Source organism: Pseudomonas sp. B611, assembly GCF_055407965.1.
Genome location: NZ_JBUZST010000027.1, coordinates 1 through 56,362, shown reverse-complemented (window position 1 = coordinate 56,362; position 56,362 = coordinate 1). Strand labels below are relative to the sequence as shown.

Here is a 56,362-nt window from a genome sequence, read left to right as displayed (position 1 = left end):
CGTCCTACGCGTGACATCGCCCTGATCATTGTGCTCGTACTTCCAGACCGCCTCACCACGGCGCACAACCCGTACGAAACCGTTGTCATGCTCGTAGGAGGTCGGCTCATCATCCCCCGGAAACAGCGCCACCAAGCGTCCGGCGTCGTCGTATTGATACGCCGTCACCGCGCCCAGCGGGTCTTGCTCGACCGTCAGCCGACCCTTGTCGTCATAGGATTTGAAGTGCGCCGAGCCATCCGGATCAACCCGCTGCACCAGCTGTGCCCGTTGGTCGTGGACATAAACCTCTTGGCTGCCATCGGCGTTGAATACCGTGACCCGCCCGTCGTCCCCCCAGGCATAGCGCGTGTCCATCTGCGAAAAACTTGCCCAATGCCGGACACACCGCGCAGCCTTGCCAGACCGTTCCCACTCCCAAAAGAAACTCGCCCCACCGGCCAAGCCACGCTCAAGGATCACGTGCTGATCGTCGTAGCGATAAACCTCGCTTTCGCCTACGGCATTGGTCGCCGAAACCAACCGGCCAAGGTCGTCATAGGCGTAGGAAACGACGCTGTACTCGCTCACCCAGACGTAGGGATCAGAACCCTCGGCCCGCTGAATCTGGTAATCCACCGCCACGATGCGGCCCAACTCATAACGCAAAAACAGCGAACGCCCGACACCGTTGTCCAGCCGCTCAATGCGCCCCAACACATCCCGGGAAATGCGCAGTCGGTTGTCATACGCATCGCTGATGGCTGTCAGCAAACCATCCCGGAAATGGTAGAAACGCGACGCCTGCGCCAGCACCAACTCGTCAGGCAACGTCCCGAGATAAATGGCCGCTTCAGCCAGGCTGTTGGTAATCGCCGGCCGAGCAACCGTAGGCAAGGGCAGGGCGGTAGACCGATTCTCATGGTCCGTCCACACCACCGAATCACCCGAAACACAAAGCCTGTGGGCCAGCGCATGACTCCAGCCAAACCCCAGCCCACAATCCACGTCCACCGCACTGGTGCGATAAAGCCGCGTCCACTCGAACGGCAAAACTCCGTCGAGCACGCCGTCAGTCAGGGTGAGCAATTCCTCCCCGGTGACCATCGACACCGGACAACCATTGGTAGCGGTCTTGTCCGCAGAAGCCGCCGCATCACCGTTGGCATTCCTGCCGGAAGCAGGAACATCATCAACATGTTCCTGCCGTACCAACACGGTCTGCTGTTTAACCTTGCCCCGCACCACCGGCACCGGATTCGAAACCAACTGATCCCCAGCCTTCAACGGCGCATCCGGGATCGTCTTGATCGCCGTCGCCGGCCCACCCAGCAACAACGGCTTCGACGCCTCGACATGCGCATCCAGCTTCGGCCCCGCCAGCTGCTTGGCCAGCAACGCCACCCACTCGCGCGCCCGCTCGGACCTGATACGGCGCAACACCTGCACCCCCAGTTGCACCGCAACCCCCATCGCGGCGCCCACCTTGATCAGCAGCAGGGCAATCAACACCTCGCTGGTAATTTCCCCCATCAGCTCGCTGACTTCTTGCGGTGGCAGCATGCGCATCCAGCTGACCATCGCCGACACATAGATGAACAACAGCGGCTCATCACTGAGCACCAGCAAACCGTTGGCCAGGGTGTCCTTGCCCAGCGCAAGCAGCTCGTCGAGTTCGGTTTGGGAGAGGTACTGCAACAGCTTTTCGCTGTTGGGCTTGATATCAGCTAGCAGCTCATACAGCTGTGGGATGTTGTCCCATAGGTTGTAGAGCGTCTTACCCATGCCAACCAGAAACGCCGTTTCCTCCAGCCGGCGGCGCTCCAGCGGGCTGGCGTCGGTGTAGGTTTTCCACTGGTCCTGGAAGGTATTCGTCCACGCTTCGCGTAGGCGAACTTCCAGCTCGGCGATCACCGATTGGTAGGACGCGTACAGCGCCTTGACGTGATCTTGGGAAACGTTGGGGTAGAAATTGATCCGGTACAGCTGGTTGCGATCACACTCGGTGATTTCGAGGATGCCGCTCGGGCCGATGGTCTTGTGAATAGGCTCGCCCAGTGGGCCGCCATTGGGATCAACGCGTTGCAGCACCACCGGCGTGTTGCCGATGGGCACAAAGCGCGTGCTCTGAAACATATGCACCAGCGTCAACGTGCCATTGGCCGGGCAGGTGAACACGGTGCTGCTGGGTATGATCGAGCGATTGACCGGCGCGACCAGCGCCACGTCATCGCCGACTTTGAACACCTGCTCGACATCCAGCGCCGCAAAAAGCCAGAAGTTTTGCGCCCACTTATCAAAGCTGTTCAGGCATTCGAGAAAATCGCGGAAGACGCCTTCGGCATCTACCGTTTTCGCATCCATTGGGGTCAGGGCCAGCCTGCCAATGGCCGGGTTCACGAAAGTGTCCCTACAACATGAAGATCCATCTGCAATCCCTCGCACTGTGAAATCAGGCGAGGGACTTTGCAGAGGTTTTCAGGGGCGGGGAGTAGAGCTTATCCGGCGCTTACGTGGGACGTTTCGACAACTCGCGTCTTCTCTCGCCCCAGCACCAGGCTGCACAGCGCCGGCAGAAACAGCAGCGTCAACAACGTGCCCACCAGCACTCCGCCAATCAGCACGTAGGCCAGGGACGACCAGAACACCGACAGCGTCAGCGGGATAAAGGCCAGCGCCGCCGCCAGCGCGGTGAGGATGACTGGCCGCGCACGCCGCACGGTGGCTTCCACAATGGCCTCGCGGATGGCCATGCCGTGCTCCTGGTTCTGGCGGATCTGGTCGGTGAAGATCAGCGTGTTGCGCATCAGGATCCCACCAATGCCGATCAGCCCCAGGATCGCGTTGAAGCCGAACGGCTGGTTGAACAGCAGCAAGGTTGGCACCGCGCCAATCAAGCCCAGCGGTGCGGTGGCGAAGACCATGAACATCACGCCGAACGAACGCACCTGGAACATGATCACCGTGAGGGTCAGCAGGATCATGATTGGGAACAGTGCCGCCAGTGCGACGTTGGCCTTGGCGCTTTCTTCAACCGGGCCGCCGATGTCGATGCGGTAGCCGGCGGGCAGCGTTGCGAGCAGGGGTTGCAGGTCTTTGTACACGGCCATTTCCACGTCGGGCGGCTGCACGCCGTCAATGATGTCGGCGCGCACTTCCACGGTGGCCGCGCGGTTGCGGCGCTTGAGGATTGGTTCTTCCATCACCGCCTGGAAGTGGCCGACCTGGGCCAGTGGCACCGCCGTGCCGGTGCTGTTGGTCAGGGTCATGTTGTTGAGGTTGCCGAGGTTTTCGCGCTGGCTGCCCTGGGCGCGGGCGACCACCGACACGGTGCGGTTGCCTTCGCGTACTTCGGTGATGGGGTTGCCGCTGAGCAGGGCATTGAGCTGGGATTTGACCTCGTTGGGGGTGAAGCCCAGCAGGCGCAGGCGGTCTTGATCCAGCACCAGGCGGTAACCGCTGGTACGCTCGCCCCAATCGAGGAAGGCGTCCTTGGTGAGCTTGTTTGCGGCGACGACCTTGCGCACGTCTTCGGCCACGCCGCGCAGTACATCGACGTCGGGACCGGAAACGCGGAACACCACCGGGAACGGCACGGGCGGGCCGAACAGCAATTGGGTCACCCGCACACGGGCGGCAGGGAATTCGCCCGCTGCAATGCGTTCGCGCATGCGTAGCTTTAATGCGTCACGGGCGTGGGAATCCGGCGTTTGCACGATCAGCTTGGCGAATGCCGGGTCAGGCAGTTCCGGATTCAGCGACAGAAAAAACCGCGGCGCACCGCCGCCCACGTAGGTATCCACCAGGGTGGTCTGTGGTTCTTGCAGCAGGGCTTTTTCCAGCTGCGCCGCCACCGCCTCGGTGCTTTTGAACGCACTGCCGGGGGGCATATACACCTCAAGGATCAGCTCGGAGCGGTCGGAATTGGGGAAGAACTGCTTCTTCACCAGACCCATGCCCAACCCGCACAACACAAACGCCGTCACCACCAAAGCGGTCACCAGCCAGCGATGTCGTACACAGCTTTCGACCAAATCGCGCAGCCTCTGGTAATACCGCCCTGCGTAAATTGCGTCGTGCCCGCCGGGTACCGGTTTGATCTGCGGCAGCAGTTTCACGCCCAGATACGGTGTGAAAACCACCGCCACCAGCCAGGATGAAATCAGCGCAAAACCGACGATCCAGAAGATATTGCCGGCATATTCCCCAGCCCCCGAGCGCGCAAAACCCACCGGCAGAAAACCGATGATGGTGACCAAGGTGCCGGTCAACATCGGCGCCGCCGTGGAGCTCCAGGCGAAGGTGGCAGCGTGAATCCGGTCAAAGCCTTCTTCCAGTTTCACCACCATCATCTCAATGGCGATGATCGCGTCGTCCACCAGCAAGCCCAGGGAAATGATCAGCGCACCCAAGGTAATGCGGTCGAACTCGCGACCGGTGAGCAGCATGATCACAAACACGATGGACAGGGTCAGCGGCACGGCCGCCGCTACCACCAGCCCTACGCGAAAGCCCAGGGCCAACAGGCTGATCAACATGACCACCGCGAGGGCGACGAAGAATTTCAGCATGAACTCGTTGACTGCCAGGCGAATGTTTTTCGCCTGGTCGGCGACCTTGGCGAAGTTCACGCCCAAGGGCAGGTCGGCGTGGATTCTGGCTTCCTCGGCCTTGAGGCTTTTGTCCAGTTCCAGGCCGTTCCAGTGTTTTTCCATGATCACGCCGAGCATCAGCGCCGGGTCGCCCTGGTGGCGGATGCGATAGCTGGGCGGGTCTTCGTAACCACGGCTGACGGTGGCCACATCGGCGATGCGCAGGACGCGGCCGTTGACTTCCAGCGGCACGTTTTCGATCAGCGCCAGGCTGTCGAAAGCGCCGTCGATACGGATATAGGCGCGGGCACCGGCCGTCTCGACAAAACCTGACGGCGCCACGGCGTTTTGCGCCGCCAGTGCGGCAAAAATCTGATCCGGCTTGATACCCAGCGTCGCCAGGCGCTCGTAGGAAAACTCGACAAACACCCGCTGCGCTTGCTCGCCGAGGATATTCACCTTCTTGACGCCTGGCAGATTGAGCAAGCCCTGGCGCAGTTCTTCGGCTATCTGCACCTGCTGCCGGTGGGGCAAATGTTCGGCTTCCAGGGCGTACAAGGCGAAGTACACGTCGGAATATTCATCGTTGAAGAACGGGCCGATCACGCCTTTGGGCAGCTTCGCGGCTTCATCGCTGAGCTTTTTGCGGGTCTGGTAGAACAGGTCCTGGATCTCGCCAGGGCGTGTGGATTCCTTGAAGGTCATGCGCATCGACACGAAGCCCGGCTGGGCAATGGTCTCGACGCGGTCGTAGTAGTCCAGTTCCTGCAGGCGTTTTTCCAGGCGGTCGGCCACTTGCTCTTGCATTTCCTGGGCAGTGGCGCCGGGCCAGGCGGCGGTGATGGTCATGACCTTGACGGTAAACGACGGGTCTTCGGCGCGGCCCAGTTTGCCGAACGAGAAGACCCCGGCGGCGAGGATCGCCAGGATCAGGAACAGCGTGACCGCGCGGTGTTTGACTGCCAGTTCAGAGAGGTTGATGCCGCGCATGTTCAGTGGTCCTGCTTGCGGTTGAGGGCCAGTGCCTGGGCGGGCAGCAGGCGTACCGCGTCACCGCTGTGCAGCAGGTGGGCGCCGAGGGCGACGATGAGCTGGCCAGGCGCCACGCCGCCGTCGAGCAGGGCGTCTTCCTGGCCGAGGCTGACGACGTTTACCGGGGCGAAGCTGACGCGGTCGTCCGCGCCGATCAGCCATACGCCGGTGCCTTGCCCCGCATCCTGCAAGGCGCCGATGGGCACGCGGGTGTGTTGGGCCTGGCCGTTGCCTTGCAGGCGCACGGTGATGGTCGAACCGAGGGCGAAGCGCTCGACGATGCCGTGCAACACGTAGCGGGCGCGGTAGGTGCGGGTGGTGGGGTCGGCACTGGCGGACAGTTCGCGCAGGGTGGCGGTCACTGCTTGATCCGGTGCACCGAAGGGGAAGGCCAGGGCCCGTTGCGAGGCTTGGTCGCGCTGGTTTTCCGGGAGGTTGACGATGGCTTCGCGGGCACCGTCGTGGGCCAGGCGGGCGACGACTTGGCCTTCGGCGACCACTTGGCCGCGCTCCACCCGCACGTCGGTGATGATGCCGTCGCCGTCGGCCTTGAGGACCGAATAGGTGCGGCGGTTTTCGATCTGGCTGGCATCGGATTGCGCGGCGGCCAGTTCGGCTTCGGCGACGCGCAGGTTGGTGGCCGACTGGTCGAAGATCTGCCGCGACACGGCGCCGGTGCTGGCCAGGCGCTGGTAGCGGTTTTCGTCGTCACGGCGTTGGCGCAGTTGCGCCTGGGCGGCGTTGACACGGTTTTTCGCCGAGCGCAGGGCCAGTTCGAAGTCGCCGATGTCCAGCACCAGCAAGGTGTCGCCACGGGAGACGTGCTGGCCGGGGTCGACCTTGCGCTCGATGACTTTGCCGCTGACCCGGAAACCCAGGTCACTTTCCGTACGCGCCGCGACCACGCCGGTGTAGGCGTTTTGCTGGGTGCGGGCGGCTTCCACCTTGGCGGCGAGCACCGGGCGTGGTTGGGGGGCTTGGGCGGCGGTGTCGGCCTGGCTGTTGCAGCCGCTGAGGAGGATCAACAGGGCCAGGGGGGGGAGGTGGCGCAAGGGAGAAGGGTGCATGGCGGGCTCCGGGGGGGTATTGCAGAAAATTATGTTGGTAATATTTTGTTGAATATTATGACCGAAATAAAAATATAGCCAGCCTCTTCTGTCTTGAGGTGGCCCAGTCATCTGAAAACGCCCGGGATCAAAGGTGGGAGCTGGCTTGATGATCGTTCCCACGCTCTGCGTGGGAATGCATCCCTGGACGCTCTGCGTCCGTTCTTGAAGGCGTGACGCAGAGCGTCACCGGCGGCGTTCCCACGCAGAGCGTGGGAACGATCAAAGCAGCGCTGGGTTTCTTGTGGCGATGTCACACTTTGTCCAAGTTATCCGGGCCTGGATGATTACGATTCTCTTTTGAGTCCACTCCTAAGGTCCCCGCCCATGCTTCCTGCTTTTCGCTTCACACCCCTCGTGCTGCTGGTCGCCGGTAGCTTTAACGCCTATGCCGACGAGCCTGTTGCCCTGGAACTCAACGATGTGGTGGTCACGGCTGCCGGCTTTGCCCAAAGCGTGGAAGACGCGCCGGCTTCGGTCACGGTGATCGATGGTGAAGCGCTGCGCCGCAAGTCCTACCGCGACTTGGGCGATGCGGTGCGTGATGTGGAAGGCGTGACGGTGAACGGCGGCGCCAATGAAACGGACATCTCCATCCGTGGCATGCCGGCGGACTACACCTTGATCATGGTCGATGGCAAACGTCAGAGCGCACGTGAATCACGGGTCAATGGCAACAGTGGCTACGAGCAGAGTTTTGTACCGCCAGCCGCCGCCATCGAGCGGATTGAAGTGGTGCGCGGGCCGATGTCGTCGCTGTATGGCTCGGATGCCATCGGCGGGGTGATCAACGTGATCACGCGCAAGGTTTCGCCGACCTGGGGCGGCTCCATCGGCTATGACTATTCCGCGCGCCAACACAGCGACCAGGGCAATGCGCGCCAGACCCAGTTCTATCTCAGCGGCCCGCTCAAGGAAGACTTCCTCGGCTTGCAGGTGTGGGGCCGTTACCTCGACCGCCAGGCCGACGACGACATCGAGCAGACCAATGGCTTCAGCAGCGCCGACCACCGCGACCTCACCGCGCGCCTGGCCTTCACCCCAAGCATCGACCACGACATCCTCCTGGAGGCCGGCGCCACCCGCCTGAAAAACGGTGATGGCACCAGCGCCAACTGGGCCACCCGCGAGCAGGAGAACAACCGCGATCACTGGTCGCTGTCCCATCAGGGGCGTTGGGGTTGGGCCACGTCGGACATCGCGCTGTCCCAGGAAACCTCCAGCCGCGAAGGCAAGGCCACGCCGGCACAAACCGATATCTACGGACGCAAGCCCGAGATCAAGAACACCGTGTTCGACGCCAAGCTGGTGGTGCCCACTGCGCATAACGTCAGCACCGTCGGCCTGCAATGGAACAAAAGCGAGCTGACCGACTGGAACCAGGGCCTGGGTGACCGTGTCGACTACACCTTCTCTGTCGCGCAAAAAGCCCTGTTTGCCGAGAACGAATGGTCGGTCACCGACACCTTCGCCCTCACCACCGGCCTGCGCCTGGATGAGCACGAAGAGTACGGCGCCCACATCAGCCCGCGCGTCTACGGGGTATGGCGCGCCGGCGAGCAGTGGACCCTCAAAGGCGGTATCGCCCGTGGCTTCAAGGCGCCGGAATTGCGCGCGGTGGTCGCCGATTACGCCTACCTGCGCCGCAACCGCTTTGTGATGTTCGGCAACCCGGATCTCAAGCCCGAGACCAGCACCAACTACGAAATCTCGGCGCTGTGGAGCAACCGTGACAACCTCTCGGGCGGCGTGACGCTGTTCTACAACGACTTCCAGGACAAGCTCTCCACCGTCACCACCGACCGTATGTGGAACGGCTACACCGTGATGGAGCGGGTCAACGTCGACCAGGCGATCATCCAGGGCGTCGAACTCAACGGCCAATGGGACATCAACGACCGCGTGCTGCTCAAGGCCAACTACACCTACACCGATTCCGAGCAGAAAAGCGGCGCCAACAAAGGCGCACCGCTGGCCCTCACCCCCGAGCAAAAAGCCAATGTGCGCACGGAGTGGAGCATCAACGACCGCACCCAGGCCTGGGCCTCGCTGAGTTACTACGGCGAAGAAACCGGCAACACCATTACCACCGACAAACCGGCGCCGGGCTACACCACGGCGGATCTTGGCGGTTCGTTCGACGTGACGGACTCACTGACCCTCAACGCCTCCCTCAATAACCTCACCGACAAGCGCCTCGACGATGAAACCTACGGCACGGTGAACTACGGCCGCACGCTGTGGATGGGTGCCACGCTGAACTTCTAAAGCGCGGCGGGCAAGCGCACCACGGCGCACAGGCCGGCTGCTGGGCGATTCTCCAGCACCAATTCGCCGCCATGGGCCTGGATGCACGAACGTGCAATCGCCAGGCCCAACCCCACGCCGCCGTCACTGACGCCGCGTTGCACAAAGGGCTCGAAGACTTTGCTTAACCAGTCCTCGGGCAAACCGTGGCCGTGGTCGAGGATCTCGATCCGCAGCCAGCCGTCGGCCTCGCGGCGCAGGGCCAGGCAGGCGTCGCCGGCATGGTGCAAGGCGTTGTCGATCAGGTTGGTCAGGGCGCGTTTCAGCGCCAAGGGGCGACAGGTCAGCATCAGCGGCGGCGCGCCGTGCCAGGTGACGGGTTGTTGCAGGCGCTGATAACGCTTGGCCAGGTCATCCAGCAGGCCGCTCAGGGACAGGGTGGAAGTGGGTTCCTGCACCGCATCGTCGCGCACGAAATTCAGGGTTTCGCGCACCATCGCACTCAGTTCGGCGAGGCTTTCCAACATGTCGTCGCGGGTGTCGCCGGGTTCCAGCAACTCCACTTGCAGGCGCAGTTCGGTGATCGGCGTGTTCAGGTCATGGCTGACGGCTGCGAGCATCCGTGTGCGGCCTTCGACGTGCCGCGCGAGGTTGGCTTGCATGGTGTTGAAGGCGGCGGTGAGGTCGCGGGCTTCCTGCGCGCCGGTTTCCGCCAGCGGGGCGATCCATTCACCCCGGCTCACGCGTTCGGTAGCCTGGGCTAGGGTTTTCACCGGGCGCACCACGCGGGCGATAAAAAACATCACGATCAGCAACACCGGCAGCGTGGTGACGGGCAGGCTGTAGGCCAATACGCGGCCCCATTCATAGGCGCCGGCCGGATATTGCACAGCGTTCAGGTAGCTGCCGTCAGGTAATGGGATGCTGCTGCGCAGGCGCAACGGGGCCCAGCCAGCGGGGCTGAACACGTGGGTGCGGGCGTTGGCGCCGCTGATGCGTTCCAGCTGCATGCCGATGCTGGCGGCGTTATCCAATTGCAGTTGGCGGCGCAGTTCGTTGGCCAGGCGTTGTTCTTCCGGGCGCAGTTCAAACGGCGGGACTTCCGGCGTGGCAGCGATCCAGAAACGCGTGTCGCCCGTGCCCATGGCTTCCAACAAGTGCGCGGTTTCATCCGCAGGCAAGTCGATGGCCGTGTGGTGCGCGATGCCCAGGCGTTCCAGGCTGAAACTGCGGGACAGCGGGTGGATCAGGCTGCCGGTGCGTTGCAGAAACAGCATGGCAATGGCGTTGGACGCGAGCAGCGCCAGCAGCAACAACAGGCTCAGTTGCCGCGCCAGTGTGCGCGGCCACAGCCGGCTCAGGGCGTGCACTCGCTGACCTCGGCGGCCAGCAGGTAACCACCGCCCCAGATGGTGCGCAGCAGGTCCGGCGTGGCGTCGCCCTGGGCCAGCTTGCGCCGCAGGCGGCTGACCTGGCGGTCGATGGCGCGGTCGCTGACGTCGCTGTCGGCGGCCGCGGTCAGGTCGATCAGGCGTTCGCGGGGCAGCAGGCGGTTGGGGTGGTCGAGGAACACTTGCAGCAGGCGGCTTTCGGCGGTGCTGAGTTGAATCGACGGGGTGTCTGCGCGCGTCAACGTCGCATTGGCAACGCTGAAATGCCAGCCGGCGAACTGGTACGCGCGTGCGCCAGAGCTAGGGGCGACGGGCCCGGTGTTGCGGCCCTGGCGGCGTAATACGCTGTTGATCCGCGCCACCAGCTCACGCGGCTCGAACGGCTTGGTGACGTAATCGTCGGCCCCCAGGTCGAGGCCGCGAATGCGGTCGGCGGCGGTGTCGCGGGCGGTCAGCAGGATCACCGGGGTATTGCTGCGCCGGTGCAACTGGTTGCACAACTCAAAGCCATCGCCATCGGGCAGCAACACGTCGAGCACCACCACATCGAACGCCTGGCTCTTGAGCAATTGCCACATGCCGGCCGCGTCTTCGGCGGTGCGCACCTCAAAGGTGTGGCGGCGCAGATAGGTGGCCAGCGGTTCGCGGATTTTGCGGTGGTCATCCACCACCAGCACGCGCGGTGCGACAGTTGCTGCGGCAAACGGCATTGCAGCCCTCGGTGGGTTGAGCGGGAGAGGGTGGATATTACTACGAGTCATTATCATTAACGCGGATTTGTCGTGAGGTGCCGGCATATCGTTCCATCAGTAGAACGATCAAGGCTGTTTTTACCGACTAGCGCATTATTGGTATCGGATTTAAGGTGTATCCACTTTGGAGGAACACCATGAAAAAACTCATCGGCATCTACACCAGTCCACGCGGCCATTGGGTCGGCGACGGTTTCCCGGTGCGCACACTGTTTTCCTACGACAACCTGGGCAAACACATCAGCCCATTTTTGCTGCTGGACCACGCTGGCCCGGCGGACTTCACCCCCACCGAGGAGCGTCGCGGCGTAGGCCAACACCCTCATCGCGGGTTTGAAACCGTGACCATCGTCTACGACGGCGAAGTCGAACACCGCGACTCCACCGGCGCTGGCGGCATCATCGGCCCCGGTGACGTGCAATGGATGACCGCCGCCCGTGGCATCATCCACGAAGAATTCCACTCCGAAGCCTTCGCCCGCCAAGGTGGTGCGCTGGAGATGGTGCAACTTTGGGTCAACCTGCCGGCCAAGGACAAAATGGCCGATGCCGGTTACCAGACCATCGTCGACGGCGATATTCCCGTGCTGCCGCTGGCCAACGCTGCCGGGCAACTGCGCCTGATTGCCGGTGAATTCGCCGGCACCCAAGGCCCGGCGCGGACCTTTACGCCAATCGACGTGTGGGACCTGCGTCTCAACGCCGGCAAACCCGTAACCCTGGACCTGCACGCCGGGCGTAACAGCGCCCTGGTGATCCTGCGCGGCACGGTGTTGGTCAATGGCGAGGAAGTCGCACGGCAAGGGCAGTTGGTGCTGTTCGAACGCGATGGCAGCCAGATCAGCCTGGAGGCCAATGACGACGCCAAGGTGTTGTTGCTAAGCGGTGAGCCGATCGATGAGCCGATCGTGGGGCATGGGCCGTTTGTGATGAATACCGAGCAGGAAATTCATCAGGCGTTCGAGGACTTTCACTCGGGACGGTTTGGCCAGATGCACGATTAAAGGTCGAACACAAAAACCAATGTGGGAGCGGGCTTGCTCGCGAATGCGGTAGTTCAGTCAGAGCATCTTTGACTGGCCCACCGCATTCGCGAGCAAGTCCGCTCCCACACAAGCCAGCTCCCACATTTCGTTTTCCAGCGTTGCCATTTCATGCGATCTTCAGCGCATTCGCCCTGGAGTCGCCTGGATGCCGTCATTTATCTCCGATCACCCGATGTTCTGCGCCCTGGCGCTGATCTTCATCGACATCGCCGTCTGGCGTCTGATCTCCGTCAACCTCGCCAACTGGAAACTCGCCGCACGCCTGTTGATCTTCGCGGTGTTCAGCACCGTGCTGTTCAACGATGGCATGAACCCCATGCAAGTCGCGCCCTATGCCGACAACACCGCCTTGCACCTGGCCGCCACGGCCTTGCAGATTGGCTGGTGGCTGTTCGCGGCGCGTACGCTGACAGTGTTGCTCGGTGCGGTGATGATGCAGCGGGTCGGGCACACCGGGCGGCTGTTGCAGGATTTGCTCGGCGCGGTGATTTTCCTGATTGCGATCATCGCCGCCCTGGCCTACGTGCTCGACCTGCCGGTCAAGGGCGTGCTGGCCACCTCGGGCGCGGTGGCGATCATTGTCGGCCTGGCGTTGCAAAGCACCTTGAGCGATGTGTTCTCGGGGATCGTGCTCAATACCACCAAGCCTTACCAACTGGATGACTGGATCTCCATCGACGGCACCGAAGGCCGGGTCACCGATATCGATTGGCGTGCCACGCGCCTGCAAACCTCCCAGGGCAGCATGGCGGTGATTCCCAACTCGCTGGCGGCCAAGGCCAAGATCATCAACTTTTCGCGCCCGGCGGATATGTTCGGCCTGGCGGTCAGCCTGCAAGTCAGCCCCCATGCGCGCCCGCAGATCGTCATCGAGGCGCTGGAACGGGCGATGCAAGGTTGCCGGCCGCTGCTGGCCACACCGGCGCCCAGCGTCGCGTTCAAGACCTGTGCCAGTGGTGGCGTGGAGTACGAGATCAGCGGCTTTGTCCCGGCCATGGCCCTCAAGCGCGAAGTGCGCAACCAGCTTTACGATTTGGCCTTCCGCCACCTGCAAGCGGCAGGTGTGAGCCTGCTGTCGGCCACTGAAGGCAGCACGCCATCGGCCATGTCTGCCGCCCGCGCCTTGCTGGAACGCTCGCCGATTTTCTCCACCTTGCGCCAGGAAGAAAAAGACACCTTCAGCCAGAACATGACCCTTCACACTTACCGCACCGGCGAGATGATCTTGCCGGCGGGGGAGGTCAGCGATCATTTGTTTATCGTCGAGACCGGTGTGGTCTCGGTGATGCTGGTCAAGGACGGCCACACGTTCGAAGCCGGGCGCATGGGGCCGGGCGAGGTGATTGGCGAGGCGGGTATCCTGGCCGACAAGGCGGCGCTGGCGGACTTTTCGGCGAAGACTTTTTGCACCCTGTACCGCATTGAAAAGGAATACCTCAAGCCGTGCCTGGACGCGCGGCATGACATTGGCGAGGCGATGAAGGCGCTACTGGATTTCCGCCTGCATGCGGCGCAGGTGTTGACTCAGGAGGCACCGGTGGTGCCAGTGAAGAAGGGCTTTTTGCAGTGGTTGCGCAAGCGCGGTCTGTAGCGCGATTGGTCACCTGTTCTTAGGCCGAATTGGATATTCCTCCCGAACGGTGCGGTGACTAATCTAGCCGCCAATCCCCACCGTTCTGGAGTTCCACCATGCTAACCCGTACCGATTTCTACACCGCTTCCCCAGACGCCATGAAAGCCATGATGGCCCTGGAAACTGCCGTCGGCAAACTGTCCATCGAGCTGCCGCTGCTGGAGCTGGTGCGCCTGCGTGTGTCGCAGATCAACGGCTGCGCGTTCTGCCTCGACATGCATACCGCCGATGCCCGTAAGGGCGGCGAAACCGAGCGCCGCCTGTACACCGTGTCGGCCTGGCGTGAAACGCCGTTCTTCACCCCGCGTGAACGTGCGGCACTGGCCTGGGCCGAAAGCCTGACCCTGATCAGCCACACCCACGCCCCGGACGAAGACTTCAACGCCCTGGCCGAGCAATTCAGCGCCAAGGAACAGATCGACCTGAGCGTGGCCATCGCCACCATCAACAGCTGGAACCGCCTGGCAGTGGGTTTCCGCAAGATGCCGAAATAACACCGCTGTAGCTGAGGATTTGAATGTGGCGAGGGAGCTTGCTCCCGCTGGAGTGCGCAGCGCTCCCAAAATTTTGGGGCCGCTACGCAGCCCAGCGGGAGCAAGCTCCCTCGCCACAGGTTTTGCGTCAGAAGTTGACGGAGGCACTCAGGCGCGCCGTCAGCGGCGCGCCCTGGAACAGATAGTCATCGCCCATGTACTCGCCCGCGTCGCGCCAGTAGCGCTTGTCGAACAGGTTGTCGACGCTCAGGCGGAACACCGTTTCATAGCCGTCCACCTTGGTGGTGTAGCGGCTGCCCACATTCACCACTGCGTAATCCCCAACTTCAACGGTGCCGTCGCGATTGGCCGATTTCTTCGCGCTGTATTGCACGCCGCCCAGTACTGCCAACCCGTTGACCCACGGCAAGGCATAGTCCGCATACACACTGGCGCGCAGCTTGGGCACGTTGATCGCCTGGTGGCCTTCGTATTGCGGGGTGCCGCTGCCGCTGACCCGTGCACGAATCGCCGCGACGCTGGTTGCGATCTGCAAGCGCTCGGTGGCCCAGCCATTGGCCGATAATTCCAGGCCGGTGTTCTTTTGTTCGCCCTGTTGTACGTAATTGAACAGGCCCGTGCCGTCCGGCTTGGCGTACTGGTACGCCTGGCGGGTCTGGAACACGGCGGCGGCGAAGCTGATGCGGCGCCAGTCGTATTTCACCCCAGCTTCGATTTGGCGGGAGGTGGTGGGGGCGAGGGTTTCGCCGTCATTGGTGGTTGTCCAAGGTGCTTCACCGCCCAAGGACAAACCCTTGCTGTAGCTGGTGTACAGCGACACGTTTTCCACGGGTTTGTAGATTAACGATGCCTGGGGCAGGAATTGGTATTTCTGCGTGTGGCGTTCCTGATCGCCATTCTTATCGAAGGCCTTTTCATCCAGGCGTACTTCGCGCCCACCGATGATGGTCTGCCATTGCTCGTTGAAGCGGATGCGATCGGTGACGAACAGGCCGTATTGGCGGCTGTCGAGACGGCGGTGCTTGTCGTTCAGCGGCACGTCGGTGGGCGTGAAGGTCGGCGCGTTGGTGTTGATATTGGAGCTGCCGATGTATTCGTTGACCGACTTGCGCTTGTCGATCACGCGGCGGAAGGCGCTGGTGCCGAAGGTCAGTTCATGGCCAAGGCCACCGGTGTCGAACAGCCCGGTCATCGCTGCCTGCACTTCGTCGTCACGGCGAGTGTCGTCGGGGCTGCGGTAGTCGTAGATGTCGTAGTCGCCCGTTGAGCCGAAGGTGGCGAGGCCGCAATCGGTCACGTAGAAGCAGCCGTAGGCAAACGAACTGTAATCGTCAATCACCACCTTGCTGCGCGCCGCGCTGACGCTGCCTTTCCACTGATCACTGAAACGGTATTCGAACTTGCCGTTGAGGTTCAGTGAATCAATCCCCACCTGCCTGGACCCACTCTGGTGCCCCAGCAGCTTCTTCGGCGAAGCACCGTGGGGCACCTCGGTGCCGCCCAGTAGCTGATAACCCGGCACCGAGCGTTGTTGCTTGTCCTGGTATTCGGCGTCCAGTTGCAGCACGGCGTCGGGGCTGATGTTCCAGTCGAAGGCCAGGGACAGGAAATCGCGCTGGCCATTGGCGTGTTCGACGTAGGAATTCAAATCTTCATGGGCGACGTTGGCGCGCAGGCCGAACTGTTTTTCACTGCCAAACCAGCCGCCGACGTCGGTGGCGATATAGCCGCTGCCACGGTCATCGGTGGCCACGGTCACCGAACGCACGTCTTCCGGGCGCTTGGTCACGTAGTTGATCACGCCACTGGGCTCGGAAATCCCGCTCTGCAAGCCGGCGAGGCCCTTGAGCACCTCCACCTGTTGCTTGTTTTCCAGGGCGACGTTCTGCTCGCCGGTGATGGTGCGCCCATTGATCTTGTAGCTGCTCGCCGCATTCAGCGAGAACCCGCGCACCACGAAGTTTTCGTAGTAGCCGATGGGCGCGTAGCTGTCGCCCACCGACGCATCGTTGCGCAGCAGTTCGCTGAGCAGGCGCGCTTGCTGGTCCTTGATCAGTGCGGCATTGAGCACGGTGATCGAGGCGGGGGTGTCCAACAGCGGCGCTTCGTCGAAGCCCCCCACCGACGCGGTTTGGCTACGCAGGCCGGACTCATCCTGGCCTTGGACGTTCACCGCCGGCAGTTCCAGCTCAGCCGCAAAGCTGCTGCCAATACTGCCGCTCAGCAGCAGGCCGAGGGCGAAACGTGAAGTGACAACGGGACGAAAACGCAAAACCATGGGGGCAGGGCCTTAAAGCGCAGGGCGGGGGGCGCATAAGCTAGGCATAAGTGCGCGGTTTTACAAGGTTTCGAGAATGATTCGCGGCTTGAGACGCCCCGTCTCAGCCCTCACGCCAATCCCGTTGCGCCTCGACAGCGCTGGCATGGACCTGCGATAGACAAGGCTTCCCTCATCGATTGCAGGAGAGTGTCATGGCTATTGCTGGAAAAGTTGCGCTGGTCACCGGCGCCGGGCAGGGCATCGGCCGGGCCATTGCCCTGCGCCTGGCACAGGACGGTGCCGACATCGCCCTGGTGGACATCAATGGCGCCAAGCTCGAAGCCGTGGCCGCCGAAGTGGTGGGCCTGGGCCGCAAGGCGTCGGTGTTCGTCGCCGATGTGTCCAAGCGGGAGCAAGTGGTGGCTGCCGTCGAACATGCACACCAGACCCTTGGCGGCTTTGACATCATCGTCAACAACGCCGGGGTGGCGCAGATCGATTCACTGCTGGACGTGAGCCCGGAGCAAGTCGAACGCACCCTGGGCATCAACGTGCAGGGCGTGCTGTGGGGCATCCAGGCCGCCGGCAAGAAATTCAAGGCGCTCAAGCAAAAGGGCAAGATCATCAATGCCTGCTCCATCGCCGGCCATGAAGGGTTTGCGCTGCTTGGCGTGTACTCGGCCACCAAGTTTGCCGTACGCGCATTGACCCAGGCGGCGGCCAAGGAATTGGCGAGTGCGGGGATCACCGTGAATGCGTACTGCCCGGGGGTGGTGGGCACGGACATGTGGGTCGAGATTGATAAGCGCATGGCCGAGATTACCGGCGCTGAAGTTGGCGCGACGTACAAGAAGTACGTGGATGGCATAGCGTTGGGCCGCGCGGAGACGCCGGAGGATGTGGCAGGGTTGGTTTCATTCCTGGCTGGGCCGGATGCGGATTACATGACCGGGCAGGCGCCGTTGATTGACGGCGGCCTCGTCTACCGCTGAGATCCCATGTGGGAGCGGGCTTGCTCGCGAATGCGGTGGTTCAGTCAACATCTCCAGCGACTGACACTCTGCATTCGCGAGCAAGCCCGCTCCCACAGTTTTAACCGAGTTGTGTCAGTGTTTACCTGGCATGTCGATGCTCAGTTGATTGACCCGGCGGTAAAGGGTTGCCCTTGAGATCCCCAACGCCTGCGCGGTCGGCAAAGGCTTCCAGCGATGGCGAATCAACGCATCCAGGACTCTCTGCCTTTCGGGGCTCACGCTCTCTTCAATCAACGCTTCTATCTGCTCCCCACGCACCTCCACCGGCAAATCCGCCACTTGCACCGTGCCGCCCTCACACACCGCACAGGCATACGCCAGCACATGCCGCAGTTGCCGCACATTCCCCGGCCAGGCGTAGCCCAGCAGTAATTCCAGCGCAGCCTGGCCGATGCCCACTGAAACCCCGCTGTTGCGTGCTTCCTGCTCCAGCAAGCGGTTGATCAGCGCCAGCTTGTCCGTGCGCTCGCGCAACGGCGGCAGGCAGAAGCGTGCGCAGCCGAGGCGAAAGTACAGGTCTTCACGAAAGCGGCCTTCACCCACCAATACCGCCAAGTCGCGGTGACTGGCGCAGATCACCTGGATATCCACTGCGCGAGTCTTCGCCGCGCCCAGCGGGGCCACTTCGCCCTCGGCCATCACCCGCAGCAGGCGCGTCTGCAACGCCAACGGCATGTCGCCGATTTCATCAAGGAACAAGGTGCCGCCATCGGCCTGCACCAGCAGCCCAGGCATGCCTTTGCTGGATGCACCGGTAAAGGCCCCGGCGACATAGCCGAACAGCTCGCTTTCAATCAGGTTCTCGGGGATCGCCGCGCAGTTCACCGCCACAAACGGCCCGTTGCGACGGGCGCTGCGCTCATGCAGTTGGCGGGCGAACACTTCCTTGCCGGCGCCGGTTTCGCCTTGCACCAGCACCGGCAGGTTGCGGTCCTTGACCCTTACGGCCAGGCGCAGGTGTTCTTCCACCCGCGCATCGACCTGCGGCGCCAGCGCGGTGCGTGCCGGTGTGCGGCGGGGCGCATTGACGCGTGCGTGCAAGGCGCCAGGCTGCCCCAGCCAGTGCAGGTGTTGGGCGGATTGATCGGTCACCGCGCGCAACGCGTCGAGGTCGAATACCTCGCTGATATGTTCCGGCACCTGGCCAAAGCGTAGGCGCAAGGCCTGGCGTGCCTTGCTGTTCAAGGCATGCAGGCGGCCGTCGCGGTCCCAGGCCAGCAGCAGGTCGGGTTGGCTGTCGACAAAGCCCGGCGTGCTGTGGGCCTGCAACACCCAGTGCTCGCGGGCGCTGTGCATGAAGAAGGCGTTTTCGATGGCTTCGGCACTTTGCGTCACCAGCTGGCGTACCAGGTGCTGGCTGCGTCGGTCATCCGGGGATTTCAGCGCGGAGGCGTCCATCACCCCGAGCAGGTTGCCCTGGGGATCGAAGATCGGCGCGGCGGAGCAGGTCAGGCCGATGAACGCGGCGCGAAAGTGGTCGCGCTTGTGCACGGTCACGGCGGCTTTGCTGGTGAGCACCGTGGCCACGCCGCAGGTGCCTTCTTCGGCTTCCGACCAGCAGGTGCCGAGGTACAGGCCGGCCTTGCGGCAGTCGGTGCGGATCGCGGTGTCCACGCGGTGGTCGATGGTCTGGCCCTGGGCGTCGGTGAGCATCACGCAGTAGTCGGCGTGGCGCACGCGGTGGTGCAGTTGGCCGACGGCCTCGCCGGCGATGCGCATGAACAGTTCGGCGCGCTCGCGGCATTCCTTGAGCAAGGGTTCGCTGAGGATGCGTGGCCCCTGCAAGGAACCGGGGTCGAGGTGGTGTTGCTCCATGGAACGCCGCCACGAATCGAAAATCATCGACGGCACCGGCGCCTGGGGCAGGCGATCAGCATTGCGGACCACGCGACTGACGCAGTCGACGTGTTCCCTGGAGTTCGCGGCGAGCATAAGGCCTCCGGTTCTCGATCTTTGTTGTTATGCCCGCCATTAAGCGCGCATGGGTCGCGTGGGACAAGTCTGGCCTGACCAACTGCCCGGCCTGAGACGCCCCGTCTCATCGCGCCTGAGACGCGGCCTGCGCGGTGCAATGCCGCGTCTCATTCTGCGGTGCTGTGCCGCACCACCACAACTGCTCTGGATCAAGGCTTTGCGAGGTTTTTGCGGGCCTTGGCACAGGCTGTGCTGAAGGCCTTGTAGCTGAACACGATCAGCCTTTTGTGTGTCGAGACAACCTGGAGAACAACAAGATGTCCACTCACCTGTCCACCGATCAATTGCTGCATGCCTACACCGTGATGCGCACCATCCGTGATTTCGAAGAACGCCTGCACGTGGAGTTCGCCACCGGCGAGATCCCCGGCTTCGTGCACCTGTATGCCGGCCAGGAAGCCAGCGCCGCCGGGGTCATGGCCCACCTCAACGATGAAGACTGCATCGCCTCCAACCACCGTGGCCACGGCCATTGCATTGCCAAGGGCGTGGATGTGTTCGGCATGATGGCCGAGATCTACGGCAAGAAAACCGGCGTGTGCGGCGGCAAGGGCGGCTCCATGCACATCGCCGACCAGGAGAAGGGCATGCTCGGCGCCAATGGCATCGTCGGTGCCGGCGCACCGCTGGCGGCCGGCGCGGCGCTGGCATCGAAACTCAAGGGCAGCCAGGGCGTGGCCGTGGCGTTTTTTGGCGATGGTGGCTCCAACGAGGGCGCGGTGTTTGAAGCGATGAACCTGGCTGCGATCATGAAGTTGCCGTGCCTGTTCGTCGCCGAAAACAACGGCTATGCCGAGGCCACCGGCTCCGGCTGGTCGGTGGCGTGCAAGGACATCGCCGAGCGTGCCGTGGGCTTTGGCATGCCGGGGGTGATCGTCGATGGCAATGACTTTTTCGCCGTGCATGCCGCCCTCGGCGTTGCCGTCGAACGTGCGCGCTCAGGCGAGGGGCCGACCTTGGTGGAGGTGAAATTGAGCCGCTTCTACGGCCATTTCGAAGGCGATGCGCAAACCTATCGTGGCCCCGATGAAGTGAAAAACCTGCGGGAAAGCGCCGATTGCCTGGCGCTGTTTCGCCAGCGTTGCAGCGCCGAGGGCTGGTTGGAGTCGGCGCAATTCGAACGTATCGACAGCGAAGTCGCGCAGTTGATCGAAGACGCCGTGCGCCGCGCCAAGTCCGATCCCAAGCCTCAAGCCGCCGACCTGCTCAGCGATGTCTACGTCGCCTATCCCTAATAACAACAATATCCGGAGAGAATCCTATGGCTCGCAAAATCAGCTACCAGCAGGCAATCAACGAAGCCCTGGCCCAGGAAATGCGCCGTGACCAGAGCGTGTTTATCATCGGCCAGGATGTCAGCGGTGGCACCGGCGCTCCCGGTGAACAAGACGCCTGGGGCGGTGTGCTCGGCGTGACCAAGGGCCTGTACCCACAGTTCCCTGACCGCGTGCTGGACGCACCGTTGTCCGAGGTCGGCTACGTCGGCATGGCCGTCGGCGCCGCCACCCGGGGCATGCGCCCGGTGTGTGAATTGATGTTCGTCGACTTTATCGGCTGCTGCCTCGACCAACTGCTCAACCAGGCGGCCAAGTTCCGCTACATGTTCGGTGGCAAGACCACCACACCGCTGGTGATCCGCGCCATGTACGGCGCCGGCCTGCGCGCGGCGGCCCAGCATTCGCAGATGCTCACCTCGATGTGGACGCACATTCCCGGCCTCAAGGTGGTGTGCCCGGCCACGCCGTATGACGCCAAGGGCATGCTGATCCAGGCGATCCGCGACAACGATCCGGTGATCTTTCTCGAACACAAGATGCTCTACAGCCTGCAAGGCGAGGTGCCGGAAGAGCTGTACACCGTACCCTTCGGCGAAGCCAACTTTGTGCGCGAAGGCCAGGACGTGACCCTGGTGACCTACGGGCGCATGGTGCATATCGCCCTGGAAGCCGCCGCCAACCTGGCGCGCCAGGGCATCGACTGCGAAGTGCTGGACCTGCGCACCACCAGCCCGCTGGACGTCGACAGCATCCTTGAAAGCGTAGAGAAAACCGGGCGGCTGGTGGTGATCGACGAGTCCAACCCCCGCTGTTCCATCGCCACCGATATCAGCGCGCTGGTGGCCCAGCAGGCGTTTTCTGCTCTGCGCGCGCCCATCGAAATGGTCACCGCGCCGCACACGCCGGTGCCGTTCTCCGATGCGCTGGAAGACCTGTACATCCCCAACGCCGCGAAGATCGAGGCCGCCGTGCTGAAGATCGCCGACAAGAGGAACGCCGCATGATCCATACCCTGACCATGCCCAAATGGGGGCTGTCGATGACCGAAGGGCGCATCGATATCTGGCTCAAGCAACCCGGCGACCGGGTGGAGAAGGGCGAGGAAGTGCTGGATGTGGAGACCGACAAGATTTCCAGCAGTGTGGAAGCGCCGTTCAGTGGCGTGCTGCGCCGCGTCCTGGCGCTGAGCGATGAGACCTTGCCGGTGGGCGCGTTGTTGGGGATTGTTGTTGAGGGCGAGGCGTCTGAGGCAGAGATCGACGCGGTGATCGAAGGCTTCAATGCCGGGTTTGTCGCCAGTGCGGCGGAGGCCGAAGCGTCGGGGCCGAGTGCGCAGAAAGTCGAGATCGGCGGGCGTCTGCTGCGCTATCTCGACCTGGGCGAGGGCGGCACGCCGCTGGTGCTGGTGCATGGCTTTGGCGGCGACTTGAACAACTGGCTGTTCAACCAACCGGCGCTGGCTGCCGAGCGGCGGGTGATTGCCCTGGATCTACCGGGGCATGGCGAGTCGGGCAAGCAGTTGCACAGCGGCGATGCTGGCGAGCTGAGTCAGGCCGTGTTGGGCCTGCTCGATCATCTCCAGTTGGACCGCGTGCACCTGGCGGGGCATTCCATGGGCGGCCTGGTTTCATTGACCGTTGCCGACCAAGCCCCCGCGCGCGTCGCCTCGCTGACCCTGATCGCCAGCGCCGGCCTCGGCGCGGACATCAACGGCGATTACCTGCAAGGGTTTGCCGAGGCCAGCAACCGCAACGCCCTCAAGCCGCAACTGACGCAACTGTTCAGCGATCCTGCATTGGTGACGCGGCAGATGCTGGAGGACATGCTCAAGTTCAAGCGGTTGGAGGGTGTGGATCAGGCGTTGTGCCAGCTCAACAGCGCGTTGTTTGACGGCGGGCAGCAGAAGATCGACTTGCGCCATGTGGTGGGACGTCAGCCGAGCCTGGTGATCTGGGGCAGTGATGATGCAATCATCCCGGTGCGGCATGCGCAGGGGCTGGAGGCGCAGGTGGAGGTGCTGCCGGGGCAGGGGCATATGGTGCAGTTGGAAGCGGCGGAGCAGGTTAACCAACTGATGGCGACTTTCCTCAAATCCCAAGCCTGACCAAGATCCAAAGGTAGGACGCGATCAACTGTGGGAGCGGGCTTGCTCGCGAAAGCGGTGTATCAGGCACAGATATTTTGGCTGACCCACCGCATTCGCGAGCAAGTCGAATCGTCGCACCGCCGCTCCCACATTTTTAACCGAGTTCTAACAGTGACGTTTCAGGGTTTCGCTTGGCAGCTCTTTGAACAACGCCCGATAGCTGTTCGAAAACCGCCCCAAATGCCAAAACGACCAGTTCATCGCCACCTCCGCCACGGTGGTATCGCCGCCGCTCAACAACTCCCGCCGCGCCCCGTTCAACCGGCGCAACCTCAACCACTGCGCCGGGCTCATCCCGGTGTAGGTCTTGAACCCTTGCTGCAAATGGCGCAACGGCACGCCGGCGATCTGCGCCAGTTCCAGCAGGTTGACGGTCTCGTCCGGTGCATCCGCCGCCCATTCGCCGATGCGTGCCATCAAGCGGCGTTCTTCACTGCGTTTTTGCAACGAGCTGCGGTCCAGGCCCACGCAGGCGTTGTCGAGGATAAACAGGCAGTCGTCGAGCAGTTGCCGGGTGAGGCTGGCGGGGTCGATCACGGTGGGCAGGCGCGTCAGCGTGCCACTGAGCCAGCGGGTGAACAGGGCATTTTGCTGACCGCTCAGTGGGGCCATGAACAGGCCTTCCAACTTCGCCACATCCAGGCCATGGCGCTGCACGAACTGCGGGCCGAACACCACGGCCACTTCGCGGTAGTTTTCCGGGGTGATCCAGGTGTTGCGGCTTTCGCCGTTGAGCAGGTACAGCGCGTTATCGCTGCCGTCGAAACAGAACGCCAATGACCCCGGCGGCGCGTTGAAATGCTGCTCCACCCGCGTGTTCATGCACTCTTCGTACACTTCCACGCCTTGCAGGTCGAGGTAGCGGATCTGCCCGGCAAAATGCCCCGGGGACATCTGCTGGTACTGCTGCACCCAGCCGGGTGTGGCACTGCATTGGGCGGCTACATCACCGGTGGTGAAGGCCTGTACACGAGAGGCGGTTGCCTGGGTCATGGGAGATCCGTGCGCACTCTATTGGTGCGCTGTGGTTCGTGCAAAGTGGATAGATGCGGTTCGAAGGCCGGCCCAAGATAGACCTCAATGCGCCGGCAACACAAGCTGGGCAACCACGCCGAGGTCTTTATGAACGCCCCCTTCGATCAGCTGTCCGCCTGGCTGAAAGAACACAAGATTACCGAAGTCGAATGCGTGATCAGTGATTTGACTGGCATCGCACGCGGCAAGATTGCGCCCACCAACAAGTTCCTGCATGAGCGAGGCATGCGCCTGCCGGAAAGTGTGCTGCTGCAAACGGTGACCGGGGATTTTGTCGACGACGACATCTACTACGACCTGCTGGACCCGGCCGATATCGACATGGTCTGCCGCCCGGTGGCCAACGCCACGTACGTGGTGCCGTGGGCCATCGAGCCCACCGCGATTGTGATCCACGACACTTTCGACAAGCAGGGCAACCCCATCGAGCTGTCGCCACGCAACGTGCTGAAGAAAGTCCTCCAACTCTACACTGAGCAGGGCTGGCAGCCGATTGTCGCGCCGGAAATGGAGTTCTACCTGACCCAGCGCTGCGAAGACCCGGACCTGCCGCTGAAAACCCCGGTGGGCCGCTCCGGTCGCGCCGAAACCGGGCGCCAGTCGTTCTCCATCGACGCCGCCAATGAATTCGACCCGCTGTTCGAGGACGTCTACGACTGGTGCGAAGCCCAGGGCCTGGACCTCGATACGCTGATCCACGAAGACGGCCCGGCGCAGATGGAAATCAACTTCCGCCACGGCGACGCCCTCGACCTGGCCGACCAGATCACCGTGTTCAAGCGCACCCTGCGCGAGGCGGCGCTCAAGCACAACGTCGCGGCGACCTTTATGGCCAAGCCGGTCGCCGATGAGCCCGGCAGTGCGATGCACCTGCACCAGAGTGTGGTGGACATCGCCACCGGCAAACCGGTGTTTGTCGACGCCGACGGCAAGATGAGCGAGCTGTTCCTCCAGCATATCGGCGGCCTGCAAAAGTACATCCCCAAACTGCTGCCGATGTTTGCGCCCAACGTCAACTCGTTCCGCCGCTTCCTGCCGGACACTTCGGCACCGGTCAATGTGGAGTGGGGCGAAGAAAACCGCACCGTCGGCCTGCGCGTGCCCACCTCCAGCCCGGATGCGATGCGCGTGGAAAACCGCCTGCCCGGCGCCGATGCCAATCCGTACCTGGCAATTGCCGCTAGTCTGCTGTGTGGCTACCTGGGGATGATCGAGAAGATCGAGCCGAGTGCGCCGGTGGAGGGCCGCGCCTACGAGCGGCGCAACCTGCGCCTGCCGATCACCATTGAGGACGCCCTGGCGCGCATGGAGGAATGCGCCACGGTCAGGCACTACCTGGGCGACAAGTTTGTGCGTGGCTACGTCGCGGTCAAGCGCGCCGAGCATGAGAATTTCAAGCGGGTGATCAGTTCCTGGGAACGTGAGTTCCTGCTGTTGAGCGTCTAAAAATCCATAAAAGGGGTGTCGATATGCGTCTTGTGAACAAGCTTTTCCCGCTGGCCCTGGTGGCGGCCTTCAGCAGCACCAGCCAGGCGGCGCCGACGGTCAGTATCTACAACTGGACTGACTACATCGGCGAAACCACCTTGGCGGATTTCCAGGCCAAGACCGGGATCAAGCCGATCTACGACGTGTTCGACTCCAATGAAACCCTGGAGGGCAAGCTGCTCGCCGGGCGCACCGGGTATGACGTGGTGGTGCCGTCAAACCACTTCCTCGCGCGCCAGGTGAAGGCTGGCGCGTTCCTCAAGCTGGACCGTGCGCAACTGCCGAACTTCAAGAACCTCGACCCCAAATTGCTCGCGTTGCTGGAGAAGAACGACCCGGGCAACGCCCACTCCGTGCCTTATTTGTGGGGCACCAACGGCATCGGCTACAACGTCGACAAGGTCAAGCAGGTGCTGGGCATCGACCATATCGACTCGTGGGCGGTGCTGTTCGAACCGGAGAATATCAAGAAGCTCAACCAATGCGGCGTGGCCTTCCTTGATTCGGCCGATGAGCTGTTCCCGGCGATCCTCAACTACATGGGCAAGGACCCGCGGAGCGAGAATGCCGAGGACTACAAGCAGGCCGAAGCCAAGCTGCTGACGCTGCGCCCGTATATCACCTACTTCCATTCCTCCAAGTACATCTCGGACCTGGCCAACGGTGATATCTGCGTGGCCTTCGGTTATTCCGGCGATGTGTTCCAGGCGGCCAACCGCGCCAAGGAAGCCAAGAACGGGGTAAACATTGCGTATTCGATTCCCAAGGAAGGCTCCAACCTGTGGTTTGACCTGCTGGCCATTCCTGCCGACGCCAGCAACCCGAAACAAGCCCACGCCTTCATCAACTACCTGCTCGACCCTGAGGTGATCGCCAAGGTCAGCGCCTCGGTGGGCTACGCCAACGCCAACCCGGCGGCCAAGGCCTTTATGGACCCGGAGCTGGTGAACAACCCCGAGGTGTACCCGTCCCAGGAAGTGCTCGACAAACTCTATATTTCCACCACGCCGACCCCGGCGACCATGCGCCTGATGACCCGCGCCTGGAGCAAAGTGAAGACCAACAAATGATCCCATCCAGTGACCACGCCCAGTCGTACTACCGCGCTTCGGCGAATGCCATGCCCGAGCGCCCGGCGTTGGGCGCTGACCTGAGCGCCGATGTGTGTGTGATCGGCGGAGGTTTCACCGGTGTGAACACCGCCATCGAACTGGCCCAGCGCGGGCTTTCGGTGATCCTGCTGGAGGCCCGGCGCATTGGCTGGGGCGCCAGCGGGCGCAATGGCGGGCAGTTGATTCGCGGCATCGGCCACGATGTGTCGGGGTTCGCCAAGCATGTGGGCGAGGAGGGCGTGCGCTACCTGGAGCGGGCCGGGATCGAGTCGGTGGCGCTGGTGGGCGAGCGTATCCGTGCGCACGGCATCGACTGCGACCTGCGCTGGGGCTTTTGTGAGCTGGCGAATACCCCGGCGCAATTCGCTGCGTTCAGGGGTGAGCAGGAGCATCTGGCGGCGATGGGATATGCCCATGAAACCCGCCTCGTCGGCGCGAAGGATATGTCCCAGGTGGTCGGCTCAGCAGTGTATGCCGGAGGCCTGGTGGACATGGGCTCCGGGCATCTGCATCCGCTGAACCTGGTGCTGGGGGAAGCGCAGGTGGCCGAGTCCCTTGGGGTGCGGATTTTCGAGCACACTGAAGTGCTGGAACTGATCCACGGCGATACGGTGCAGGTGCGCTGCGCCGCTGGCACCGTACGCGCCAGCAGCCTGGTGCTGGCGTGCAATGCGCACCTCGAAGAACTGGAGCCACGCCTGAGCGGCAAGGTGCTGCCAGCGGGCAGCTACATCATCGCCACCGAGCCGTTGTCGCAAGCGTTGGCGAATGAACTGATCCCACAGAACCTGGCGTTGTGCGACCAGAAAGTCGGCCTGGATTACTACCGGCTGTCCGCTGATCGACGTTTGCTGTTCGGCGGCGCTTGTCACTATTCAGGGCGTGATCCGGCGGATATCGCCGCGTATATGCAGCCGAAAATGCTCAAGGTATTCCCGCAATTGGCAGGCACCGCCATCGCGTTCCAGTGGGGCGGCAAGATTGGCATTACCGCCAACCGTTTTCCCCAGGTGGGGCGATTGCAGCAGTATCCCAACGTGTTCTATGCCCAAGGTTACTCGGGCCATGGCTTGAACGTGACCCATTGGTGCGCACGCCTGTTGGCCGAGGCGATTCACGCCGGGCATAGCCAGGGCCTGGATATTTTCAGCCAGGTGCCGCACATGACGTTTCCCGGCGGCAAGGTGTTGCGTTCGCCGCTGCTGGCGTTGGGGATGTTGTGGTATCGGTTGCGGGAGTTGATGCATTGAAGCGCCGGGCGTGGCAGGCTGGGCGACGTTTTCCTACGACTTTTGGAGATTTACCGTGCCAACAGCATCCGCAGTAATTGAAATCCCTGTATCCGCTGACAAGGTCTGGGCATTGGTTGGTGGCTTCAACGATCTGCCCAAGTGGCTGCCGTTGATCGCCAAGAGCGAACCGAGTGAAGGCGGCCGCCTGCGTCACCTGACAACCGCCGACGGTGGCGAGATCGTGGAGCGGTTGCAGACCTTTGATAATGTGGCGCACACCTACAGCTACACCATTGAGCAATCGCCGTTTCCGGTGAGTGCCTACCTGGCGACGTTGCAGGTTGAAGCGTTGAGCGATGCGTCGGCGAAGGTGACCTGGTCGGGTGTGTTCACGCCGAAGGAGGGTGTGACGGATGCGGCGGTGGAAGAGCTGTTTGCCGGTGTCTACAAAGGTGGGGTTGAGGCGTTGCGGGCGAATTTTCCGGCTTGATTGATCGTTCCCACGCTCTGCGTGGGAATGCCGCCGGTGACGCTCTGCGTCACGCCTTCAAGAGCGGACGCGGAGCGTCCAGGGATGCATTCCCACGCGGAGCGTGGGAACGATCAAAGGCCTCAGGCCTCGGGCATCAGCTGCTGCCGGCACTCCAGCACCAACCGCGCACCGCCGCTTTCACTGCTGCCCACTTCCAGCTTGAACCCGTGCAAGTTGATGATCGCCGCGACAATCGACAAGCCCAAGCCAAACCCGCCTTGCTGGTCGTTTTCATCCACGCGATAGAAACGCTGGAACACTGCGTTGCGTTCGGCAATCGGGATGCCCGGCCCGGAGTCGTGCACTTCGATGCGCGTGCTGCCGGCGTCGTTCACGGCGCGCAGGATCACTTCGCCGCCCGCCGGGGAGAACTTGATCGAGTTGCTCAGCAGGTTGGCCAGGGCTTCGAATAACAGGGCGCGGTCGCCGGTGATCCAGGGCAGGGACTCCGGGGTGTCGAGCACCAGTTGCAGCTCGCCTTCTTCGGCGAGCGGCAGGTAGAAGTCATGCAGTTCGCGCAGCAGTGGCAGCGGGTCCATCACCAGGAAGCCCGAGCGGCGCTGGTGGTCTTCCAGCTCCGAGATGCGCAGCAAGCCGCGAAAGCGCGCCATCAGGGTGTCGGTTTCCGTAATCGCATCATCCAGTTTTACTGTGTAGTTAGAGTCCTGTTCGGCCTCTTGGCGGATGCGATAGAGCTGCGCGCGCAGGCGGGTCAGCGGGGTGCGCAGGTCGTGGGCGATGTTGTCGCACACGCCCTTGACCTCGTTCATCAGCTTTTCGATGCGGTCGAGCATGGCGTTGACGATGGCGGCGAGCATGTCCAGTTCGTCGCGCCGATTCGACAGCGGCAGGCGGTGGGTCAGGTCGCCGGCGACGATGGCCTCGGCGCTGGCTTGAATACCGCGAATGCGCCGCAGCGGGCGGCGGCGCAGCAAGTGCCAGCCGGCGGCGCCGGGGATGATGGTCAACGACAGCGCCCACAGCAGCGCATGCCAGATGATCCGGGTCACGCCAAACAGCGAACCGTTGGCGCGCACCAGCACCAGCCAGCGGCCGTCGTCGGTGTGGGTGGCCACGGCGTCGCAGCTGTCCTTGGGCAACTTGGGGTCGTCGGAGTCGACGCAGTTGGCCAGGGCGTGGATCTTGCCGTCCAGCGGCAGGTCGGGCGGCACGGCACGGATCGGCCCGCTCAGCGGGTTGAATTGCTCGTCGAACAAGCCGTAGGCGTCCACGCCCTTCATGTCGAAGGTCATGCTGGTGGTCAGCGCTTCCACCAGTTCCTCGCCGTCGAAGCGCTGGAACAGGTGCTGGCGCTGCATCAAGGAATGGCGCGAGAGGTCGCCCAGGTAACCGGACACCTCGTAATACAGCACCCCCATGAGGATGCAGCTCCAGGCCACGAACAGCGAACTGTACAGCGCCAACAAGCGGCTGCTGGAGGAACGCCAGCCCTTAGAGGGGTTCAGCAATGACATAACCGGAACCTCGTACCGTGCGGATCAGCGGCGTGAGGCCCGGTGGATCGATTTTCTTGCGCAGGCGACCGATGTGCACGTCGATCAGGTTGGTGCCGGGGTCGAAGTGGTAACCCCAGACTTCCTCGAAGATCATCATGCGCGAGAGGATCTGCCCGGTGTTGCGCATCAGGAATTCCAGCAGCTTGTATTCGGTGGGCAGCAGGCTCAGTGGCTGCTCGGCGCGGCTGGCTTCGCGGCTGATCAGGTTGAGTTCCAGGTCGGCCACGCGCAGGGCGGTTTCGAATTCCTTGACGGTGCTTTTACGCCGCAGCAGTACTTCGACGCGGGCGGCCATCTCGTCGGAGGCGAAGGGTTTGGTCAGGTAGTCATCACCCCCGGCGCGCAGGCCACGTACCCGTTCGTCCACATCGGAGAGGGCGCTGATCATCAGGATCGGTGTCGACACGCCGATGGTGCGCAAGGTGGTGACGATGGCCAGGCCATCGAGTTCCGGCAGCATGCGGTCGAGGGTGATCAGGTCGTAATCGCCGCTCACGGCGCGGACCAGGCCTTCGCGGCCGTTGTCTACCCAATCTACGTCCAGTCCATGGCTACTCAGCTCGGCGACGATCTCGCGGGCTGTTACGGCATCATCCTCGATGGTCAAAATGCGGGTCATAGGATTACCTGGTGAGCGATTCACACTAGAAGTGGGGGCATTTTGCCAAGAAATGCCTGAACGCTTCCTAAATTAAACTTCATGTTGGCAGATCCACCAGATTTTCTACTGGCTGGCTGGGTCAATGTGGGCGCGGGCTTGCTCGCGAAAGCGTTCTTTCAGTGACAGATGTGCTGACTGACACACCGCATTCGCGAGCAAGCCCGCTCCCACACTGACCGAGTTCGGCTTGAAGTTGCATAACGCCCGTCCTGGCGAGGCGTTTCTTGCAAGTTGCATGGTCCTGGGAAGTTCAAGTTATTTAAATTGTTGAAAATGCTAGGTATTTAATTTCGATGCGACTGGCACGGCGCCTGCACTGTCCCTCCCGAGACATGTAACACCATTTTTCCTGCCGGGAGCAAAACAACAATGATCACATCCTCATCCACGTTGCAAGAATCGAGCGCGCGCTCCGGGGTTTCCTGGGGCGCGATTTTTGCCGGGGCCGCTGCTGCGGCGGCCTTGTCCCTGATCCTCGTACTGCTGGGCTTCGGCCTGGGCTTTTCGGCGGTGTCGCCGTGGGCCGAAAGCGGTATCAGCGCCAAGGGACTGGGCATTTCCACGATTATCTGGCTGGCCTTTACCCAGATCGTCGCGTCGGGCCTGGGCGGTTACATCGCCGGCCGGTTGCGGGTGAAGTGGGCCAATATGCATGGCGATGAGGTGTACTTCCGTGATACCGCCCATGGCTTCCTGTCCTGGGCAGTCGCCACGCTGGTGGCGGCAACCTTGATCGTCGGCTCCGTGAGCAGTGTCGTCGGTGGTGGCGTGAAAGCCGGTGCCAGCGTGGCCTCGGGTGTGACCCAGGCGGTCGGTACGGCGGTGAAGGGCGACGACTTCGGCTACTACGTCGACAGTCTGTTCCGCGACGACCGCCCAGTGGCCGTCAGCGACGACGCCGCCCACGGCGTGGTTGCACGTATCTTCGCGCGCACCCTGAGCAACGATGGCCAACTCGCCGCTGAAGACCGTGCCTACCTGGCCCAGTTGATCAGCCAGCGCACCAACCTCAGCCAGGCGGATGCCGAAGCGCGGATCGACAAAGTGTATGGCGATGCCCGTAAAGCGATCGAGGATGCCAAGCTCAAAGCCAAGCAGGCCGCGGATACTGCTGCGAAGGTGGCTGCCTATACCTCGCTGTGGACCTTCATCGCCCTGCTGATCGGCGCATTCGTTGCCAGCTTCGCTGCCACCTACGGCGGTCGCCGTCGCGATGCCGTGGTGTATGTCGAAACCGAACACTTTGTCCGTTAATTAAAGGAGAACATCATGCGCTCGATACTGCTTTTCTTCCTCGGTGTGCCTATCCCGGTCATCATCCTGATTGCCATCTTCATACACTAAACCTGAGCCTGGCTCGGTCCCCCCTGTGGGAGCGGGCTTGCTCGCGAAGGCGGCGTGTCAGCCACTGGATGCATCGACTGACACTGCGCTTTCGCGAGCAAGCCCGCTCCCACATTGGGTTTTGTGCAGTGTCAGCCAACTGGTCACCAGTAGCACCGTTGCCATGCAGGTCATGACGACCAAGGGGCCAGATGTACCATCGGACAACAACCCCGTCGCCCAACTACTCAGCGCCGTCAAAAACATCTGGGTAAAAAAGAACAACCCCGACGCCGTCCCGGCAATCGTGCCGTAAGGCTGCAACACCGCCAGCTGACAAGCCGGAATCACCATCCCCACCGACACCATGATCACCACCATCGGCAACACGATCGCCAGCCATTCACCCGGCAACACGGTGGTTGCTGCCGCGAGCGTCAGGCTGCCCAGCACATTCAACGCGATGGCAGCTGCAATCAAGCGATCCGGCTCGAACCGCAGTACCAGCCGGCGAAACAGATTCGCGCCCAGCATGTAGCCGCTAATGGTCGCTGCAAACACCAGGGCATAGGTCGTGGCAGACAGGCCGTAGCCCCTCTGTAACAACGCCGACGACTCTGCAATGAACGGGAAATACGTGCTGTACACGCAGCCGATGGCCAGGGAATAGCGCAGGAAATAACGGTCGCGCAGGAGCTGGCTGTAGATGCGCAACAGGTTGCTCGGCGGCGCGGCGGCGACCTCTGGCGGACGCGTTTCGGGCAGGCGGCGAAAAACCACCAGGCACAGCACGGCGCCGATCAACCCCAACAGCACAAACAGCCCACGTCAGTTGATGAACGGCAGCATCAGGCTGCCCAGCACCGGCGCGGCCATCGGCGATACGGCCATGGCCATGGAGATCAGCCCCAGCAAGCGCGCCTGCTCGTGACGGTCAAAGTAGTCACGCACGATCACGCGGCCGATCACGGTGGTGCAGCAACCGCCGAGGGCCTGGAACAACCGGGCGATGATCAGCACCGTGAGGCTGTCGGCCAGGGCGCAGGCCACAGTCGCCACGACATACAGCAGCAGGCCGGCCAGCAATACCGGGCGGCGGCCGAAGCGGTCGGTGAGCGGGCCGGCCACGAGCAGGGAAATCGCCGAGCCAAGGGTGTACAGGGTCAGGGTCAATTGCAGTTGGCTGTCGCTGCTGTGGAAGTAGTCGGCCATGGCCGGCAGGGCGGGCAGGTGCATGTCCAGGGTGATGCGCGGCAGGGCGATCAGCACGGTCAGCAGCACCAGCCAGAACCCGGTGGAAAGGGCGCGTTGGGTCATGGGAAGTTTCTTCGCAAGGGGTAGGGCTCAAACTCTAGCGGCATTGTGGTTTAATCCTGAGGGCCACTTACGGCTGAACTGACTGGACCACTATGAGCCGCGGAAAAGCTGCATCTGCCCTGGACCTACCCCGCCCCGACAGCCTGGACGCCGGGAAGCAGCAGGGCGCCTACGACGCCCTGCGCGCCGCCATCCTCAATCGGCAGTTGCCGGCCGGCAGCCGACTGCCGTCCACCCGCAACCTGGCGCAGCGTTGGCTGGTGTCCCGTGGCACGTTGGAAGCGGCCTTTGAACGGTTGCACAGCGAAGGGTATGTGCAGCGGCTGGCCGGCTCTGGCACACGGGTGTGTGCGGTGATCCCCGAGCAATTTATTGCGGCACCGGTGGCGAGTGCCGCGCCGCGCCGCGAGGCGGTGCCCGATCAACCGGACACCGGCGTGCAAAGCCATGTGCCCTTTGTTGCCCGGCGCCCGGATGCCAGCCTGTTCGATTTGAAGAGCTGGGCCCGCTGTATCTCCCGTGGCTTGCAGGCGGTGGGCCCGGGCGTGCTCGAAGCGGCCCATCCCGCTGGCTTGCCTGAGCTGCGCGCACAGATCGCCGATTACCTGCGCAGCTTTCGCGGCATGCAGTGCGAGGCCGATGAAGTGATCGTCACCAGCGGTATTCGCCATGCCCTCGACCTGATTGCCCGCACTGTGCTCCAGCCGGATGACATTGCGTGTGTGGAAGACCCCGGTTATCCGCCGGCGCGACGTTTGTTCGGTATGACGGGTGCGCATGTGCACCGCATTCCCGTCACCACCGACGGTATCGACACCGACCAACTCCCCAATGTGGCACGCCTGGCCTACGTCACCCCGGCCCACCAGGCGCCGCTGGGCATGACCCTGTCGGTGTCGCGGCGCCTCGCGCTGCTGGACTGGGCCGCCCGCGCCGATGCCTGGGTGGTCGAGGACGACTACGACAGCGAGTACAACTACAACGCCGCGCCACTGGCTGCGCTCAAGTCCCTGGACAGTGGCGACCGGGTGATCTACTGCGGCAGCTTCAACAAAAACCTGTTCCCTGGGTTGCGTGTGGGCTTCATGGTGGTGCCCAAAGGGCTACGCCGCTCGCTGCTGCGCACGTTGCAACTCACCGGGCATTCGGTGGGGGCGACGGATCAGTTGGGGTTGATGGAGTTTCTACGCAGCGGCGCGTTTGTGCGGCATTTGCGTGCTTCACGCCAGGCCTATCAGGCGCGACGCGATGCGTTGCTCGAATGCTTGCCTGAGGGCTGCAGGGTCAGCGGTCAACAGGCGGGTTTGCACTTTGTGTTGTGGTTGCCAGCGGGAGTGGGGGAGGACTATTTTTGCACCCGTGCCCTGCATGCAGGACTGACGTTGCAACCGCTACGCAAGTTCTGTACCCAAGTGACCCTGTCGCCAGCGGTGATCATTGGCTATACCGCGCTGACCCTGGCGCAGATCCGTTATCACGGCCGGACGTTGGCGCGGTTATTGGAAGTCTGTGTGGTCACTCGTTAAACCTGGTTGGCCAAAAGTCGGCGATAACGTGACATGCATTTTTGCGACAGTGGCGAGTGTTTTTAAACCTGTAAATGTTGACAGTAGAAAGTCAATGCCTGAACGCGCTAGAGTTTCGTTGGGTGGGTATGCCCATCTGCTTATGTTCAGGAGAATAGGCATGGCTAATTTAAAGTCGGCAGCATCTAATACCGTTGGCCAAATCAATGCAGTTATAAAGTATTTGGATCAAAGTCAGCCAGACAGGAACTTTGTCACCGATCAGCATGATGTAAGTATGGTGCAGCAGGTATCTGAAGTATTTGCCTCGGGCGGGCAGAAGGACGCAAACTTTCGGCAAAAAAGAAGCCTGTCACTGCGGTTCAGGAATATTGTGGCCGACGGCGTCAGCCGTACTTACAACGTTCCGCAGGACGTGGTGGGTAATTTCACTGATCTTTCTCCCAGCGGTGGGTTTGTCGGCCATTTGTTCGACAATGGCGTCGTGATTGCTACGCTGACGGCAAGCGGTCACCTCACGGCAACGGTAAAGTGTACCGCACGTAACAGCCCATTGAAGTCAGTGGACATTGATGGGGCCGTGGATATGACCGGGTTTAACCAAATGGCCACTGCCGATACGTTTACTGCAACCTTTGTGGGCGGTCCATTTGACGGGACTTCTTTCCGCGGGGCGACGTTTGACAGATTCGATGACGGCTTTGGAAGTTGGTATACGGTTGCTCACTATTTTGGCCCTTGGCCGTCGCTTCCCTTTCATGTCAGTGCTGTTGTGCATGCGGGGGCCGGAGCCCCTCCCTATAACTTGGCCAATCCGTCTGAAGCCATTGTTTATCTATATGACGAAACAACGCTTGAGGAGGCGTCGTCTATTGCCGGCGTGCTGAAATATTCCAGCCTTCCTTCTTCTGGCCGGTCGACAGGCGATTTTGACGCCACTGTGCGGTTCAATACCGAGCCCAGCTATTTCATAAGGCTTGGACGGTTTGACGTCACCGCATAGTTGGGTCAGTCATCAAACCCAACCTGCTCATGAATCTCATCCACCTTCAATTCCAAGCGATACGCCACCGCAATAAACAACGCCTGGCACAGACACAACGTGGCGCTCAGCGAGCGAAAGGCAAACGACGACCCCTCATTCACCAACAGCACCGCGTTCGCCCGCTTGGCCAGGGGCGACAGGTTGCTGTCGGTGATGATCAGGGTCTTGGCCTGATGATGCTGGGCGATGCGCAGGCAGTGCTGGGTCTCTTTGCCGTAGGGCGTGAAGCTGATGGCGATCACCAGGTCATTGGCGCGCACGCTGCGCATCTGCTCGCGGTAGCTGCCGCCCAGGCCGGAGATCAGGTGGATACGCTTGTTGGTGTGTTGCAGGTTGTAGACCAGGTAATCGGCCACCGCGAAGGAGCGGCGCACGCCGACCACGTAGATATTGTCGGCATTCACCACCAGGTCCACGGCCTTGTCGAAGGCCACGTCATCCAGTTCCAGCCCCAGGCGCTCGATGCCGGACAAGGTCGCGTTGACACACTCACGCGCCAGGTCGCCACCACTGGCTTTCTGCGACTTGTTGGCGATCATGCTGCGGATGCGCTGCTGGTAGTTCTGCACCGGCGTGGTCTTGTGGGTGTAGGCCTCGCGGAACAATGCCTGCATCTCACTGAACCCACTGAAGCCAAATCGCTGGGAAAACCGCACGATGGCCGAAGGGTGCACCTCGCACTCGCGGGCAATGTCGCTGATGCGGTCCACCATGATGCGGTCGCTCTGCTGGCTCATGTAGCTGGCGATGCGCTTGAGCTGGCGTGGCAGGCTTTCATATTCGTCGGTGATCAGCTGCAACAGACGTTCGGCATTGATCGGAGGGCTGGCGACGGTGTCTTCCAGGGTGGTCTCGGGATCGGTGCGGGACATGGGCAATCCTTCTGGCGTGTTGTTCTGTTGCGCTGATGGGTGGCGCAAGTCTACAGGGTAGGCGCAAAAAAATACCCCGGCATCACGGCCTGCGTGGCCCGCTGGCCCTACGCAATGGCGCATCGGTGACCTTGATCCAGGTACCGGTGATCTACTGGATTCGCGCACGGATTCTCGATCAGCTGCGCAATGTGTCGCTCCAGCAGCGTTACACCTGATGTGCCGCTGTAATACCTGTAAGGTTTCACAGTAGACACGTTTTACGGGGGGGTACTAGCATGGGCCGTAGCGTGATGTCACCTACAGAAAGGTAACTTACTGGCGGCAACGGAGGCGGCGATGACTAATTCAGCGAGTGTGGCGAATATTCAAACCATCGGCACGGCAGAGGCGGATATACACAATATTGAAATTGTGCCTTCTAACTATAAGTTTAAAGATGATGGTACTTTGACACGAATGTGGAGGCAAAATGGAAAAATTTATATAAGTGTTCGGCAAAGCCTTTCGCATACTGGCATGACGGGTCATTTTTTGACGTTTAGTTTTCGCGACTTAAACCCTGGGGAAACTAATGTAAAGTTTGATTTTTCAACCTCTGAGATTTTTTCCGTCTATGCAGTCAATAACCTTAATTCCACTGAACCCCACACGTTCGCCTCCGGAACGATGACGGTTTCGCTTGCCAATAGCGGTGATCATTTGACTGCGACGTTTTCCGGCAAGGCCTACTCAGGATTGGGTAATGAGGTAACGATCACAGCTGGCGACTTGGATCTGAAAGGTTTTGATGCAACGCCGTCGAGTGGAATGACCCCGTCTGGATCAGTCATCGGAGAAGGGTACATAGTGGGTTCTATCGAGGGAGGCCCGGATAGTGTCTCTGATTTTATAGCCACTGATGTGGAGCGGATTTATGTGCCCCAGTGGGGGTCTCGGCCGGCCTACTGGCTAGTTCGTGGGTTTTGGGTTGCCGGGCAACCCGCTGTCACGCGCGTCGTCGTTATCACACTCGCTGATGGTCAGACCGATCCCCAATACGATTTATCCAGAGATGATATAGCGAGTGTCAATTATACCATTCACAGCCAGTCCCTTATTGGTTGGGCTTTCAAGGGTGTTTTGACATTCGGTTCTCTCCCTGGAGCGGGGGAAGCTAGAGGTTCCTTCGAGTGCTGCATGCGTGGTAATGCAGCCACTGATTATCGAGTGACTGCAAAATTCTTAGTCCGGTAGTCATTTGGTTTTTATGGCAGCGGTAATTAAGGATGCCGGGAGGTAGTCTCCCTTTGAGTTAACCATCAAACCCAACCTGCTCATGAATCTCATCCACCTTCAATTCCAAGCGATACGCCACCGCAATAAACAACGCCTGGCACAGACACAACGTGGCGCTCAACGAGCGAAAGGCAAACGACGACCCCTCATTCACCAACAGCACCGCGTTCGCCCGCTTGGCCAGGGGCGACAGGTTGCTGTCGGTGATGATCAGGGTCTTGGCCTGATGATGCTGGGCGATGCGCAGGCAGTGCTGGGTCTCTTTGCCGTAGGGCGTGAAGCTGATGGCGATCACCAGGTCATTGGCGCGCACGCTGCGCATCTGCTCGCGGTAGCTGCCGCCCAGGCCGGAGATCAGGTGGATACGCTTGTTGGTGTGTTGCAGGTTGTAGACCAGGTAATCGGCCACCGCGAACGAGCGGCGCACGCCGACCACGTAGATATTGTCGGCATTCACTACCAGGTCCACGGCCTTGTCGAAGGCCACGTCATCCAGTTCCAGCCCCAGGCGCTCGATGCCGGACAAGGTCGCGTTGACACACTCACGCGCCAGGTCGCCACCACTGGCTTTCTGCGACTTGTTGGCGATCATGCTGCGGATGCGCTGCTGGTAGTTCTGCACCGGCGTGGTCTTGTGGGTGTAGGCCTCGCGGAACAATGCCTGCATCTCACTGAACCCACTGAAGCCAAATCGCTGGGAAAACCGCACGATGGCCGAAGGGTGCACCTCGCATTCGCGGGCGATGTCGCTGATGCGGTCCACCATGATGCGGTCGCTCTGCTGGCTCATGTAGCTGGCGATGCGCTTGAGCTGGCGTGGCAGGCTTTCATATTCGTCGGTGATCAGCTGCAACAGACGTTCGGCATTGATCGGAGGGCTGGCGACGGTGTCTTCCAGGGTGGTCTCGGGATCGGTGCGGGACATGGGCAATCCTTCTGGCATGTTGTTCTGTTGCGCTGATGGGTGGCGCAAGTCTACAGGGTAGGCGCAAAAAAATACCCCGGCATCACGGCCTGCGTGGCCTGCTGAAACGATGCACGGCGGCTGGCATGCCCCTATGCTGACGTATTGGAAAAAATATTCCACTAAAAATAATTATGGAATAAATATTGATTGCCGTCGCCGGACGTTCTAGTCTGCACCCACCAAGAGCGTTTGCCGTCGCCACGGCGGCACAACGCAGGCTGATAAAAATAACAGGAGCCAGCATGGGCCAGACTCGTTTTGCCAGTGGGCGTCAATTGGATCTGATTTGCCTCGGGCGCCTGGGCGTCGACCTCTATGCGCAGCAAGTAGGTGCGCGGCTTGAGGACGTGTCCAGCTTCGCCAAGTACCTCGGCGGTTCCTCCGCCAATATCGCCTTTGGCACCGCCCGGCTTGGTCTCAAGTCGGCGATGTTGAGCCGGGTCGGCGACGACCATATGGGGCGCTTCCTCGTCGAATCCCTGGCCCGTGAAGGCTGCGATGTCAGCGGCATCAAGGTTGACCCGGAGCGCCTCACCGCGCTGGTGTTGCTGGGCCTCAAGGACCGTGAAACCTTCCCCCTGGTGTTCTACCGCGAAAACTGCGCCGACATGGCCCTGCGCGCCGAAGACATCAACGAAGCCTTTATTGCCTCCAGCAAAGCCCTGCTGATCACCGGCACGCATTTCTCCACCGACAGCGTGTACAAGGCCAGCATCCAGGCCCTGGACTATGCGGCCAAGCACAACGTCAAGCGCGTGCTGGACATCGACTACCGCCCGGTGCTGTGGGGCCTGGCGGGCAAGGCCGACGGCGAGACACGGTTTGTTGCCGACCAGAATGTCAGTGCGCATGTGCAGACGATCCTGCCGCGTTTCGACCTGATTGTCGGTACGGAAGAAGAATTCCTCATCGCGGGCGGTAGCGAAGATTTGCTCACGGCCCTGCGCCGGGTGCGCGAACTGACGCCGGCGACTTTGGTGGTCAAGCTCGGCCCGCAGGGCTGCACGGTGATCCACGGCGCGATCCCGGCCCGCCTGGAAGACGGCGCGATCTACCCCGGCGTGCGCGTTGAAGTGCTCAATGTGCTCGGCGCTGGCGATGCCTTTATGTCGGGCTTCCTCAGCGGTTGGATCAACGACGCCAGCGATGAGCGTTGCAGCCAGCTGGCCAATGCCTGCGGTGGGCTCGTTGTCTCGCGCCACGCCTGCGCACCGGCCATGCCGACCCCGGCGGAACTGGAATACCTGTTCAACAGCCCGGAGCCCATCACCCGCCCGGACCGCGACGAAACCCTGCAACGCCTGCACCGCGTGACAGTGCCGCGTAAAGCCTGGAAGCAGCTGTTCATCTTTGCCTTCGACCACCGCTGGCAACTGGTGGACCTGGCCCAGCGCGGCGGCCAGGACACCACGCGCATCAGCGCGATCAAGCAACTGTTTATCCAGGCCATCGAACGTGTGGAACGCAAGTTGAGCGAGCAGGGCGTCGAGGCCGATGTCGGCCTGCTGGCCGATCAACGCTTCGGCCAGGACGCGCTCAATGCCGCCAGCGGTCGCGGCTGGTGGATCGCGCGCCCGGTGGAGGTACAGAACTCGCGGCCCCTGGCGCTGGAACACGGCCGTTCGCTGGGCAGCAACCTGATCGCCTGGCCTCAGGAGCAAATCATCAAGTGCCTGGTGCAATACCACCCGGACGACGAACCGCTGCTGCGTCTTGAGCAGGAAGCCCAGCTCAAGGCGGTGTATGACGCCTCCGTGGTCAGCGGCCATGAGCTGCTGCTGGAAGTCATCCCGCCCAAGGATCACCCGTCCACTTACCCGGATGTGCTGTATCGCAGCCTCAAGCGCTTGTACAACCTGGGTATCTACCCGGCGTGGTGGAAGATCGAGGCGCAGTCGGCCGAGGATTGGAAAAAACTCGATGAGCTGATCCAGGAACGCGACCCGTACTGCCGTGGCGTGGTGTTGCTGGGGCTGAACGCTTCGGCCGAATGCCTGGCCGATGGTTTCCAGCAAGCTAGCCAGAGCACGACCTGCCGGGGTTTTGCGGTGGGCCGCACGATTTTCCAGGAGCCGAGCCGTGCATGGCTGGCGGGGGAGATTGATGATGAGACGTTGATCCAGCGGGTGCAGGCGACCTTTGAACAGCTGATCAACGCCTGGCGCAGCGCCCGAAGCTGAACACCGTCTTTGACTTGAAATGCATTCAAATGTGGGAGCTGGCTTGCCTGCGATAGCGGTCTTCCAGTGACAGATTCATGGCCTGACACACTGCAATCGCAGGCAAGCCAGCTCCCACATAAAGCAGCTCTCATGCAACTTTGAAAAACAATAAAAGGTGCAGCCATGCCCGCAATCCGAATTGGCATCAACCCGATTTCCTGGAGCAACGACGACCTGCCGGCCCTGGGCGGTGAAACGCCCCTGAGCACCGCCCTGCGCGAAGGCAAGGAAATCGGCTACGAAGGTTTTGAACTCAACGGCAAGTTTCCCAAGGACGCCAAGGGCGTCGGCGATGTGCTGCGCCCCTACGATCTGGCGCTGGTCTCCGGTTGGTATTCCAGCCGCCTGGCGCGGCGTTCGGTGGCGGAAGAAATCGAGGCCATCGCTGCTCACGTTGAGCTGCTCAAACAAAACGGCGCGACAGTGCTGGTGTACGGCGAAGTGGCCGATTCGATCCAGGGCTCACGCATCCGCCTGATCGAACGCCCGCGTTTCCACAGCGAGCAGGCCTGGCAGGAATATGCCGACAAGCTCACTGAGCTGGCGCGCTTCACCCTGTCCCAAGGCGTGCGCCTGGCGTACCACCACCATATGGGCGCCTACGTCGAATCTGCGGACGACATCGATCAACTCATGAAGCGCACCGGTCCGGAAGTCGGCCTGTTGTTTGATTCGGGCCACTGCTACATGGGCGGCGGCGAGCCGCTCGAGGTGCTGAAAAAACACATCGACCGCGTCTGCCACGTGCACTTCAAGGACGTGCGCAAGCCAGTGGTGCAACTGGCGCGCAACCAGATGTGGAGCTTCCCGGATTGCATCGTCAACGGCACCTTCACGGTGCCGGGCGATGGCGATATCGAGTTTGGTGAACTGCTCGACGTGCTGCTGGCCGCCCAATATGAGGGTTGGCTGGTGGTCGAAGCTGAGCAGGATCCGGCGGTGGCGCCCAGCTATATCTATGCAAAAAAGGGCTACGACACCCTGCGTGCGCTTCTCACTGAGAGGACAAAAGCATGAGCCTGTTGGTCAAGAGCAACAAACGCGGGCAAACCATGGTTGCCCTCGAAGACGGGCGCCTGGAATACGTGGGCTTTAAAGCCTACCGATTGAGCCTGGGGGAAACCCTGCCGGTCAGCGCCGGCGATAAAGAGTTGTGCCTGGTGCTGCTCAGCGGTCGGGTGAACATCGAAGGCGAGGGTTTCAATTGGCAAAACCTCGGTGATCGCCAGTCGGTGTTTGAAGATAAATCACCGTTTGCCGCTTACTTGCCGCCCGGCACCATCGCCCAGGTTACGGCCTTGAGCGATGTGCAGGTCGCCGTGTGCGCCGCCCCTGGCACCGAAGGCTATGAACCCCGTTTGATCCGCCCGCAAGACTGCAAGCGCAGCGTGCGCGGCAAGGGCGCGAACACCCGCTACGTGTGCGACATCCTGCCGGACACGTCGCCGGCTCATTCGCTGCTGGTGGTGGAAGTGCGCACGCCGTCGGGGCATTCGTCGAGCTACCCGCCGCACAAGCACGACACCGACGATCTGCCGCACCAGAGCTTTCTCGAAGAAACCTACTACCACCAGATCAACCCGCCCCAGGGCTTCGTGTTCCAGCGCGTGTACACCGACGACCGCAGCATCGACCAGGCCATGGCCGTGGAAAACAGCGACCTGGTGGTGGTGCCCAAGGGGTATCACCCGGTCAGCGTGCCGTACGGCTACGAGTCCTATTATTTGAACGTGATGGCCGGCCCCAAGCGTGCCTGGCATTTCCACAACGACCCGCAGCACAGCTGGCTACTGGACCTTTAAGGGGCGCGACATGACCACAACCCGACTGACCATGGCCCAGGCCCTGGTGAAGTTCCTCGACAACCAATACATCGAAGTCGATGGCGTGCAGAGCAAGTTTGTCGCCGGCGTGTTCACCATTTTCGGCCACGGCAACGTGCTCGGCCTGGGCCAGGCGCTGGAACAGGACGCCGGTGACCTGGTGGTGCACCAGGGCCGCAACGAACAGGGCATGGCCCACGCAGCCATCGGTTTTGCCAAGCAGCATCTGCGCCGCAAGATCTACGCGTGTACCGCCTCCGTCGGCCCCGGCGCGGCGAATATGCTCACCGCCGCCGCGACAGCCACCGCCAACCGCATCCCGCTGCTGCTGTTGCCCGGCGATGTCTACGCCAGCCGCCAGCCCGACCCGGTGCTGCAACAGATCGAGCAGTTCCACGACCTGAGCATCAGCACCAACGACGCGTTCCGTTCGGTGAGCAAATACTGGGACCGTATCAACCGTCCCGAACAGCTCATGACCGCGGCGATTCATGCGATGCGCGTGCTCACCGATCCCGCCGAAACCGGCGCCGTGACCCTGGCGTTGCCCCAGGATGTGCAGGCCGAAGCCTGGGATTACCCCGACTATTTCTTGCAAAAACGCGTGCACCGTATCGACCGCCGCCCGGCCACACCGGCGATGATTGGTGACGCGCTGGCCGCGTTCCGGGGCAAGCGCAAACCGCTGATCATCTGCGGTGGCGGGGTCAAGTACTCCGGCGCCAATGCGGCGCTGCAAGCGTTTGCCGAGCGTTTTGATATCCCCTTTGCGGAAACCCAGGCGGGCAAGAGCGCGGTGGTTTCCAGCCACCCGTTGAACGTCGGCGGCATTGGCGAAACCGGCTGCCTGGCGGCCAACCTGCTGGCGCCAGAGGCTGACCTGATCATCGGTATCGGCACCCGTTATACCGACTTCACCACCTCGTCCAAGTCGCTGTTCAAGCACCCGGATGTGAAGTTTCTCAACCTCAATATCAGCCCTTGCGATGTGTTGAAACTCGACGCAGTGCAAGTGCTGGGCGACGCGCAATTGGCCCTTGAAGCCTTGGCGGATGCGTTGGGTGACTACCGCAGCGGTTGGGGCGAACAGGTACGCGAGGCCAAGGCGCAACTCGACGCTGAAGTGGATCGCGTGCATCAGGTGGAATACGACGGCGATGCGTTTGTGCCCGAAGTCGATGACCACCTCGACCGTGGCGTACTGCGTGAATTCATCGAACTGACCGGCTCGTGCCTGACCCAGAGCCGCGTGCTCGGCGTGCTTAATGACACCCTGGCCGACGACGCGATCATCGTCGCCGCCGCCGGCAGCCTGCCCGGCGATTTGCAACGCGCCTGGCGCAGCAAGGGCGTCAACACCTACCACGTCGAGTACGGTTATTCGTGCATGGGCTACGAAATCAATGCCGCGCTGGGCGTAAAACTCGCCGAGCCGACCAAAGAGGTCTACGCGCTGGTCGGCGACGGCTCCTACATGATGCTGCACTCGGAGCTGGCCACCTCGATCCAGGAGCGGCGCAAGATCAACGTGGTGCTGCTGGACAACATGGCCTTTGGTTGCATCAACAACCTGCAGATCGGCAATGGCATGGACAGCTTCGGCACCGAGTTCCGCTACCGCAACCCCGAGAGCGGCAAGCTCGACGGCGGCCTGGTGCCGGTGGACTTCGCCATGAGTGCAGCGGCGTATGGCTGCAAGACCTACAAGGTCAGCACCGTGGAACAACTCGAAGCGGCGCTGGCGGATGCGCGTACACAAACGGTGTCGACGCTGATTGATATCAAGGTCCTGCCGAAAACCATGATCCACGGCTACCTGTCGTGGTGGCGAGTGGGTGTGGCGCAGGTGTCCACCAGCGAGCGCACGAATGCTGCTGCAAAAAAACTCAATGAACAGCTGGCGAAAGCCCGGCAGTACTAATAACAAGAGGAGTTTTTACATGTCGTTGAAGCTTGGAGTAATCGGCACCGGCGCCATCGGCCGTGACCACATCCGTCGTTGCAGCCAGACCCTGCTCAACAGCCAGGTGGTGGCGGTGACCGACATCAACCTGGAGCAAGCGGCCAAGGTGGTGGCGGACTTGAATATCAGCGCCGAGGTGTATGCCGACGGCCACGCGCTGATCAACGCGCCAGAAGTCGAGGCGGTGCTCGTCACCTCCTGGGGCCCGAGCCACGAAGAGTTCGTGCTCGCGGCCATCGCTGCGGGCAAGCCGGTGTTCTGCGAAAAACCCTTGGCGGTCACCGCTGCCGGCTGCCGCAAGATCGTCGATGCCGAAGTCGCCTACGGCAAGCGCTTGGTGCAAGTGGGTTTCATGCGCCCGTATGACGAAGGCTATCGCGCCCTGAAAGCCGTAATCGATAGCGGCCAGATCGGCGAGCCGCTGATGCTGCACTGCGCGCACCGCAACCCGACGGTGGGCGAGAACTACAAGACCGACATGGCCATCACCGACACCCTGATCCACGAACTGGATGTGCTGCGCTGGCTGCTCAACGACGACTACGTGTCGGTGCAAGTGGTGTTCCCGCGCAAGACCAGCAAGGCCCTGGCCCACCTGCGCGACCCGCAGATCGTGCTGCTGGAAACCGCCAAGGGCACGCGCATCGACGTGGAAGTGTTTGTGAACTGCCAATACGGCTACGACATCCAGTGCGAAGTGGTGGGGGAGACCGGTATTGCCAAGCTGCCGGAGCCTTCACAGGTGCAGCTGCGCAGTGGCGCCAAGCTGTCCAATGCGATTCTGATGGACTGGAAGGACCGGTTTATCGGTGCGTATGACGTGGAGTTGCAGGCGTTTATCGACAGCGTGCGCGCCGGGCAGGTGGGTGGGCCGTCGGCGTGGGATGGGTATGCGGCAGCCGTCGCTGCGGATGCGTGTATCGAAGCGCAGAACAGCGAGCAGATTGTGAAAGTGAGCTTGCCGGATCGCCCACACTTCTACGGCTGACCCCAATCCTACAGGTGGAACGCAGTTCAAAATGTGGGAGCGGGCTTGCTCGCGAATGCGGTACATCAGCTACAGATAGGCTGACTGACACGCCGCTTTCGCGAGCAAGCCCGCTCCCACATTTAGATTGGGTTTCCACTTTTTAGAAGGAGTGAAACCATGCGAATCGGACTAGTCGGCTACGGCCACGGAGGGCGCTTCTTTCATGCGCCGCTGATTGCAACCTTGCCCGGCGCCACCTTTGTCGGCGTCGTCACACGATCCCCCGAACGCCGCCAGCAGTTAGCGAGCGATCATCCTGGCCTCAAGGCCTTTGACTCCATCGGCCAGATCGTTGAAGCCGGCGTTGACGCCCTGGTCATCTCCACCACCCTCAAAGGCCGCCCGGCCCTGGTACTGGAAGCCATCGAGCACGGCATCCCGGTGGTCAGCGACAAACCCTTCGCCGCCAACGCCGAACAGGCCCAGGCGTTGATTACCGCCGCCGAACGCCATGAGGTGCTGCTCAGCGTCTACCAGAACCGGCGCTGGGACTCGGATTACCTGACCCTGCGCAAACTCATCGATGCCGGCGCCCTGGGCAGCATCACCCGCTTTGAATCCCGTGTGGAGCGCTACAGCCCGCAGGCCGTCGGCAATGCCAGCGGCGGCGGCTGGTTGCGTGACCTCGGCAGCCATCTGGTGGACCAGGCCCTGCAACTGTTCGGCCCGGTGGATCGGGTGTTCGCGCAGTTGCAGTTCAGCGCGGAGCACCCGAGCCTCGACCATGGCTTTTTCGTCTGCCTGACCCACGCCAATGGGGTGATTTCCCACCTGTGGGGCAGCGCCTTGCAAAACAGCCAGGCGCCGCGTTTTCGCGTAACTGGCACCTTGGGTTGTTACACCGTCGAAGGACTCGACGGCCAGGAGGAGGCGTTGATGGCCGGCAAGACGCCGAAAACCGAAGGCGAGCATTGGGGCGCGGAAGAGCACCGGCGCTGGGGCTGGTTCGAGCAAGGCCCGGAACGCGAGCGGGTGCCGTCGGAAAAGGGCTGCTGGACGCAGTTCTATCAGCAGTTGCAACAGGCTGTACAAGGGCAGGGGCCGTTGCCGGTGGATGCCTATGACGCGCTGGAAACCACCCGTATATTGGACGCCGCACGCCTCAGCGCCGAGCGGCAGCAGGTGGTTTCAACAAAAATAGAATAAAATTCTAAAACAGGTTGATATGGAAATTATTTTCCAATAAAGTCTTTTCCAGGTTGCATAAAGTACGTCTCGGCCTCGATCCGGGCGACTCAACAAAAACAAGATCAAAAACAACCAGGTACCGTCAGATGAAAATCTTCAACGCTGTACTGCGAGTTTTACGCCCAGCCCTTGCGCCACGCGGCCTGCCCCGCGCCCGGCCGTTCTACTTCTCCTTTCTCAATGTGTTGTGCGTCGAAAACAAAGGCGCGCTGGTGTGCTGCATTCCAGGTGCACCCGTCGTCCGGCTGCCTGCCGAGCTCTGATAAACGCAACGTCCAAAAAACCAACAAGAAACTGGAGACAGACCGTTCATGAAGACCCCGATCCGTTTTACCGCGCTGGCCCTGTCGCTGTTGCTGGCCAGTGGTGCTGCTTCGGCTGCCGATCTCAAGATAGGCGTGAGTATGTCCGCCTTCGACGACACCTTTCTTACCTACCTGCGCGAAGACATGGACAAACAAGCCAAGTCCTACCCAAAGGGTGACGGCGTGCAACTGCAGTTCGAAGATGCCCGCGCCGATGTGGTGAAGCAACTTAGCCAGGTCGAAAACTTTATCAGCCAAAAAGTCGATGCAATCATCGTTAACCCGGTTGATACAGCCTCGACTGCGAACATTATCAAGGCTGCCACTGCGGCGAAAATCCCGCTGGTATTCGTCAATCGCCGGCCTGACAGCGCAACGTTGGCCCCCGGCGTAGCTGCGGTAACCTCGGACGACGTCGAGGCGGGCAAGCTGCAAATGCAGTACATCGCGGAGAAGCTCGACGGCAAAGGCAATATTGTGATCCTGCTGGGTGATTTGGCGAATAACTCCACCTCCAACCGTACCAAAGGCGTGAAGGAAGTCCTGGCCAAATACCCGGGCATCAAGATCGAACAGGAGCAGACCGGGATATGGCTGCGTGACAAGGGCATGACTCTCGTCAACGATTGGCTGACCCAAGGGCGCGACTTCCAGGCGGTGCTCTCGAACAACGACGAGATGGCGATCGGTGCTTCCATGGCCCTGAAGTCGGCAGGTAGGAAAGGCGTGCTGATCGCCGGTGTCGACGGCACGCCGGATGGTTTGAATGCGATCACTAAGGGTGACATGACTGTGTCGGCTTTCCAGGATGCCAAGGGCCAAGCGGACAAGTCGGTTGAGACAGCGCGCAAGATGGCTAAGAACGAGCCTATCGAGCAGAACGTGGTGATCCCGTTCCAGCTGATCACCCCCGAAAACGTCAAAGACTTCAAATAACAACAATAAGCCAGCAGGGCAGCTGCGGTTGCCCTGCCGATGGAGTACCTCCCTATGCTCGCTCAAGCCACTGTCTCGCAGCCTCCCGGTGTCCAGCCGATTGAGTTGGAAGAACCCTACCTGTTGGAAATCGTCAACATCAGCAAAGGCTTTCCCGGCGTCGTGGCCCTGGCCGATGTGCAGCTGCGCGTACGCCCCGGGACGGTACTGGCGCTGATGGGCGAGAACGGTGCGGGCAAATCGACGCTGATGAAAATCATCGCCGGCATCTACCAGCCCGACGCCGGGGAAATCCGCCTGCGGGGCAAGCCCATCGTGTTCGAGACGCCGCTGTCAGCACAAAAGGCCGGGATCGCGATGATCCACCAGGAACTCAACCTGATGCCGCACATGAGCATCGCCGAAAACATCTGGATCGGTCGCGAGCAGCTCAACGGCCTGCACATGGTCAACCACCGCGAAATGCACCGCTGCACCGCCGAGTTGCTGGCACGCCTGCGCATCAACCTGGACCCGGAAGAACACGTCGGCAACCTGAGCATCGCCGAACGGCAGATGGTCGAGATTGCCAAGGCGGTGTCCTACGACTCCGACATCCTGATCATGGATGAACCGACTTCGGCCATTACCGACAAGGAAGTGGCCCACCTGTTTTCGATCATTGCCGACCTCAAGGCCCAGGGCAAAGGCATCGTCTACATCACCCATAAAATGAACGAAGTGTTTGCGATTGCCGATGAAGTGGCGGTGTTCCGCGACGGTCATTACATCGGCCTGCAACGCGCCGACAGCATGAACAGCGACAGCCTGATCTCGATGATGGTGGGCCGGGAGTTGAGCCAGTTGTTCCCGGTGCGCGAGACGCCCATCGGTGACCTGCTGATGTCGGTGCGCGAGCTGACGCTGGACGGCGTGTTCAAGAATGTCTCGTTTGACCTGCACGCTGGCGAGATCCTCGGCATCGCCGGGTTGATGGGTTCGGGGCGTACCAACGTGGCCGAGACCATTTTCGGCATTACCCCCAGCAGCAGCGGCCAGGTCACCCTGGACGGCAAGGCGGTGCGCATTACCGACCCGCACATGGCCATCGAGAAAGGCTTTGCGCTGTTGACCGAGGACCGCAAGCTCAGCGGCCTGTTCCCCTGCCTGTCGGTGCTGGAGAACATGGAAATGGCCGTGCTGCCGCACTATTCGGGCAACGGGTTTATCCAGCAGAAAGCCCTGCGTGCGCTGTGCGAAGACATGTGCAAGAAGCTGCGGGTGAAAACCCCGTCCCTTGAACAGTGCATCGACACCTTGTCCGGCGGCAACCAGCAAAAAGCCTTGCTCGCGCGCTGGTTGATGACCAATCCACGCCTGCTGATCCTCGATGAGCCGACGCGGGGCATCGACGTCGGCGCCAAGGCCGAGATCTACCGCTTGATCTCCTTCCTCGCCAGCGAAGGCATGGCGGTGATCATGATTTCGTCGGAGCTGCCCGAAGTGCTGGGCATGAGCGACCGGGTCATGGTGATGCACGAAGGCGAATTGATGGGCACCCTGGATCGCTCCGAAGCGACCCAGGAAAAAGTCATGCAGTTGGCTTCCGGTATGACGGCAGTTCACTGACGTACAGAATAAAAAAAGGTGATGGGCTATGAACGCAATAACGGATAACAAACCGGCCACGGCGCCGACCAAGACACGCCGGCGCATGCCGACCGAGCTGAGTATCTTCCTGGTGCTGATCGGCATCGGCCTGGTGTTTGAGTTGTTTGGCTGGATCGTGCGTGACCAGAGCTTCCTGATGAACTCCCAGCGCCTGGTGCTGATGATCCTGCAAGTGTCGATCATTGGCCTGCTGGCGATTGGTGTGACCCAGGTGATCATCACCACCGGGATTGACCTGTCATCCGGCTCGGTGCTGGCGCTTTCGGCGATGATCGCTGCCAGTTTGGCGCAGACGTCCGACTTTTCCCGGGCTGTGTTCCCGAGCCTGACAGACTTGCCGGTGTGGATCCCGGTGGCGATGGGGCTGGGCGTGGGGCTGCTGGCGGGGGCGATCAATGGCAGCATCATTGCCGTGACCGGTATCCCGCCGTTCATTGCCACCCTTGGCATGATGGTCTCGGCCCGTGGCCTGGCGCGTTACTACACCGAAGGCCAGCCGGTGAGCATGCTCTCGGATTCGTACACGGCCATCGGCCATGGCGCGATGCCGGTGGTGATCTTCCTGGTGGTGGCGGTGATTTTCCATATCGCCCTGCGTTACACCAAGTACGGCAAGTACACCTACGCCATCGGCGGCAACATGCAGGCGGCGCGCACCTCCGGTATCAACGTCAAGCGTCACCTGATCATCGTCTACAGCATCGCCGGCCTGTTGGCGGGCCTGGCCGGTGTGGTGGCCTCGGCGCGTGCTGCCACCGGGCAGGCGGGCATGGGCATGTCCTATGAGCTGGATGCGATTGCCGCTGCGGTAATCGGCGGTACCAGCCTGGCAGGCGGGGTAGGGCGCATCACCGGCACAGTGATCGGTGCGCTGATCCTGGGCGTGATGGCCAGCGGGTTTACGTTTGTTGGGGTGGATGCGTATATCCAGGACATCATCAAGGGCTTGATCATTGTGGTGGCGGTGGTCATCGACCAATACCGCAACAAGCGCAAACTGAAGCGCTGACTCAATCTCCTGCCAGGCGCAGGAAAAAATGTGGGAGCGGGCTTGCTCGCGAAAGCGGTGGATCAGTCACAGAGGTTTTGACTGGCAGGCCGCATTCGCGAGCAAGCCCGCTCCCACATGGGGTCTGGCGCTGGCCCGTTCCAACCGTTTGTCTTCTATATAGCTCCACAACACTGAATTTCTTGCTATAAACGCACTCCGATAACCGTCCAATAAGCCCGTCCTGGTGCTTTTAAGGGTTTTCTCGGAAAAATTGCCTGTCTTTTCAGTTGCTGCGCCCTCAAGTCGGCCTTAGACTGCCGCCCCTCGTAAATTGAGTGCCGGGTGGCGCTTGAAATGGACGGCGCCCTTCCGAGACCTGCAGAGGTCGGCCGGAACGCTCCCTTATTCGCCTTAATGCACGTATTTTTTATAGAGAAATCAATGACAAAGGAAAAGTTGCTGGCCATGCCGGCGGATGACTACATGAATGCCGAACAGCACGCTTTTTTTGAGCAGTTGCTGCAAGACATGAAAGTGGAACACCACGAGCGCATTGAGCAGAACCGTATCGCCATTGAAAGCCTGGACACCCCGGCCGACCCGGCTGACGCCGCTTCCGTCGAAGAAGAGCGTACCTGGCTGGTGAATGCCATCGACCGCGACCAGCGCATGCTGCCGCAACTTGAGCGTGCACTTGAGCGCATCAAGGAAGATTCCTTTGGCTGGTGTGATGACAGCGGCGAGCCTATCGGCCTCAAGCGCCTGCTGATCAGTCCTACCACCAAGTACTGCATCGAAGCGCAAGAGCGCCACGAGCAGATCGACAAGCACCAGCGCCAAGCTTGATGCGCTGAAGCTGGGGGGCGCACACGTGGCCCCCAGGCAATACCCGTTTCGCCCCGTCTATTGATCTGCTGCAAGCTACCCCACTAAAGGCCCATGGATAATGGCTAGATAGTGGCGTTTAATGCAGCGACAATAATGACAAACAGTGGGGTGACGACGATGGCTGGAGACGGATCTCTGATGGGCGCAGCAGTGCCACCGCAAACGGTGGCGCGCGGGCTGCCCGGCTGGCTGACGCCGCTCTTGCAGAGCACCGCCCTGGTGCTGATTCTGTTGGGCATGGTGTTTGCCGGCCTGCCGCTGTACTTCTGCCTGCCACTGGCCTTGCTGGTGATCTGGCTACCTCGCCTGAAAAACCCTACGCCTGTTGTCGCGCAGTCTGCTGCCACCGACGCGATTGGCGAATTGACGCGTGATTTGTCCCATACCACCAGCCATAACGCGCTGTCCGCTGCCGGCGTGGCCTACTCGGTCAAGCAACTGGCGGCCCGCCTGCAATCGCAGTTGAGCGCGGCCAAGCAGATCGTCAGTAGCGCCGAAGTGATGATCGGCACCGAGCAGGTCACGTCCCAGCTCAGTCGCCAGGCGCTCGGTGCTGCCAGCCAGGCCCATCAGCGCAGTACCGAAGGGCGTGAGGTGTTGGCGCAGTCCATCACGCGCATGCACCAGCTCAGCCAGCGCGCCAATGCCAGCCGTGAATTGATCGAGGCCTTGAGCCAGCGCAGTGAGGAAATCCAGCGGGTGACCCTGGTTATCCAGTCCATCGCCAGCCAGACCAACCTGTTGGCCTTGAACGCAGCGATCGAAGCAGCGCGCGCCGGTGAGCACGGTCGTGGGTTTGCTGTGGTTGCCGATGAGGTGCGCGGGTTGGCCGGGCGTACCGCCACGGCGACCGATGAAGTCGGGGTGATGGTCGCGGATATCCAGCAGCGCACGGCCCAGGTGGTGGAGCAGATTCGCCAGCTGTCGGCAGACCTCAACACCGGTGTCGAGCAGGTGGAACACGCCGGCGAACAGTTGGCGAATATCGCCAGCCTGGCCGCCGATGTGGAAGGGCAGGTCAATGAAATCGCCCAGGGTACCGACACCAATCGCACCCAGCTCGACAGCCTGTTCCATGCCGTGGAGCAAATGCGCAGCGACTTGGCGGTGAGCGACCAGCAAACCCGGCAACTGGCCGATGCCGCCGTGCAGATGGAAGGGCAGGCTGAAACCATCAGTGAGCGTTTGGCCGAAGTCGGGCTGGATGACTATCACCAGCGCATCTATGACCTCGCCCGTGAAGGCGCAAGCCGCATCGCTGAGCAGTTCGAGGCCGATGTGTTGCAAAACCGCATCAGCCTGGACGACTTGTTCGACCGCAGCTACACGCCGATCCCGAACACCCGTCCGAGCAAGTACCACACGCGGTTCGACGGTTACACCGACCAGGTGCTGCCGGGGATTCAGGAGGCGTTGTTACCGCGTCACGAGGGCTTGGTATTCGCCATTGCCTGCACGCCGCAAGGCTATGTGCCGACGCACAACAAGGCGTTTGCCCAAGCCTTGACCGGCGATGCCCAGGTGGATGCGGTGCAGAACCGCACCAAGCGCAAGTTCGAGGACCGCACCGGGATTCGCTGTGGCAGCCATCAACAGGCGGTATTGCTACAGACCTACACCCGCGACACCGGCGAGTTGATGCATGACCTGTCAGTGCCGATCATGGTCAAGGGCCGGCACTGGGGTGGGTTGCGACTGGGGTACAAGCCGGAAGGCGTGTAGAGGCGAGGGGGTCAGGAGGTCAGCGCGCCCGAATCGACGGCGGTCTTGAGCGCCTTTGCGGCTTCTTTTCCCGCGATGGCGGCGGCGTCTGCGGTCTTGAACCAACGGTCCTTTTCCACCTGGTGCGTGGTGACAGCCTTCAGTGGCGGCTTGGCGCGCATCACGATGACTGCTTGAAACTCCCCGTCTACTTCCCTGGCGTCGCCATGGATGAAAAATTCACCAATATCAAATTCCGTCACGTATAGCCTTCCCTTCAAGGTAACTGCACTGATGAAACCTGACCCGCTGGGGGCAAACTTCAATCGACGGGCCAGTATGGCAGTTGTTGGCGGGCGGCGGCGCGGTAAAGTCAGCCAGGTGACGAAACGATTGCGCCTTGGAGGTCATACAGGCTGGCTTCCAATGCCTTGGCTAATTGGCAGGCCTGGATATGGTCGCTGCGAAAACCTTTGATCCGGCCGCTGGTCACTTCGCGGATATGAAAGAAGTTCCTGCCGGCAGGTACAACTTGGTAAAGAACCGAATACGAGTACCCACTGAGGCTTTGCAGGCAGTAGTATTGGTGCTCGTCATGCCAGGATGAATGAGTGCTGGCAGACGCAGTATTGTGTTGACGTGGTTGCATGGTCAGCTCCTATCGGTCGATCTTCGTGACACGCCAGCAGCGTTTCAGGTGGTTTTGACCTGTGCTGCTGTTTTAGTATTGTCGTCGCCGGCCGATATTAGGTTCCATGCCAGGTATATTGTTTTGTGTAGGTTGTCGGAAACCACGCTTTTTAATAGGGTTATTCTCTGAAGCGGGTCGCCCCGTATTCCCCGGGTCGGCGAACCTGTGATTTGCTGTGATGCCTGGTGACCTTGCATAAGGTCCATCGAGTACGTCTGTACTCGTCTTGGGGCGCAGCATCGGGAGTCTCATCAGTTTTTTTCAATGAACAGGTTGTGTGATCGTGCCGTAACGGCCGTATTTTTGTGCTGTCTGCTCTGGCGGTCAGCACTTCTTTTAATGTGGGGGCGTTTCCTTGGCAGTCAGTAATCTGGATATGCACGCGTTATTCGTGCTGGGTGATTTGCGCGCAAAGTTGGTCAAGCTGTTCCAATCCCGTTTTGTTTACGTCACTGAACAGACGCCGGAAGGTATTTACATCGCCGAGATCGATACCGAGACGGCGCTGGTGGTGGATGACAAACAGCGCCTGGAACTCAAGGTGGGTGACCATTTTCGTGCGGCGGTGTTGCCCAGTCGCGAAGGTGGCAAGTTTGAATTGAAGTTTCGCGATATCAAGTTGACGGTGTACGGCCTGGGCGATTACGCCTTTGTTTCCAGCACCGAAGGCCAGGGCATTGTGTTCAAGGAAGGCCATAGCGTGATGCTGGTGTTTGCCGCCAATGAACAATTGCAAGAAGGCCTGACCAAGACCCTCAAGGCCGTGACTGGCAAGGCTGCCAAGTGGCGCAAGGGTGAACTCGTTACCTTCAAGGCCAGTGAGTGAGTTGTAAACGCCACGTGTAATTCGTCTCTCCCGGAACCTCTACTACAGTTGAGTTGACTTAACTATTCAGAGGCTTCGCGCATAGGCAGCAAAGCCGTCCGCTGTTGCTGCGAAAACGCGAGGTGCACAGGCATGAAAGGAATTAGAGCGCTGTTGGCCGTGTCGCTTACGACACTGAGCCTGTCGATGGTTTCACTGCCGGTATCGGCTGCCCAGGCGCCGATTCATTTCGCCGACCTGAACTGGGAAAGCGGCAGTCTGATCACCGAGGTGCTACGGGTTATCGTTGAAAAGGGCTATGACTTGCCCACCGACACCTTGCCGGGCACCACCATCACCCTGGAAACGGCCCTGGCCAAGAACGACATCCAGGTGATCGGCGAAGAGTGGGCCGGCCGCAGCCCGGTGTGGGTCAAGGCCGAGGCGGAAGGCAAAGTGGTGGGTCTGGGGGATACGGTCAAGGGTGCGACCGAGGGCTGGTGGGTGCCCGAGTACGTGGTCAAGGGCGACCCGGCCAAGGGCCTCAAGCCACTGGCGCCGGACCTCAAGCGCGTGCAGGACCTGGCGCGCTACAAGGACGTGTTCAAGGACCCGGAGTCGCCCGGCAAGGGGCGCTTTCTCAACAGCCCGATCGGCTGGACGTCCGAGGTGGTCAACGCACAAAAGCTCAAGGCTTATGGCTTGAGTGACAGCTACGTGAATTTCCGCAGTGGCTCGGGGGCGGCGCTGGATGCCGAGATTGCTTCGTCGATCCGCCGGGGCAAGCCGGTGCTGTTCTATTACTGGTCGCCGACACCCTTGATGGGGCGCTACAAACTGATCCAGCTGGAAGAACCGGCCTTTGATGCCGACGCCTGGAAGACCCTGACGGATGCCGACAACCCCAATCCCAAGCCGACACGGTCGTTGGCGTCCAAGTTGAGCATTGGTGTGTCGACGCCGTTTCAGCAGGAATACCCGCAGATTGCGGCGGTTTTCACCAAGGTTGAGTTTCCCATTGAACCGCTGAATAAGGCGTTGGCGACGATGAGTGAGAACCATACGGCGCCACGGGAAGTGGCACAGGTGTTTCTCAAGGAGCATCCGGAGGTGTGGAAGGCGTGGTTGCCGGAGGATGTGGCGCAGAAGGTTGAGGCGAGCCTGAAGTAACCTCGGTGTCACTGTCGGATACACATCCAAACTGTGGGAGCGGGCTTGAACTGGTCAAGTAATCTTGGACACCGATTAAGGTTCATGCCGCCAACCTTTCCTTCGCGACCGGCGACCGGTAGTCGTTGTAG

The 56,362-nt window shown here is 61.4% G+C and carries 44 protein-coding genes and 1 pseudogene; 30 read left to right on the top strand and 15 right to left on the bottom strand.

The features are described from left to right. The 3 genes from ACZRMO_RS28855 to ACZRMO_RS28845 all read right to left on the bottom strand — a co-directional run. Positions 1-2,343 (bottom strand): DUF6531 domain-containing protein (locus tag ACZRMO_RS28855; protein ID WP_463975104.1); only part of this gene is annotated, 2,343 nt, incomplete at its 3' end. Positions 2,344-2,477: 134 nt separating this feature from the next. Then, entirely contained in the window at positions 2,478-5,561 is a 3,084-nt protein-coding gene (locus ACZRMO_RS28850; protein ID WP_463975101.1) for an efflux RND transporter permease subunit, read from the bottom strand. A 2-nt stretch (positions 5,562-5,563) separates the two neighbouring features. Beyond that, positions 5,564-6,670, bottom strand: coding sequence for an efflux RND transporter periplasmic adaptor subunit (locus ACZRMO_RS28845; RefSeq protein ID WP_463975100.1), 1,107 nt, complete (start codon positions 6,668-6,670; stop codon positions 5,564-5,566). 366 nt (positions 6,671-7,036) lie between these two features. Between ACZRMO_RS28845 and ACZRMO_RS28840 the strand changes: the two genes are divergently transcribed. After that, positions 7,037-8,977, top strand: coding sequence for a TonB-dependent receptor domain-containing protein (locus tag ACZRMO_RS28840; RefSeq protein ID WP_463975099.1), 1,941 nt, complete (start codon positions 7,037-7,039; stop codon positions 8,975-8,977). Here the strand turns inward: ACZRMO_RS28840 and ACZRMO_RS28835 are convergent. After that, entirely contained in the window at positions 8,974-10,293 is a 1,320-nt protein-coding gene (locus ACZRMO_RS28835; protein WP_463975103.1) for an ATP-binding protein, read from the bottom strand. The genes ACZRMO_RS28840 and ACZRMO_RS28835 overlap by 4 nt on opposite strands. A 20-nt stretch (positions 10,294-10,313) precedes the next feature. Next, complete coding sequence (locus ACZRMO_RS28830; RefSeq protein WP_463975098.1) at positions 10,314-11,057, bottom strand: response regulator; 744 nt, start codon at positions 11,055-11,057, stop codon at positions 10,314-10,316. Positions 11,058-11,236: 179 nt separating this feature from the next. Between ACZRMO_RS28830 and ACZRMO_RS28825 the strand changes: the two genes are divergently transcribed. The 3 genes from ACZRMO_RS28825 to ACZRMO_RS28815 all read left to right on the top strand — a co-directional run bounded on the left by ACZRMO_RS28825 (position 11,237) and on the right by ACZRMO_RS28815 (position 14,272). Continuing rightward, entirely contained in the window at positions 11,237-12,103 is an 867-nt protein-coding gene (locus tag ACZRMO_RS28825) for a pirin family protein (RefSeq protein ID WP_463975097.1), read from the top strand. A 187-nt stretch (positions 12,104-12,290) separates the two neighbouring features. Beyond that, positions 12,291-13,736: a mechanosensitive ion channel domain-containing protein gene (locus ACZRMO_RS28820; RefSeq protein ID WP_463975096.1), complete on the top strand. Its 1,446-nt coding sequence runs from the start codon at positions 12,291-12,293 to the stop codon at positions 13,734-13,736. 98 nt (positions 13,737-13,834) lie between these two features. Then, a complete protein-coding gene (locus ACZRMO_RS28815) occupies positions 13,835-14,272 on the top strand; it encodes a carboxymuconolactone decarboxylase family protein (RefSeq protein WP_463975095.1) in 438 nt (145 codons plus the stop codon). Between the two features lie 127 nt (positions 14,273-14,399). Here the strand turns inward: ACZRMO_RS28815 and ACZRMO_RS28810 are convergent, their stop codons facing one another. Further along, positions 14,400-16,550 (bottom strand): TonB-dependent siderophore receptor, encoded by a 2,151-nt coding sequence (locus tag ACZRMO_RS28810; protein WP_463975094.1) that lies wholly within the window; start codon positions 16,548-16,550, stop codon positions 14,400-14,402. A 194-nt stretch (positions 16,551-16,744) separates the two neighbouring features. Here ACZRMO_RS28810 and ACZRMO_RS28805 point away from each other — a divergent pair, with 194 nt between their 5' ends. Then, positions 16,745-17,524, top strand: a complete 780-nt coding sequence (locus tag ACZRMO_RS28805) for an acetoin reductase (protein ID WP_463975093.1) — start codon at positions 16,745-16,747, stop codon at positions 17,522-17,524. A 114-nt stretch (positions 17,525-17,638) separates the two neighbouring features. Here ACZRMO_RS28805 and ACZRMO_RS28800 read toward each other — a convergent pair whose 3' ends face one another. After that, the gene (locus ACZRMO_RS28800) at positions 17,639-19,498 is read right to left on the bottom strand and encodes a sigma-54-dependent Fis family transcriptional regulator (protein ID WP_463975092.1); all 1,860 of its coding nucleotides are present in this window, start codon (positions 19,496-19,498) and stop codon (positions 17,639-17,641) included. Positions 19,499-19,797: 299 nt separating this feature from the next. Between ACZRMO_RS28800 and ACZRMO_RS28795 the strand changes: the two genes are divergently transcribed. Genes ACZRMO_RS28795 through ACZRMO_RS28785 form a run of 3 tightly spaced genes read left to right on the top strand, consistent with a single transcriptional unit; the run spans position 19,798 to position 22,921 of the window. Then, positions 19,798-20,775, top strand: coding sequence for a thiamine pyrophosphate-dependent dehydrogenase E1 component subunit alpha (locus ACZRMO_RS28795; RefSeq protein WP_463975091.1), 978 nt, complete (start codon positions 19,798-19,800; stop codon positions 20,773-20,775). A gap of 26 nt (positions 20,776-20,801) precedes the next feature. Then, a complete protein-coding gene (locus tag ACZRMO_RS28790; protein ID WP_463975090.1) occupies positions 20,802-21,821 on the top strand; it encodes an alpha-ketoacid dehydrogenase subunit beta in 1,020 nt (339 codons plus the stop codon). Then, entirely contained in the window at positions 21,818-22,921 is a 1,104-nt protein-coding gene (locus ACZRMO_RS28785; protein ID WP_463975089.1) for an acetoin dehydrogenase dihydrolipoyllysine-residue acetyltransferase subunit, read from the top strand. Before ACZRMO_RS28790 ends, ACZRMO_RS28785 begins: the two co-directional genes overlap by 4 nt. 147 nt (positions 22,922-23,068) lie before the next feature. On the opposite strand, the gene ACZRMO_RS28780 is transcribed toward ACZRMO_RS28785, so the two are convergent. After that, complete coding sequence (locus tag ACZRMO_RS28780; protein WP_463975088.1) at positions 23,069-23,956, bottom strand: helix-turn-helix domain-containing protein; 888 nt, start codon at positions 23,954-23,956, stop codon at positions 23,069-23,071. A gap of 129 nt (positions 23,957-24,085) precedes the next feature. On the opposite strand from ACZRMO_RS28780, the gene ACZRMO_RS28775 reads away from it, so the two are divergent. From ACZRMO_RS28775 to ACZRMO_RS28760, 4 genes are read left to right on the top strand one after another with little or no spacing between them, the layout of a single operon-like run. Then, entirely contained in the window at positions 24,086-25,444 is a 1,359-nt protein-coding gene (locus ACZRMO_RS28775; RefSeq protein ID WP_463975102.1) for a glutamine synthetase family protein, read from the top strand. A 23-nt stretch (positions 25,445-25,467) separates the two neighbouring features. Beyond that, positions 25,468-26,556, top strand: a complete 1,089-nt coding sequence (locus ACZRMO_RS28770; RefSeq protein ID WP_463975087.1) for a polyamine ABC transporter substrate-binding protein — start codon at positions 25,468-25,470, stop codon at positions 26,554-26,556. After that, complete coding sequence (locus tag ACZRMO_RS28765) at positions 26,553-27,848, top strand: NAD(P)/FAD-dependent oxidoreductase (RefSeq protein ID WP_463975086.1); 1,296 nt, start codon at positions 26,553-26,555, stop codon at positions 27,846-27,848. Before ACZRMO_RS28770 ends, ACZRMO_RS28765 begins: the two co-directional genes overlap by 4 nt. A gap of 55 nt (positions 27,849-27,903) precedes the next feature. Further along, positions 27,904-28,320, top strand: coding sequence for an SRPBCC family protein (locus ACZRMO_RS28760; protein WP_463975085.1), 417 nt, complete (start codon positions 27,904-27,906; stop codon positions 28,318-28,320). 122 nt (positions 28,321-28,442) lie between these two features. On the opposite strand, the gene ACZRMO_RS28755 is transcribed toward ACZRMO_RS28760, so the two are convergent. Both ACZRMO_RS28755 and ACZRMO_RS28750 read right to left on the bottom strand, forming a co-directional pair. Beyond that, positions 28,443-29,837, bottom strand: coding sequence for a sensor histidine kinase (locus ACZRMO_RS28755; RefSeq protein WP_463975084.1), 1,395 nt, complete (start codon positions 29,835-29,837; stop codon positions 28,443-28,445). After that, the gene (locus ACZRMO_RS28750) at positions 29,815-30,498 is read right to left on the bottom strand and encodes a response regulator transcription factor (RefSeq protein WP_003219726.1); all 684 of its coding nucleotides are present in this window, start codon (positions 30,496-30,498) and stop codon (positions 29,815-29,817) included. The genes ACZRMO_RS28755 and ACZRMO_RS28750 overlap by 23 nt, the downstream gene beginning before the upstream one ends. A 411-nt stretch (positions 30,499-30,909) precedes the next feature. Between ACZRMO_RS28750 and ACZRMO_RS28745 the strand changes: the two genes are divergently transcribed. Next, a complete protein-coding gene (locus ACZRMO_RS28745) occupies positions 30,910-31,794 on the top strand; it encodes a hypothetical protein (RefSeq protein WP_463975083.1) in 885 nt (294 codons plus the stop codon). A 147-nt stretch (positions 31,795-31,941) separates the two neighbouring features. Here the strand turns inward: ACZRMO_RS28745 and ACZRMO_RS28740 are convergent. Continuing rightward, positions 31,942-33,180: pseudogene (locus ACZRMO_RS28740) on the bottom strand (multidrug effflux MFS transporter). Positions 33,181-33,272: 92 nt separating this feature from the next. On the opposite strand from ACZRMO_RS28740, the gene pdxR reads away from it, so the two are divergent. Both pdxR and ACZRMO_RS28730 read left to right on the top strand, forming a co-directional pair. Beyond that, complete coding sequence (pdxR, locus tag ACZRMO_RS28735) at positions 33,273-34,706, top strand: MocR-like pyridoxine biosynthesis transcription factor PdxR (RefSeq protein ID WP_463975082.1); 1,434 nt, start codon at positions 33,273-33,275, stop codon at positions 34,704-34,706. A 160-nt stretch (positions 34,707-34,866) separates the two neighbouring features. Further along, positions 34,867-35,709 (top strand): hypothetical protein, encoded by an 843-nt coding sequence (locus ACZRMO_RS28730; RefSeq protein WP_463975081.1) that lies wholly within the window; start codon positions 34,867-34,869, stop codon positions 35,707-35,709. 5 nt (positions 35,710-35,714) lie between these two features. Here ACZRMO_RS28730 and ACZRMO_RS28725 read toward each other — a convergent pair whose 3' ends face one another. Beyond that, entirely contained in the window at positions 35,715-36,623 is a 909-nt protein-coding gene (locus ACZRMO_RS28725; protein ID WP_017735816.1) for a MurR/RpiR family transcriptional regulator, read from the bottom strand. 339 nt (positions 36,624-36,962) lie between these two features. On the opposite strand from ACZRMO_RS28725, the gene ACZRMO_RS28720 reads away from it, so the two are divergent. After that, positions 36,963-37,859: a hypothetical protein gene (locus ACZRMO_RS28720; protein ID WP_463975080.1), complete on the top strand. Its 897-nt coding sequence runs from the start codon at positions 36,963-36,965 to the stop codon at positions 37,857-37,859. Between the two features lie 58 nt (positions 37,860-37,917). Here the strand turns inward: ACZRMO_RS28720 and ACZRMO_RS28715 are convergent, their stop codons facing one another. Next, positions 37,918-38,826 (bottom strand): MurR/RpiR family transcriptional regulator, encoded by a 909-nt coding sequence (locus tag ACZRMO_RS28715; protein ID WP_463975079.1) that lies wholly within the window; start codon positions 38,824-38,826, stop codon positions 37,918-37,920. A gap of 284 nt (positions 38,827-39,110) precedes the next feature. Between ACZRMO_RS28715 and ACZRMO_RS28710 the strand changes: the two genes are divergently transcribed. The 12 genes from ACZRMO_RS28710 (at position 39,111) to ACZRMO_RS28655 (ending at position 53,586) form a co-directional block, all read left to right on the top strand. Beyond that, positions 39,111-41,048: a bifunctional 5-dehydro-2-deoxygluconokinase/5-dehydro-2-deoxyphosphogluconate aldolase gene (locus tag ACZRMO_RS28710; protein WP_463975078.1), complete on the top strand. Its 1,938-nt coding sequence runs from the start codon at positions 39,111-39,113 to the stop codon at positions 41,046-41,048. A 165-nt stretch (positions 41,049-41,213) separates the two neighbouring features. Further along, a complete protein-coding gene (gene iolE, locus ACZRMO_RS28705) occupies positions 41,214-42,107 on the top strand; it encodes a myo-inosose-2 dehydratase (RefSeq protein ID WP_463975077.1) in 894 nt (297 codons plus the stop codon). Next, entirely contained in the window at positions 42,104-42,892 is a 789-nt protein-coding gene (gene iolB, locus ACZRMO_RS28700) for a 5-deoxy-glucuronate isomerase (RefSeq protein WP_463975076.1), read from the top strand. The genes iolE and iolB overlap by 4 nt, the downstream gene beginning before the upstream one ends. Before the next feature lie 10 nt (positions 42,893-42,902). Continuing rightward, positions 42,903-44,834 (top strand): 3D-(3,5/4)-trihydroxycyclohexane-1,2-dione acylhydrolase (decyclizing), encoded by a 1,932-nt coding sequence (iolD, locus tag ACZRMO_RS28695; RefSeq protein ID WP_463975075.1) that lies wholly within the window; start codon positions 42,903-42,905, stop codon positions 44,832-44,834. Positions 44,835-44,853: 19 nt separating this feature from the next. Then, on the top strand, positions 44,854-45,864 hold the full coding sequence (gene iolG / locus ACZRMO_RS28690; protein ID WP_463975074.1) for a bifunctional inositol 2-dehydrogenase/D-chiro-inositol 1-dehydrogenase: 1,011 nt from the start codon (positions 44,854-44,856) through the stop codon (positions 45,862-45,864). Positions 45,865-46,023: 159 nt separating this feature from the next. After that, positions 46,024-47,052 (top strand): Gfo/Idh/MocA family protein, encoded by a 1,029-nt coding sequence (locus ACZRMO_RS28685; RefSeq protein ID WP_463975073.1) that lies wholly within the window; start codon positions 46,024-46,026, stop codon positions 47,050-47,052. Between the two features lie 128 nt (positions 47,053-47,180). After that, entirely contained in the window at positions 47,181-47,357 is a 177-nt protein-coding gene (locus ACZRMO_RS28680; RefSeq protein ID WP_167337367.1) for a hypothetical protein, read from the top strand. A 48-nt stretch (positions 47,358-47,405) separates the two neighbouring features. Next, entirely contained in the window at positions 47,406-48,335 is a 930-nt protein-coding gene (locus tag ACZRMO_RS28675) for a sugar ABC transporter substrate-binding protein (RefSeq protein WP_463975072.1), read from the top strand. A gap of 54 nt (positions 48,336-48,389) precedes the next feature. Next, on the top strand, positions 48,390-49,943 hold the full coding sequence (locus ACZRMO_RS28670; RefSeq protein WP_463975071.1) for a sugar ABC transporter ATP-binding protein: 1,554 nt from the start codon (positions 48,390-48,392) through the stop codon (positions 49,941-49,943). 28 nt (positions 49,944-49,971) lie between these two features. Continuing rightward, complete coding sequence (locus ACZRMO_RS28665) at positions 49,972-50,994, top strand: ABC transporter permease (RefSeq protein ID WP_124526318.1); 1,023 nt, start codon at positions 49,972-49,974, stop codon at positions 50,992-50,994. A gap of 423 nt (positions 50,995-51,417) precedes the next feature. Further along, on the top strand, positions 51,418-51,822 hold the full coding sequence (locus tag ACZRMO_RS28660) for a TraR/DksA family transcriptional regulator (protein WP_010564800.1): 405 nt from the start codon (positions 51,418-51,420) through the stop codon (positions 51,820-51,822). A 135-nt stretch (positions 51,823-51,957) separates the two neighbouring features. Continuing rightward, on the top strand, positions 51,958-53,586 hold the full coding sequence (locus ACZRMO_RS28655; protein WP_463975070.1) for a methyl-accepting chemotaxis protein: 1,629 nt from the start codon (positions 51,958-51,960) through the stop codon (positions 53,584-53,586). Positions 53,587-53,597: 11 nt separating this feature from the next. Here ACZRMO_RS28655 and ACZRMO_RS28650 read toward each other — a convergent pair whose 3' ends face one another. Then, positions 53,598-53,828: a hypothetical protein gene (locus tag ACZRMO_RS28650; protein WP_017735805.1), complete on the bottom strand. Its 231-nt coding sequence runs from the start codon at positions 53,826-53,828 to the stop codon at positions 53,598-53,600. 110 nt (positions 53,829-53,938) lie between these two features. Continuing rightward, positions 53,939-54,214 (bottom strand): hypothetical protein, encoded by a 276-nt coding sequence (locus ACZRMO_RS28645; protein WP_463975069.1) that lies wholly within the window; start codon positions 54,212-54,214, stop codon positions 53,939-53,941. A gap of 418 nt (positions 54,215-54,632) precedes the next feature. Here ACZRMO_RS28645 and ACZRMO_RS28640 point away from each other — a divergent pair, with 418 nt between their 5' ends. Beyond that, entirely contained in the window at positions 54,633-55,082 is a 450-nt protein-coding gene (locus ACZRMO_RS28640) for a hypothetical protein (RefSeq protein ID WP_017735803.1), read from the top strand. 132 nt (positions 55,083-55,214) lie between these two features. Continuing rightward, positions 55,215-56,231 (top strand): ABC transporter substrate-binding protein, encoded by a 1,017-nt coding sequence (locus tag ACZRMO_RS28635; RefSeq protein ID WP_463975068.1) that lies wholly within the window; start codon positions 55,215-55,217, stop codon positions 56,229-56,231. The last annotated feature ends 131 nt before the right edge of the window (positions 56,232-56,362 follow it).

Excerpts from the sequence above, each read along its gene's own strand:
- ACZRMO_RS28745 (WP_463975083.1), top strand. The coding sequence starts at position 30,910 with ATGATCACATCCTCATCCACGTTGCAAGAATCGAGCGCGCGCTCCGGG.
- ACZRMO_RS28665 (WP_124526318.1), top strand. The coding sequence starts at position 49,972 with ATGAACGCAATAACGGATAACAAACCGGCCACGGCGCCGACCAAGACA.
- ACZRMO_RS28790 (WP_463975090.1), top strand. The coding sequence starts at position 20,802 with ATGGCTCGCAAAATCAGCTACCAGCAGGCAATCAACGAAGCCCTGGCC.
- ACZRMO_RS28675 (WP_463975072.1), top strand. The coding sequence starts at position 47,406 with ATGAAGACCCCGATCCGTTTTACCGCGCTGGCCCTGTCGCTGTTGCTG.
- ACZRMO_RS28820 (WP_463975096.1), top strand. The coding sequence starts at position 12,291 with ATGCCGTCATTTATCTCCGATCACCCGATGTTCTGCGCCCTGGCGCTG.
- ACZRMO_RS28660 (WP_010564800.1), top strand. The coding sequence starts at position 51,418 with ATGACAAAGGAAAAGTTGCTGGCCATGCCGGCGGATGACTACATGAAT.
- ACZRMO_RS28830 (WP_463975098.1), bottom strand. The coding sequence starts at position 11,057 with ATGCCGTTTGCCGCAGCAACTGTCGCACCGCGCGTGCTGGTGGTGGAT.
- ACZRMO_RS28655 (WP_463975070.1), top strand. The coding sequence starts at position 51,958 with ATGACAAACAGTGGGGTGACGACGATGGCTGGAGACGGATCTCTGATG.
- ACZRMO_RS28715 (WP_463975079.1), bottom strand. The coding sequence starts at position 38,826 with ATGTCCCGCACCGATCCCGAGACCACCCTGGAAGACACCGTCGCCAGC.
- ACZRMO_RS28730 (WP_463975081.1), top strand. The coding sequence starts at position 34,867 with ATGGCTAATTTAAAGTCGGCAGCATCTAATACCGTTGGCCAAATCAAT.
- ACZRMO_RS28850 (WP_463975101.1), bottom strand. The coding sequence starts at position 5,561 with ATGCGCGGCATCAACCTCTCTGAACTGGCAGTCAAACACCGCGCGGTC.
- ACZRMO_RS28710 (WP_463975078.1), top strand. The coding sequence starts at position 39,111 with ATGGGCCAGACTCGTTTTGCCAGTGGGCGTCAATTGGATCTGATTTGC.
- ACZRMO_RS28645 (WP_463975069.1), bottom strand. The coding sequence starts at position 54,214 with ATGCAACCACGTCAACACAATACTGCGTCTGCCAGCACTCATTCATCC.
- iolB (WP_463975076.1), top strand. The coding sequence starts at position 42,104 with ATGAGCCTGTTGGTCAAGAGCAACAAACGCGGGCAAACCATGGTTGCC.
- ACZRMO_RS28750 (WP_003219726.1), bottom strand. The coding sequence starts at position 30,498 with ATGACCCGCATTTTGACCATCGAGGATGATGCCGTAACAGCCCGCGAG.
- ACZRMO_RS28780 (WP_463975088.1), bottom strand. The coding sequence starts at position 23,956 with ATGACCCAGGCAACCGCCTCTCGTGTACAGGCCTTCACCACCGGTGAT.
- ACZRMO_RS28765 (WP_463975086.1), top strand. The coding sequence starts at position 26,553 with ATGATCCCATCCAGTGACCACGCCCAGTCGTACTACCGCGCTTCGGCG.
- ACZRMO_RS28640 (WP_017735803.1), top strand. The coding sequence starts at position 54,633 with ATGCACGCGTTATTCGTGCTGGGTGATTTGCGCGCAAAGTTGGTCAAG.
- ACZRMO_RS28685 (WP_463975073.1), top strand. The coding sequence starts at position 46,024 with ATGCGAATCGGACTAGTCGGCTACGGCCACGGAGGGCGCTTCTTTCAT.
- ACZRMO_RS28770 (WP_463975087.1), top strand. The coding sequence starts at position 25,468 with ATGCGTCTTGTGAACAAGCTTTTCCCGCTGGCCCTGGTGGCGGCCTTC.
- ACZRMO_RS28680 (WP_167337367.1), top strand. The coding sequence starts at position 47,181 with ATGAAAATCTTCAACGCTGTACTGCGAGTTTTACGCCCAGCCCTTGCG.
- pdxR (WP_463975082.1), top strand. The coding sequence starts at position 33,273 with ATGAGCCGCGGAAAAGCTGCATCTGCCCTGGACCTACCCCGCCCCGAC.
- ACZRMO_RS28635 (WP_463975068.1), top strand. The coding sequence starts at position 55,215 with ATGAAAGGAATTAGAGCGCTGTTGGCCGTGTCGCTTACGACACTGAGC.
- ACZRMO_RS28805 (WP_463975093.1), top strand. The coding sequence starts at position 16,745 with ATGGCTATTGCTGGAAAAGTTGCGCTGGTCACCGGCGCCGGGCAGGGC.
- ACZRMO_RS28785 (WP_463975089.1), top strand. The coding sequence starts at position 21,818 with ATGATCCATACCCTGACCATGCCCAAATGGGGGCTGTCGATGACCGAA.
- ACZRMO_RS28825 (WP_463975097.1), top strand. The coding sequence starts at position 11,237 with ATGAAAAAACTCATCGGCATCTACACCAGTCCACGCGGCCATTGGGTC.
- ACZRMO_RS28815 (WP_463975095.1), top strand. The coding sequence starts at position 13,835 with ATGCTAACCCGTACCGATTTCTACACCGCTTCCCCAGACGCCATGAAA.
- ACZRMO_RS28670 (WP_463975071.1), top strand. The coding sequence starts at position 48,390 with ATGCTCGCTCAAGCCACTGTCTCGCAGCCTCCCGGTGTCCAGCCGATT.
- iolE (WP_463975077.1), top strand. The coding sequence starts at position 41,214 with ATGCCCGCAATCCGAATTGGCATCAACCCGATTTCCTGGAGCAACGAC.
- iolG (WP_463975074.1), top strand. The coding sequence starts at position 44,854 with ATGTCGTTGAAGCTTGGAGTAATCGGCACCGGCGCCATCGGCCGTGAC.
- ACZRMO_RS28845 (WP_463975100.1), bottom strand. The coding sequence starts at position 6,670 with ATGCACCCTTCTCCCTTGCGCCACCTCCCCCCCCTGGCCCTGTTGATC.
- ACZRMO_RS28720 (WP_463975080.1), top strand. The coding sequence starts at position 36,963 with ATGACTAATTCAGCGAGTGTGGCGAATATTCAAACCATCGGCACGGCA.
- ACZRMO_RS28755 (WP_463975084.1), bottom strand. The coding sequence starts at position 29,837 with ATGTCATTGCTGAACCCCTCTAAGGGCTGGCGTTCCTCCAGCAGCCGC.
- ACZRMO_RS28725 (WP_017735816.1), bottom strand. The coding sequence starts at position 36,623 with ATGTCCCGCACCGATCCCGAGACCACCCTGGAAGACACCGTCGCCAGC.
- iolD (WP_463975075.1), top strand. The coding sequence starts at position 42,903 with ATGACCACAACCCGACTGACCATGGCCCAGGCCCTGGTGAAGTTCCTC.
- ACZRMO_RS28810 (WP_463975094.1), bottom strand. The coding sequence starts at position 16,550 with ATGGTTTTGCGTTTTCGTCCCGTTGTCACTTCACGTTTCGCCCTCGGC.
- ACZRMO_RS28800 (WP_463975092.1), bottom strand. The coding sequence starts at position 19,498 with ATGCTCGCCGCGAACTCCAGGGAACACGTCGACTGCGTCAGTCGCGTG.
- ACZRMO_RS28775 (WP_463975102.1), top strand. The coding sequence starts at position 24,086 with ATGAACGCCCCCTTCGATCAGCTGTCCGCCTGGCTGAAAGAACACAAG.
- ACZRMO_RS28840 (WP_463975099.1), top strand. The coding sequence starts at position 7,037 with ATGCTTCCTGCTTTTCGCTTCACACCCCTCGTGCTGCTGGTCGCCGGT.
- ACZRMO_RS28795 (WP_463975091.1), top strand. The coding sequence starts at position 19,798 with ATGTCCACTCACCTGTCCACCGATCAATTGCTGCATGCCTACACCGTG.